The sequence below is a fragment of the Bilifractor sp. HCP3S3_D3 genome (assembly GCF_052063915.1).
GTDB lineage: Bacteria > Bacillota > Clostridia > Lachnospirales > Lachnospiraceae > Bilifractor.
In genome coordinates this window covers 1-43,225 of sequence record NZ_JBQHWP010000024.1, presented here as the reverse complement: position 1 = coordinate 43,225, position 43,225 = coordinate 1, and the positions used below count along the sequence as shown (strand labels likewise).

At 49.0% G+C, this 43,225-nt stretch carries 43 protein-coding genes; 40 read left to right on the top strand and 3 right to left on the bottom strand.

Annotation, left to right across the window (positions count from 1 at the left end):
- The first annotated feature begins 210 nt into the window (after positions 1 to 210).
- From ACTNDI_RS12425 to ACTNDI_RS12410, 4 genes are all read left to right on the top strand, one after another.
- A complete protein-coding gene (locus tag ACTNDI_RS12425) occupies positions 211 to 957 on the top strand; it encodes a carbohydrate ABC transporter permease (protein ID WP_441101298.1) in 747 nt (248 codons plus the stop codon).
- Between the two features lies 1 nt (position 958).
- Positions 959 to 1,792, top strand: coding sequence for a carbohydrate ABC transporter permease (locus tag ACTNDI_RS12420; protein ID WP_441101297.1), 834 nt, complete (start codon positions 959 to 961; stop codon positions 1,790 to 1,792).
- Positions 1,793 to 1,838: 46 nt separating this feature from the next.
- Positions 1,839 to 3,605 (top strand): glycoside hydrolase family 2 protein, encoded by a 1,767-nt coding sequence (locus ACTNDI_RS12415; protein ID WP_441101296.1) that lies wholly within the window; start codon positions 1,839 to 1,841, stop codon positions 3,603 to 3,605.
- Between the two features lie 211 nt (positions 3,606 to 3,816).
- Positions 3,817 to 4,722: an ArsR/SmtB family transcription factor gene (locus ACTNDI_RS12410; protein ID WP_441101295.1), complete on the top strand. Its 906-nt coding sequence runs from the start codon at positions 3,817 to 3,819 to the stop codon at positions 4,720 to 4,722.
- 211 nt (positions 4,723 to 4,933) lie between these two features.
- Here ACTNDI_RS12410 and ACTNDI_RS12405 read toward each other — a convergent pair whose 3' ends face one another.
- Both ACTNDI_RS12405 and ACTNDI_RS12400 read right to left on the bottom strand, forming a co-directional pair.
- Entirely contained in the window at positions 4,934 to 5,437 is a 504-nt protein-coding gene (locus ACTNDI_RS12405; protein WP_441101294.1) for a hypothetical protein, read from the bottom strand.
- On the bottom strand, positions 5,422 to 6,213 hold the full coding sequence (locus tag ACTNDI_RS12400; protein ID WP_441101293.1) for a DUF1295 domain-containing protein: 792 nt from the start codon (positions 6,211 to 6,213) through the stop codon (positions 5,422 to 5,424). Before ACTNDI_RS12400 ends, ACTNDI_RS12405 begins: the two co-directional genes overlap by 16 nt.
- 201 nt (positions 6,214 to 6,414) lie before the next feature.
- Between ACTNDI_RS12400 and ACTNDI_RS12395 the strand changes: the two genes are divergently transcribed.
- Positions 6,415 to 6,966: a TetR/AcrR family transcriptional regulator gene (locus ACTNDI_RS12395; protein ID WP_441101292.1), complete on the top strand. Its 552-nt coding sequence runs from the start codon at positions 6,415 to 6,417 to the stop codon at positions 6,964 to 6,966.
- 299 nt (positions 6,967 to 7,265) lie between these two features.
- On the opposite strand, the gene ACTNDI_RS12390 is transcribed toward ACTNDI_RS12395, so the two are convergent.
- Positions 7,266 to 8,477, bottom strand: coding sequence for a 6-phosphofructokinase (locus tag ACTNDI_RS12390; protein WP_441101291.1), 1,212 nt, complete (start codon positions 8,475 to 8,477; stop codon positions 7,266 to 7,268).
- Positions 8,478 to 9,298: 821 nt separating this feature from the next.
- On the opposite strand from ACTNDI_RS12390, the gene mtnA reads away from it, so the two are divergent.
- From mtnA to ACTNDI_RS12215, 35 genes are all read left to right on the top strand, one after another.
- Entirely contained in the window at positions 9,299 to 10,402 is a 1,104-nt protein-coding gene (gene mtnA, locus ACTNDI_RS12385) for an S-methyl-5-thioribose-1-phosphate isomerase (RefSeq protein WP_441101290.1), read from the top strand.
- 38 nt (positions 10,403 to 10,440) lie between these two features.
- Positions 10,441 to 11,436 (top strand): serine O-acetyltransferase EpsC, encoded by a 996-nt coding sequence (epsC, locus tag ACTNDI_RS12380; RefSeq protein WP_441101289.1) that lies wholly within the window; start codon positions 10,441 to 10,443, stop codon positions 11,434 to 11,436.
- 320 nt (positions 11,437 to 11,756) lie between these two features.
- The gene (locus ACTNDI_RS12375; protein WP_441101288.1) at positions 11,757 to 12,221 is read left to right on the top strand and encodes a GlcG/HbpS family heme-binding protein; all 465 of its coding nucleotides are present in this window, start codon (positions 11,757 to 11,759) and stop codon (positions 12,219 to 12,221) included.
- Between the two features lie 627 nt (positions 12,222 to 12,848).
- Positions 12,849 to 14,513 carry a propanediol/glycerol family dehydratase large subunit gene (locus ACTNDI_RS12370; RefSeq protein ID WP_441101287.1) on the top strand — a complete coding sequence of 555 codons (1,665 nt, stop codon included), beginning with the start codon at positions 12,849 to 12,851 and terminating at the stop codon, positions 14,511 to 14,513.
- Between the two features lie 9 nt (positions 14,514 to 14,522).
- Positions 14,523 to 15,239: a propanediol/glycerol family dehydratase medium subunit gene (locus ACTNDI_RS12365; RefSeq protein WP_441101286.1), complete on the top strand. Its 717-nt coding sequence runs from the start codon at positions 14,523 to 14,525 to the stop codon at positions 15,237 to 15,239.
- Positions 15,239 to 15,643, top strand: coding sequence for a diol dehydratase small subunit (locus ACTNDI_RS12360; RefSeq protein WP_441101285.1), 405 nt, complete (start codon positions 15,239 to 15,241; stop codon positions 15,641 to 15,643). Before ACTNDI_RS12365 ends, ACTNDI_RS12360 begins: the two co-directional genes overlap by 1 nt.
- Positions 15,644 to 15,844: 201 nt before the next feature.
- On the top strand, positions 15,845 to 17,662 hold the full coding sequence (locus tag ACTNDI_RS12355) for a diol dehydratase reactivase subunit alpha (RefSeq protein WP_441101284.1): 1,818 nt from the start codon (positions 15,845 to 15,847) through the stop codon (positions 17,660 to 17,662).
- Entirely contained in the window at positions 17,659 to 17,997 is a 339-nt protein-coding gene (locus ACTNDI_RS12350) for a glycerol dehydratase reactivase beta/small subunit family protein (protein WP_441101283.1), read from the top strand. Before ACTNDI_RS12355 ends, ACTNDI_RS12350 begins: the two co-directional genes overlap by 4 nt.
- Before the next feature lie 107 nt (positions 17,998 to 18,104).
- Positions 18,105 to 18,692 carry a cob(I)yrinic acid a,c-diamide adenosyltransferase gene (locus ACTNDI_RS12345; RefSeq protein ID WP_441101282.1) on the top strand — a complete coding sequence of 196 codons (588 nt, stop codon included), beginning with the start codon at positions 18,105 to 18,107 and terminating at the stop codon, positions 18,690 to 18,692.
- A gap of 31 nt (positions 18,693 to 18,723) precedes the next feature.
- A complete protein-coding gene (locus ACTNDI_RS12340; RefSeq protein WP_441101281.1) occupies positions 18,724 to 19,509 on the top strand; it encodes a phosphatase in 786 nt (261 codons plus the stop codon).
- Between the two features lie 168 nt (positions 19,510 to 19,677).
- On the top strand, positions 19,678 to 20,517 hold the full coding sequence (locus ACTNDI_RS12335) for a class II aldolase/adducin family protein (RefSeq protein WP_441101280.1): 840 nt from the start codon (positions 19,678 to 19,680) through the stop codon (positions 20,515 to 20,517).
- 60 nt (positions 20,518 to 20,577) lie between these two features.
- On the top strand, positions 20,578 to 21,969 hold the full coding sequence (locus ACTNDI_RS12330; protein ID WP_441101279.1) for an aldehyde dehydrogenase family protein: 1,392 nt from the start codon (positions 20,578 to 20,580) through the stop codon (positions 21,967 to 21,969).
- 18 nt (positions 21,970 to 21,987) lie between these two features.
- Positions 21,988 to 23,238 carry a zinc-binding dehydrogenase gene (locus ACTNDI_RS12325; RefSeq protein ID WP_441101278.1) on the top strand — a complete coding sequence of 417 codons (1,251 nt, stop codon included), beginning with the start codon at positions 21,988 to 21,990 and terminating at the stop codon, positions 23,236 to 23,238.
- A 56-nt stretch (positions 23,239 to 23,294) separates the two neighbouring features.
- On the top strand, positions 23,295 to 23,612 hold the full coding sequence (locus tag ACTNDI_RS12320) for a BMC domain-containing protein (RefSeq protein ID WP_441101277.1): 318 nt from the start codon (positions 23,295 to 23,297) through the stop codon (positions 23,610 to 23,612).
- Between the two features lie 22 nt (positions 23,613 to 23,634).
- Entirely contained in the window at positions 23,635 to 23,916 is a 282-nt protein-coding gene (locus tag ACTNDI_RS12315; protein ID WP_441101276.1) for a BMC domain-containing protein, read from the top strand.
- Positions 23,917 to 23,938: 22 nt separating this feature from the next.
- On the top strand, positions 23,939 to 24,250 hold the full coding sequence (locus ACTNDI_RS12310) for a BMC domain-containing protein (RefSeq protein ID WP_441101275.1): 312 nt from the start codon (positions 23,939 to 23,941) through the stop codon (positions 24,248 to 24,250).
- A gap of 413 nt (positions 24,251 to 24,663) precedes the next feature.
- On the top strand, positions 24,664 to 24,945 hold the full coding sequence (locus ACTNDI_RS12305; protein WP_441101300.1) for a BMC domain-containing protein: 282 nt from the start codon (positions 24,664 to 24,666) through the stop codon (positions 24,943 to 24,945).
- Positions 24,946 to 25,053: 108 nt separating this feature from the next.
- A complete protein-coding gene (pduL, locus tag ACTNDI_RS12300; protein ID WP_441101299.1) occupies positions 25,054 to 25,668 on the top strand; it encodes a phosphate propanoyltransferase in 615 nt (204 codons plus the stop codon).
- 365 nt (positions 25,669 to 26,033) lie between these two features.
- Positions 26,034 to 26,327: a EutN/CcmL family microcompartment protein gene (locus ACTNDI_RS12295; RefSeq protein WP_441101274.1), complete on the top strand. Its 294-nt coding sequence runs from the start codon at positions 26,034 to 26,036 to the stop codon at positions 26,325 to 26,327.
- On the top strand, positions 26,324 to 27,649 hold the full coding sequence (locus ACTNDI_RS12290; protein ID WP_441101273.1) for a 4Fe-4S dicluster domain-containing protein: 1,326 nt from the start codon (positions 26,324 to 26,326) through the stop codon (positions 27,647 to 27,649). The genes ACTNDI_RS12295 and ACTNDI_RS12290 overlap by 4 nt, the downstream gene beginning before the upstream one ends.
- Positions 27,650 to 27,667: 18 nt before the next feature.
- Complete coding sequence (locus tag ACTNDI_RS12285; protein ID WP_441101272.1) at positions 27,668 to 28,216, top strand: BMC domain-containing protein; 549 nt, start codon at positions 27,668 to 27,670, stop codon at positions 28,214 to 28,216.
- Between the two features lie 165 nt (positions 28,217 to 28,381).
- Positions 28,382 to 29,158: a DeoR/GlpR family DNA-binding transcription regulator gene (locus ACTNDI_RS12280; RefSeq protein ID WP_441101271.1), complete on the top strand. Its 777-nt coding sequence runs from the start codon at positions 28,382 to 28,384 to the stop codon at positions 29,156 to 29,158.
- Between the two features lie 247 nt (positions 29,159 to 29,405).
- Positions 29,406 to 29,555, top strand: a complete 150-nt coding sequence (rpmG, locus tag ACTNDI_RS12275) for a 50S ribosomal protein L33 (RefSeq protein WP_441101270.1) — start codon at positions 29,406 to 29,408, stop codon at positions 29,553 to 29,555.
- A 43-nt stretch (positions 29,556 to 29,598) separates the two neighbouring features.
- A complete protein-coding gene (gene secE, locus ACTNDI_RS12270) occupies positions 29,599 to 29,829 on the top strand; it encodes a preprotein translocase subunit SecE (RefSeq protein ID WP_441101269.1) in 231 nt (76 codons plus the stop codon).
- A gap of 15 nt (positions 29,830 to 29,844) precedes the next feature.
- Positions 29,845 to 30,372, top strand: a complete 528-nt coding sequence (gene nusG / locus ACTNDI_RS12265; protein ID WP_441101268.1) for a transcription termination/antitermination protein NusG — start codon at positions 29,845 to 29,847, stop codon at positions 30,370 to 30,372.
- A gap of 56 nt (positions 30,373 to 30,428) precedes the next feature.
- Entirely contained in the window at positions 30,429 to 30,854 is a 426-nt protein-coding gene (rplK, locus tag ACTNDI_RS12260) for a 50S ribosomal protein L11 (protein WP_441101267.1), read from the top strand.
- Between the two features lie 135 nt (positions 30,855 to 30,989).
- Positions 30,990 to 31,685, top strand: a complete 696-nt coding sequence (gene rplA / locus ACTNDI_RS12255; RefSeq protein ID WP_441101266.1) for a 50S ribosomal protein L1 — start codon at positions 30,990 to 30,992, stop codon at positions 31,683 to 31,685.
- Between the two features lie 353 nt (positions 31,686 to 32,038).
- Positions 32,039 to 33,142 carry a helix-turn-helix transcriptional regulator gene (locus tag ACTNDI_RS12250; protein ID WP_441101265.1) on the top strand — a complete coding sequence of 368 codons (1,104 nt, stop codon included), beginning with the start codon at positions 32,039 to 32,041 and terminating at the stop codon, positions 33,140 to 33,142.
- 209 nt (positions 33,143 to 33,351) lie between these two features.
- A complete protein-coding gene (locus tag ACTNDI_RS12245) occupies positions 33,352 to 34,335 on the top strand; it encodes an ROK family protein (RefSeq protein ID WP_441101264.1) in 984 nt (327 codons plus the stop codon).
- 115 nt (positions 34,336 to 34,450) lie between these two features.
- Positions 34,451 to 36,988, top strand: coding sequence for an alpha-L-rhamnosidase-related protein (locus ACTNDI_RS12240; RefSeq protein WP_441101263.1), 2,538 nt, complete (start codon positions 34,451 to 34,453; stop codon positions 36,986 to 36,988).
- 214 nt (positions 36,989 to 37,202) lie between these two features.
- A complete protein-coding gene (locus ACTNDI_RS12235) occupies positions 37,203 to 38,321 on the top strand; it encodes a hypothetical protein (protein ID WP_441101262.1) in 1,119 nt (372 codons plus the stop codon).
- 152 nt (positions 38,322 to 38,473) lie between these two features.
- Positions 38,474 to 39,877: a glycoside hydrolase family 1 protein gene (locus ACTNDI_RS12230; protein ID WP_441101261.1), complete on the top strand. Its 1,404-nt coding sequence runs from the start codon at positions 38,474 to 38,476 to the stop codon at positions 39,875 to 39,877.
- Positions 39,878 to 39,999: 122 nt separating this feature from the next.
- Entirely contained in the window at positions 40,000 to 41,346 is a 1,347-nt protein-coding gene (locus ACTNDI_RS12225) for a glycoside hydrolase family 1 protein (protein WP_441101260.1), read from the top strand.
- 26 nt (positions 41,347 to 41,372) lie between these two features.
- Positions 41,373 to 42,512 (top strand): Gfo/Idh/MocA family protein, encoded by a 1,140-nt coding sequence (locus tag ACTNDI_RS12220; protein WP_441101259.1) that lies wholly within the window; start codon positions 41,373 to 41,375, stop codon positions 42,510 to 42,512.
- A gap of 1 nt (position 42,513) precedes the next feature.
- Entirely contained in the window at positions 42,514 to 43,074 is a 561-nt protein-coding gene (locus tag ACTNDI_RS12215; protein ID WP_441101258.1) for a VOC family protein, read from the top strand.
- Positions 43,075 to 43,225: the final 151 nt, after the last annotated feature.

Genomic DNA, 43,225 nt, shown 5'->3' with positions numbered 1-43,225 from the left:
TTATATCTGAAGATCTATTGTCCGGTTAATGTGTCCTTACTTGTCCGCTAATTATGTCTCAGACTGTCCGCCGAATATGGCACAGATGTCCGTTTAGCTCGACAATCTGCATTTATGCTTCCATTTTTATTTTTTTACACTCTTTTCATTGTATACCCTTTGATCCAGGGCGTCTGGGTCAGCCTGAATAAGTGGACCTTGATGGGAAGGATGGAGTTTGTTGGAGCAGATAATTTTATTCGGATGTTTAAAGATCCGGAATTCTGGGAAGCCTTATGGCACTCGACGAAATTTACTATTATTACAGCACCAATCATTGTGGTATCGGCACTGATCCTGGCACTTCTTGCAAATCGAACAACTCATTATAAAAAGTTTCTTAGAATTTGCTATTACCTTCCATGTGTACTTTCTGTTTCGGTTGCCTCTTTTTTATCCGAGTACACGTTTACACCGATACGCGGCCTGGTGAATGGTATTCTTGAGTCGATAGGATTAGTTGATTCAGAAACGGCACCTTTATGGCTTCAAAACGTTCACCTGGTGTGGTTTGTCATTATTATTATGACTGTATGGTGGACAACAGGTTTCTCCATGCTGCTTTATTTGTCGGCGCTTCAGAATGTTCCAGAGGGAGTTAGAGAGGCTGCAAAAATTGATGGTGCGACTAAGCCACAGACCCTGTTTTATATTATCCTTCCGCTCCTGAGAGAGACAACATGGCTTGTAGCTTTACTTCAGATTATTGCCTGCTATAAAGTATTCGGTCAGATCTATATTATGACAAGTGGCGGTCCAGGCAATAGTACAAGGCCGTTAGTACAGTACATATATCAGCAGGGATTCAGCAAAAATGCAATGGGGTATTCAGCGGCAATGTCATATGTTCTTTTCGTAATCCTGGCGGTTGTATCAATGGTACAGTTGAAACTTCAGCGGCGAAAGGAGATGGTATGAAATGAAATCGAAGAGTAAATTCAAAATCGGAACACTGGTTCTTGCGTTTGTGTCAATTGCGATTGCACTTGTCATGATTCTTCCGATAGTCTGGGGCTTATTCTGCTCGCTGCAACACGAAGGAAAACAGATAAAAACGATTTGGGATTGGTTCACTCCGCCATATACTTTGGCAAATTATCCGAAGCTGATCGCCAACAGCGAAGTACTGGTGTGGTTTATCAACAGCCTGGTAGTTGCCGTGATTACAATGGTCCTCACTGTTTTAATCACGACTATGGCTGCATATGCACTTGCGAAGATTCCGTTTAAAGGAAGGCATGCATTTTACATGTATTTTCTTCTTGGCATGCTGATCCCGACAGAAGCGACGGTTGTCCCTTTGTTTATTCTGGTTAAGGGACTTGGGCTTGCAGATTCTTATGCGGGTCTGATATTCCCGACAATTGCAAATGCAATGATGCTGATAGTCACTGTAAGCTTTTTTAAGTCTGTTCCAGATTCGATAATAGAGGCTGTTCGTATTGATGGAGGGTCGGAATTTACCATTTTCTGGAGAATAATGCTTCCTCTTTCCAAGCCAATTATTGCAACTGTTTGCCTGTTTTCATTTGTGAATAGCTGGAACAATTATCTGTGGCCTCTGCTTTGTATCTTCAGCGATAAGCTTTATACCATGCCAATCGGTATACCGACACTGCTAAAGATACAATCTCCGGATTTCGTTGTGCCTATGACCGCTAATATGATTTCTTCACTTCCAATGATTATTATGTTCATTATATTTGAACGCCAAGTCGTAGAGGGAATCTCTACCCAGGGACTGAAGGAATAAGCCTGTAAAAAGTTTTACTATAATCTATGCAAGGAGAATGAGGAACATGCATATTGAAAATTACCCGCGCCCGCAGTTTGTAAGACCTGAATGGACAAATCTAAACGGAGAATGGGATTTTGCATTTGACAGAGACGATGTGGGAAAAGCAGAAAAGTGGAACGTGCATTTCCCACAGGGTCAAAAAATTGTTGTCCCGTTCACTTATGAAACGAAGTTAAGCGGTATCGGTATAGAAGAAGATGTGAATGTTATATGGTATCATAGACAGCTGCCTGCCAGCAGGAGGGATCTTTCGAACGAATGTTTGATTCTGCATATGGAGGGGTGTGATTATAAGTCCGAAATTTATGTCAATGGCGTTATGATAGGAAGCCATACGGGCGCATATTCCAGAGCAAGTTATGATATCACGGATGCCCTTAATGATCGTGATAACTTTTTAACTGTAAGAATTGAAGATAGCCGCAATAAGAGTCAGCCCAGAGGAAAACAGAGATGGCTTGATGATAACTATGGTTGCTGGTATGTACAGACAACCGGAATATGGAAGACAGTATGGTTGGAGAAAGTTCCTTCTGTATATATACAATCGCTCAGATTGACTCCATCGGTAAAGGAATGTTGTGTCGATTTTGATATAGAAGTTAGTCAGCTTCCGGCAGATAACGAAAAATATTCTGCCTGGCTCAGGGTTATGGATGGAGAAAGGGAGGTTAATAAGGTATCTCTTGCTTTGGCGGAGAAAAAGGTAAGCGGAAGGTGCTTTTTGTATGGTAGTGAACTTCATGACTGGGGAATAAAATTGTGGTCTCCTGAACACCCTGATCTTTATGATGTTGAAGTGATGTTGATTCGTGATGGGCAAGTTGCAGACAAGGTCTATTCGTATTTTGGATTAAGGGATATTTGCTGCAGCAAAGGACAAATCCTTCTTAATGGGATTCCTCTGTACGAGCGCTTGATTCTTGATCAGGGATACTGGAAGGACTCGGGACTTACTCCCCCGGACGAAGAGGCTCTTATAGAGGATATTGATAAGACTCTTGCCTTAGGATATAATGGGGTGCGTAAGCATCAGAAAGTAGAAGATGAAAGATATCTCTATTGGGCAGATGTTAAGGGCCTTCTGGTTTGGAGTGAGGTGGGAGCGTTTTATGACTTCACGGAAGAGGCTATTGCGGATTTCACTCAACAGTGGATTGAGATTGTCCGCGATAATTACAATCATCCATCTATTATTACATGGACTCCCTTTAATGAGAGCTGGGGAATTCGGCAGGTAAAAACGAATAGGCAGGAACAGGAATTCACGAAGGGAATTTATTCACTTACGAAGAGTCTTGATGCTACAAGACCAGTTATTGCAAACGATGGGTGGGAACATACTATTTCGGACATTATTACCATCCACGATTATGCAGAAAACGGAGACTCCTTTTACCGGCATTATATGAATCATATTCAGGAGATCTTGAAGAATGAGTGCTTCCCTTCACGTGAAAAAGCTGCGTTTGCGGACGGGTATGAATACAAGGGGCAGCCTATTATGATTACTGAATATGGAGGAATCGCTTTTCAAACGGACAAGGGATGGGGATATGGTAATCAGGTCTCAGACGAGAAAGAATTTTTGAAACGCTTTAAAAATATAACAGAGGCAATAAAAAGGATTCCATGGTGTAGCGGATATTGTTACACACAGCTCACAGATGTACAACAGGAGGTTAAGGGTCTCTTGAATGAAAACCGGACGTATAAAGTATGTCCTGATAAGATCAAGGCTATTAATGAAATTCCTGCAGGGGAATAATCTACTAATACAACAGGATCAGCAGGGATAACTGCTTGATCCTGTTTGTTGATTTTAATCTGAATTCCTGAAATTCGCACCATAAATATTTCCTAAAGATGTAGTTCCAATATTCATAGCTGCTATTTTGAATTAACCGGTCTATTGTATGACATAAAATAAAATGAAGCAACTTTACGGATTCGGGTTTATGGCATTATGGAGGATACGTATGCGATTGAATGTTTCGGAAAAGTCTCTTCCGGTTTATGAGGCTATGGCAAGTCCGGTAAGACTTAAGATTCTTCAGCTAATTAGTGAGCAGCCGCGGTGCATTACAGAGCTGGCGGACAGTCTTAACCTCAGCAAGGCAATTATTACAAGACATATACAGAAACTGGAAGGCGCACATCTCATCAAATATGTACAATTAACCGCTAATGATAAACGGAAAAAATATTTTCAAATGGCTGTCGATAGTATATACATTGATTTTCCACTCAAACTATTTTTGTCATATTCAGTTCATAGAGAAGAAATAGGGGTGGGCAATTATTCAAATTTTTATGTAGAGCCTACTTGTGGAATGTGTAGCAGTAAAAAGAAGATAGGGAGATTCGATGATCCGACAGCGTTTGTAAGCCCAGAACGAATTTCGGCATCGTTGCTCTGGTTTTCGAGTGGATTTGTAGAATATAAAATTCCGAACAATCTTAATCCCAAAGAGGTACCTAAAATGCTTGAGATTAGTATGGAGCTGGGATCGGAGTTCCCTTTTTCTAACAATGTCTGGAGCAGTGATATAGATTTTTTTGTCAATGGCGTTGCATTGGGAAGCTGGCTTTGCCCGGGAGATTATTCGGATACGCGTGGTTTCTATACACCATCCTGGTGGGATGATAACTGCAGCCAGTACGGCATCCTTAAGCATATACGGGTAGGAGAAGAACAGACATCTGCTGATGGACAGTATATGTCAAACGTCACAATAAATCAGCTGCATTTAACTGACAGTCCGTTTATCACATTGCGCATCGAGAGCAAAAAGGGAAAGAAAAATAGTGGTGGAGTGACAATATTTGGAAAGTATTTTGGAAATTATCCGCAAGATATAGTGTTTAGCACATATTATTGTTGAATGCTTGGATAATTCATGTCTGCAATGCAAAGGCGGTTGCGGGGTAGTGTTGTTTGTAAACGTGAATGCTGGATAGAGAAATCCTCATGGGCCGCAACAAAAAGGATAGTCAATCGCGGCGATTCATTGCAGATGTAGTGCCAAATTGAAAAAATGCTGAGATACGCATTATTATCCTGAGATCGGAACAGGATGCCATGCCTGGTCTTCATCAGAACTGAATCCCCAGCAGAATACACAGCTGTGTGATTCCATTGCCCATCTGTTCTTTCCAGTTTGATCGTGCGTCTCTTCTGTCCAGGCGTTTTGCGAAGAAGCACAGAACAAGGATGCCTGCGATTCCCGCGAGGAAGAAGATGCAGGATGGAAAGGCTGTTACATGATGCAGAACCGCTGTCAAAGACCAGCGGCTCCGGTTTACAGCGAGTGCCAGGAGCATCAGGGCAAATCCGGAAGGCATGAGAAAACGCATCTGCCGGTTCAGAAACGGCACATCGATTTTTCTGAGAGCAATTACAAATTTCCAGCCTGCCTTCAGTGATCCGGCGAGGATAACCAGCACAGCGCCGATCCGGAAGAGCAGACTTGGAAAGCGGCAGGCGAGAACGCCGGCGCTGATACTGAAAAAGAGTACGGGTATACAGTCCGTCAGCGCCATGGACAGATGGAATCCTTCCGGGATGTTTGCGTTGCCTTGCATCATGCGACCAGCCATTTGTGCTCCTTTACCGAGTAGATGGGGAGAAACGGAATCATGATCGGAGTCGTGGATTTATATTTCCGATATTCCGGGTCATTGCCGTAGTTCTTGTCCTGACGGATTTCGAGACGGCGCGCTCCGCCGAACATCACGTAGATAATTCCGGCATAGCCGAGAAGAGAGCAGATCCATTCGGCGGGATTATGATATACGTTGAGTCCGGAAATGAAGACACCGGTCCAGAAGATCATCTCGCCAAAATAATTGGGGCAGCGCACGATTCGGAACAGGCCTGTATCGACAAAACGTCCCGGGTTCTTTTTCTTTGCGCGGTTTTTCTGCAGATCCGCGGTAGTTTCCAGAAGCAGACCGGTCAGAGAGATCAGGAATCCGATCAGGCAGAGAGCATCTGTGCCCTTATTGTCCTGCAGCCGGAAAAGAACCGGGGATGTCTGCAGAACGTAAAGAACGGCTGCGGAAATCCATATGCCGACTTTGGCCGCAAAGGACACACTTTTATCGGATTTTACCTCTCCCTTCATCCGGCGGGTGTAGGCGGTTTTCAGGTCGCGATACGCGAGATATCCGGCGAGCCGGCAGCCGTAGACGATGAAAAGCACGGACTGCAGGATGGTTCCGGCACTCAGATTCCCGGAGAACAGGCACAGGAGGCCGGCACCGACCAGGGCGACAGCAGCTCCGTATCCCAGGGAAATGAACCATACATATTTGCGGAAACCGCAGGAGCTGGCCAGAAGGGCCAGAAGCAGAAGAATCAAAAACTCTTTCATAAACAAAATCCTTTCATTTGTCGCAGGCGAAAACCCACTGCCTTTAGGTTGCCGTTCGTTGGCACAGCCACCTGCTGATGATCTTGACAGGCTATTTTTGAATGGTGCATATTTAATGATAGCGACAGGTGTCGTTATTTTCAATTGATTTCTTTCGGGAACGAGGAAACTGCAACATTCAGAGAGGAGGTGTCGCTTTTCTTGAGGAGAAAAGATCTGGACCACAGTCTGATACAGAGCTATCTGACGGAGGCACTGCTGCAGCTTATGGGGACAAAAAATTTTTCGGATATTTCTGTCGGTGAAATTGCGGAGCGGGCGGGGGTTCACAGGGCGACATTTTACCGGCATTTCAGTTCAAAGGATGAAGTCCTTCGATGTGCTCTGGCACGGATGCTCCGGGAAACAGAGGGAGACAGGGAACTGCTTCAAACGGATTTCGCCTCGTTTATCCGCCCGGTGTTTCAGGCGTTTTTCGACAACAAAAACCAGATGCTCCGGCTGTACAAAGCCGGTTTATCGGGTCAGATCCTGGATGTCCTGAAGGAGTATTTTCATTTTGATGAGATTCCGGATATGGTTGTAAATGGCGGGGATGGTGATGGCGCATCCGATACAGGTGAAACCATAAATATGGAAAAATACAGGATGGCCTACCGGACAGGCGGCATATATTCCTGCCTGCTTCTGTGGTTTTCTCACGATATGAGGGAGACGCCGGAGGAAATGACGGAGATCGCTGTGTCGCTGTGACATTGTGAAACGGTTAGTGATGAACGCGAAAAAAGTAGTCGGGTGGGTGATGAGCGCGAAAGATGTAATCCGGTGAGTGATGATCGTAGAAGATGTGATCTTTGCGTGATGGCAGGAAAGAAATTTTGAAGCGCCGGGCCGGCTGTGGAAAACTATGCGAACCGGGGCTGCTGCAACAGGTGCAGACGACCAACTGCAGGGGAAATTCCGTTGTGGAAAACTGTGTGAACAGGGCTGCCGCAACAGATGTTGCGGCAGCCCCGGTTCATCAGGATTCCTGTTCAAACGAATGTGTGACGTCAGTACAGGATCATTGTTTCCGGGATGCCGTTTTTCCATACGATACGGCTCTCACCCTGGATCAGTGGTTTCAGGTAATCGATCATCTTCTGGGTCACATCGTTTCCGGATTTGGTGATCCAGTCCACAGGGACTTTTTTCTCCGCATTTGCAGCGACATCGATATCGACAAGGCCGTAGGCCACGCGGTACGGCTTATCGGATGTGCGGATGATGGAAGCCATTTTGCCGCTTTCGCCGTTCAGAGCGGCCTGAACTGCTTTCATTCCGACCATACGCGACTCGTCTTCATCGGTTGCGCTCTGAAGGTGGGAGGCGCAGCGCTGCATGAGGTTCAGCTCGATGGATCGAACCTTGCAGCCGATCTTATTGCGAACGAGTGTCTCCAGAACAGAGGAAGCCCCCGCGATATAGGAATGTCCGAAATTGTCGGTTGCCTTAGTCTGGACGATTTCGGAGACATATCTTCCGTCCGAAAGCTTTACGCCTTCACTGACGGCGACCAGTACAGCATCCTCTTCGGAAAGCTTCTGCTGTACATCCTGGATGAAGGATTCCGGGTAAAAAGGACTCTCGCAGAGGTAAATCAAATCGGGACCTTTTCCGCCGTTCAGACGGGAGAGCGCGGAGGCGGCGGTAAGCCATCCGGCGTTTCTTCCCATCACTTCAACGATGGTGACCGCCTTCTTGGCGTATACATGGCAGTCGCGCTCAAGCTCAGAGAAGGTCGTGGCGATATATTTTGCCGCAGATCCGAACCCTGGGCAGTGATCCGTGCCGCAGAGATCATTGTCAATGGTCTTCGGTGCTCCCATGATGGAGATCCCGGTGATATTGTGTACACGGCAGTACAAGGAGAGCTTGGCAATGGTATCCATGGAGTCGTTGCCGCCAATATAGATAAAATAAGAGATGGAATTCTTCTGAAGAATATCGATGATGCGCGCGAGCTGCTTCTGATCCTTCAGCTTCAGGCGGCAGGAGCCGAGAGCGGCGGCCGGTGTCTGGGACAGGAGCTGAAGTGCCTCGGAATTATCGATCTTGTCGCGGAGGTCGATGAAGTTTTCCTCCATCACACCCTCGATACCGTTCACGGCACCATAGATATTGTCGATCTGGTCTGAAATCTGTGCACAGCTAATGATCCCGGCAAGGGTTGCATTGATGGCGGAAGTTGGTCCGCCGGATTGAGCTACGAGCAAATTCTTCACTTTTAATTCATCCTCCGGTATATTTCTCATTCAGTGTCGTATACAATATAGCATCCCGGTGTAGTGTTGACAATAGCAGGTACGGAAAGGATTCCACTAGGATTCCACCCCTTCGGTTGTTCACGGACAGACACGACACATCCAAACCACAGCTCCGCCAGCAGGAAGAAGCCTCCAGAAAAAAGACAGAAAGAAAAAAGAAAGACAGAATGAAAAGGTAAAGAGGAAAATACGAAAAACAGGTTCACTTGATGTAAGAAAGATGATATAGTTGAAACTGTACTGTTTTAGTCGGATTTACTGTATAAGCTCTTCGAAAACGCAGACAGGATCGTCACGCGCGAAGCGTGTGTAAGAGACTGTATGCGATTTCGAAGGCAACAGGTATGAGCGTGTAGCCGTGTGAAACACGGCGAAAACGCGAATACCTGTAGGATTGCGGGAGTGCGAAGCACGGAGCAATCCGTAGCTTATACAGTATGCGGCACGACTTATCGTATGAGTTTGACTGTATGAGTCCAGTCGCAATGTTCTTGGTCCACGGGGAGCTTGCTCACCAGTGGGCAAGAACATTAGCGACGACAACAGGTATGAGCATGGAGCGGTGCGAAGCAACGCGGGAATGCTCATACCTGTTAGCGGCACGGAAGCTGCGAAGCAGCGAAGTGACGCGGGGACTTATACAGTATGTGGCCCAATAAATCCCGAAAACGCAGACAGGCCGCCTGCCGCGAAGTGTGTGTAAGAGACTGTATGCGATTTCGAAGGCAACAGGTATGAGCACGAATTTATACATATTATTATAGAAAGAGGATTTTGTAATGAGTAAAAAACAGAGCATCATGGATATTGATACCGTTTCCCTGGATGATGAGAACAGTCAGATTATCATCATCGACCAGACTCTCCTTCCCTATGAGACGAAGACGATTCGTCTGACCACGCAGAATCAGATCTGGGACGCTATCTATACGCTTCAGGTCAGAGGAGCGCCGGCGATCGGGGTGACGGCGGGCTTTGGACTTTATCTCGCCGCAAAGGAGATCGGCGCGCACGCGAAGAGCTTTGATGATTTTTATCCGGAGTTTGTCAAGGCAAAGGATTATCTGGATTCTTCAAGACCGACAGCGGTGAATTTGTCATGGGCCTTGAACATGCTTGACAAGACGGCACAGAAGAACCGGGACAAAACGGTTCCGGAGATTGTGGAGGCTCTGCACCGTGAGGCCGTCCGGATTCAGGAAGAGGATATCTGGGCGTGCCATAAGCTTGGCGAGTACGGCCTGACCCTTGTGAAGCCCGGGGACGGACTGCTGACGCACTGCAATGCCGGAAAGCTTGCCGCGACACGCTACGGCATGGCAACGGCGCCGATGTATCTCGGGCAGGAAAAAGGCTATCATTTCCATGTGTACTGCGACGAAACCCGTCCGGTGCTTCAGGGCGCGCGGCTGACGGCGAAGGAACTGATGGATTCCGGAATCGATACGACCGTCATCTGTGACAACATGTCCAGCTCTCTGATGAAGGAGGGTAAGGTTCAGGCTGTTTTTGTCGGCTGTGACCGTGTGGCGGCGAACGGAGATACCGCAAACAAGATTGGGACCTCGGTTGTTGCTATCGTGGCAAAGCATTATGGCGTTCCGATGTACATCATGGCTCCGACTTCTACAATTGATATGAATACGCCGGACGGCAGCAAAATCCGCATCGAGCAGAGAAAGCCGGAAGAGGTAACCGAGATGTGGTACAAGAAGAGAATGGCGCCGGAGGGAGTCAAGGTCTACAATCCCGCCTTTGACGTAACGGATCATGAGCTGATCACCGCGATTGTGACGGAATACGGAATTGCGAGACCGCCTTATACGGAATCGCTGAAGAAAATCATGGAGAAAAAAGCTGAAGCGATGAAAGAGAAGGAATAAGGATACCCGGAGCGGATGAGAGTTGAGGAGGGCGCTTTATGAATGATGAGGTAAAAGAGATGACAAATGAGCTTGATAAGTTCATGAAGAATAAGGAGGCCACAAGCGAAAAGACGGAGGCTCTGGTCGAGGAGATGCTGAAAAGCTATCGGGAATATCCGGTCAGCACCCGTCTGAATGTGACAAATATCCTGAACCGGGAGACATTGATCGATGTGCTGCAGAAGGTGCGTGAGATCCTTTTTCCGGGATATTATGACAACAGCAGGGTGCGGGCTGAATACGTGAAATATACGGTCGGCGAAAAAATTGAGTTTGTGCAGTATCATCTGACAAAGCAGGTGGCCATTGCGCTCGGCACACAGGAAATCTGTGAGGAGTGTGAGCGGTCCGTTCTGCTGCAGAGGGCGGAGAAGATTGTCGATGATTTTCTCGATCAGCTTCCGAAGCTGCGGGAAATTCTGGCTACAGACATACAGGCTTTCTATGAAGGCGATCCTGCGGCATATAGTTTTGATGAAATTATCCTCAGCTATCCCGGTCTGATGGCAATTACCGTCTATCGGATCGCCCATGAACTGTGGAATCTGAAGGTTCCGCTGATTCCGCGGATTATGACAGAATATGCGCATGGCAAGACGGGGATCGACATTCATCCCGGCGCGACCATCGGAAAATATTTTTTCATCGATCACGGTACCGGCATCGTCATCGGCGAGACAACCGAGATCGGCGACCATGTCAAGATCTATCAGGGCGTGACACTGGGCGGCCTGTCAACGAGAAAAGGGCAGGCACTGAAGGGCGTGAAGAGGCATCCTACGATCGGCAACAATGTCACGATCTATTCCGGCACATCAGTGCTCGGAGGAAATACCGTCATCGGTGACAATGTGACCATCGGCGGCAACACCTTTGTGGTCCGGTCGGTTCCCGCGGATATGAAGGTCAGCGCGAGGGCGCCGGAGCTTGAGTATTCACATGGCCCATCGCAGGGCACCGATAAGGATACTTATTGGGATTTTGTAATTTGAAGCGGACAGCGGCCGTGAAGAACAGGACGGGGATCTCAATCTGTTTTGTCGGATGACAAAGGTAAGAGAGGGATCTCTGTCTTTTTGTGACGGAAAGAAAAATACAGAAATGAACATTTTGTTGGAATTTTGTGGTTTTATTGACATTTCGACCGGATACTCGTATACTTGAAATGAAATGCAGAAGTCTGAGTGGCAGATTTTTTCATGATTTGCCTGATATCATGATTTTTATGATATCACGGTATGTATGATACGGTGATGCGGACTGCCGCGTGCTTTGTGCGCTAGCAATCCGGCGGGTATTCCGGGGTGAAAGTATGGATCAGAACAGGATGACGGAAAATATCGTGAGTCAGATCAGAGGCAGCATTCCTCTGAAGACGGCGAAGGTTCTTATGGACCGGGTGGAGGAATATGCCAGGCAGAAGGGACTCGCCTGTGTCATTGCGGTCGATGATGCCCATGGCAATCCGATTGCGGTTCATGTGATGGAGGATGCCTTCCTTGTGAGTTATGAGGTCGCGACCCAGAAGGCCTATACGGCGGTCGCGGTGAAGATGTCAACGATGCAGGTCCATGAGATGATACAGCCCGGAGGCACCTTCTACGGGCTTGAGTCCATGAACAACGGGCGGATCATCGGATTCGGCGGCGGCGTACCGTTGAAGATCGGAGACAAGATCGTCGGAGGCCTCGGCGTAAGCGGGGGAACCGGTGAGCAGGACAACGACGTGGCGGAGTTTGGCCTGAAGGTTTTCGCGGAGATTACCGGGCAGGCGTGACGTGTTCCGGAGCCGAAGGCGCCCGGACTCCTCACATCGGGAGAACTGCTGGTTCTCGGAATTGGAGTGCTGAATCGTCACATCACATCATCTTTAGAATTTATAGAGTCGATTATAGAGTTGATGGAACATCATGGCGGATGGATACTTTGTGTATCTCCGCCATTTTTTTATGCGAACAGTGAGCCGCAGCCGAATGCGAAGTATTCGTGTGTGACGAGCGTCGCGATAGCGAGATAAAACTCGCGCAGCGTGTTTTATCTCGTTGTTTAGTTGTTGCGGAGAAAAAATGCAGACGGGTTGTATTTGCAAGAACTACTGATATATGAACAGCTGATATTGTGGAATTGTGTTGAGTTATTCCCCGATAAATGTGGTTTTTTGAAAGATTCGACCCTGTTTCTATTGATAAACGATCATCCGGGATGTATAATGGATCCAAATACTATGAGTGGCACTGTCGGGTTGAGACAGGCAGATGCTCTGGGTTTTTATCCGGTCCGGGACATGGGGTTTCGGACTTTCCGGGGGCATTCATTAAGTGCCCCGCATCCGATTTCGGTGATTATTGCGCCGGGATCAAATGACATGTTCACGTGATTTCAGACATTGCGGAGAAAATGAAGCATGAGAAGATCAAAGAGATTTGAGGTTCTGGACCAGCGTCCGGTAAATAAGGATGGCTATATCAATGAATGGCCGGAGATGGGCTTTGTCGCCATGAAGAGCCCGTATGATCCGAAGCCGTCTGTCCGGGTGGAGAACGGGCAGATTGTTGAGTTGGATGGAAAGAAACGGGAGGATTTTGACTTCCTGGATACCTTCATCGCGGATTACGCCATCAATATCGCACGCGCGGAACAGTCCATGAAGATATCGGCACTGGATATCGCGAAGATGATTGTGGATATTCATGTGTCAAGGAAAGAGGTTCTGGAGGTGATCTCCGGAATCACGCCGGCGAAGATGACGGAGGTCATCAATGAGCTGAATGTGGTTGAGCTGATGATGGGCATGCAGAAGATGCGCGCGAGGAAGAAACCCGGAAATCAGGCGCATATCACCAATCTGAAGGATGATCCGGTTCAGATTGCGGCCGATGCGGCGGAGGGCGCGCTCCGGGGATTTGCGGAGGAGGAGACGACGATGGGTGTCGCGAGATACGCGCCGCTTGACGCCATGGGTCTTCTGATCGGTTCGCAGGTCGGCCGGCCGGGTGTACTGACGCAGTGCTCATCAGAGGAGGCAACCGAGCTGGAACTCGGAATCCGGGGACTTACGACTTATGCGGAGACGCTCTCGGTATACGGAACGGAGAAGGTATTTATCGACGGCGACGATACGCCTTATTCAAAGGCGTTTCTGAATTCATCCTACGCATCCAGAGGACTGAAGGTCCGCTTTACCTCCGGATCAGGCTCCGAGGTACTGATGGGAAGCAGCGAGATGAAATCCATGCTCTATCTGGAGTGCAGATGCCTCTATGTGACGAAGGGCTGCGGAAGTCAGGGGATTCAGAACGGCTCTGTCAGCTGCATCGGCATACCGGGATCGGTGCCTGCGGGTATCCGGGAGGTTCTGGGAGAAAATCTTGTGGCTGCACTTCTCGGGCTTGAGTGCGCTTCGTCGAATGATCAGAGCTTTTCCAACTCCGATATGCGCCGCACCGCGAGAACGATGCTGCAGTTCCTTCCGGGGACTGACTTCATTTTCTCGGGCTACGCAGCGGAGCCGAACTATGACAATATGTTTGCAGGTTCCAATTTTGACGCGGAAGACTTCGACGATTACAACGTTTTTCAGCGTGACATGCAGGTGGACGGCGGCCTGAGACCGGTAAAGGAAGAAGATGTCATCGCCGTCCGCAATAAGGCGGCAAAGGCTGTTCAGGCGGTGTTCCGTCAGCTCGGTCTTGCGGAGGTGTCCGACGAACAGGTGGATGCGATCACATACGCCCACGGCAGCAAGGATACACTTCCGAGAGATGTCGCGGCGGATCTGATGTCTGCGGAGGATGTCATGAAGCGTGGGATCACCGGCATCGATGTGGTGAAGGCGCTCGCCGACAGCGGCTTCACGGATGTCGCGGAGAGTGTGCTCTCCATGCTGAAACAGCGTGTGATTGGGGACTACATGCAGACTGCGGCGATCCTCGACAGCGATTTCCATGTGATGTCCGGGGTGAATACGCCGAACGATTATATGGGACCGGGAACCGGGTATCGTGTGGAAGGGAAGCGCTGGGAAGAGATCAAGCGCATCCCGCATCGTATCAATCCTATGGATATTTAGGAGGACAGCATGCAGGTTTCACAGGAATTAATTGAGAAAATTACAGAAGAGGTTGTCCGTCAGATCCGAAGCCGCGGGAATTTCGGTTCGACTTACGACGCAAACGGTTTTCGCAGGGTAGTGGCCGGGGAGCTTGGCGAGGATGATATTCCTTCCATGGCGGGCAGGACCAGAATCAATGAGAATAAGAGCGATTACTCCGCATACAGAAAGGCGGAGAAGGGCACGGATCCGAAGGAGATCGTCATCGGCGTGGGCGCCGCGTTCCAGAGGGAGATCAAGAAAACTATCGGCGGAATTCCGCTCGACGAGGTCATCCGGAATGTGAAGGCCGGAATTGAGGAAGAGGGGATGATCCCCCGTGTGGTGAAGGTCCTTGACACATCAGACGTCGGTTTTATGGCGCTTGAATCTGCAAAGCTGTCGGGTTCCGGAATCGGTATCGGGATTCAGTCCAAGGGAACGACCGTAATCAGCCAGAAAGATCTGTACCCGCTTTCCAATCTGGAACTTTTTCCTCAGGCACCGCTGATGACCCTGGAGACGTACCGGAGAATCGGACAGAATGCAGCGAAGTACGTCAAAGGGGAGAATGTTACGCCGATTCCGTCTGTCAATGATCCGATGGTCAGACCGAAGTATCAGGTAAAGGCGGCAATCATGCATATCGCGGAGACGGAGCAGCTGGATCCGAAGCTCGGAATCATTGAATGGGAGGAAAAATGATGCAGTATCCTTTGGGTGAACATGAGAGAGACCGTATTACTTCCAGAACCGGGAAGAAGCTGGATGAGCTTTCACTGGATGAGGTGAGGAAGGGACATGTGGCTCCCGATGACATCAAGATCTCCGCGGAGATGCTCCGTGCGCAGGGAGAGGTTGCGGATCAGGCAGGAAATGCCCCGATGAAGAAGAATTTCGAGCGTGCGGCGGAGCTGACCAATGTACCGGATGATGTGATCCTCAGAATGTACAACAAGCTCAGACCGAACCGGGCGACGAAGACAGAGCTTGCACGGATGGCAGAGGAACTTCTGGAAAAATATCAGGCGCCGAACTGCGCGAAGCTTGTTCTGGAGGCGGCTGAGGTGTACGAGAAGAGGGGAATCCTGCTTCCGGATAAGAAGTAAGCGCGCACGGAAAACAGTATGCCTGAACGATGCGGCAGGCCGACGAAGCCGGTCCACATGTGGCAGCTGCGAAGCAGCGGAGCAGGTGGCTTTATACATATTGTGGCGCTCCGCTTGCATGGCATGGGCGTTTACTACAGGAACTGCTTTTGAAAAATATTATCGAAATATCCATTAGAAAATATCCGCGAGGTTAGGTCTTTGAGCATTGTAGCAGGTGTAGATATCGGAAATTCCACAACAGAGGTCTGTATCGGAGAATACAGTGAAGGGGAGAATTTGCGCTTCCTGTCCGGAGCTTCGGTCATGACGACGGGAACCAAGGGAACCGCGGCGAATATTCACGGGATCCTTGCGGCTCTGAAGGAAGCTATGGGTCGGATCGGCAGGGAAGTTTCCGGGATTGATCTGATACGGCTGAACGAAGCGGCTCCGGTTATCGGCGATACGGCGATGGAGACATTGACCGAGACGATCATCACGGACTCTTCCATGATCGGGCACAATCCCTCCACCCCGGCCGGGGCCGGGCAGGCGGCGGGGGAGCTGCTCTCGTTTGAGCGGCTGGACCGGGGACTGCCGGGGACACCGTACATTGTTTTTGTCCCGGGAAATCACGGCTATGAAGAGGTGGCGAGAAGAATTAATGAAACGGCCGGACGGCTGAATGTAGTCGGGATGATTCTTCAGGCGGACGAGGCGGTTCTTGTGGAGAACCGTCTTACGCGGAAGATTCCCATCGTCGATGAGGTGAAGAGAATCGACAAGATCCCGGACGGCAAGATGGCGGCGATTGAGGTAGCTCTTCCGGGTCAGTTTATCCGGATGCTTTCCAATCCCTATGGCATTGCCACACTGCTTCATCTCAATGCGGATGAGACGCGGACGGTGACGCCGATTGCCAAGAGCCTGATTGGAAACCGGAGCGCGGTTGTGATCCGGACGCCGAACGGAGACATCCGGGAGAATGTGCTTCCGGCCGGAGAGATTTATCTGGATGCGGAACATCCGGTCAGGATTTCTTTGGACGAAGGCGCGGACAAGATCATGAAAGCGGTCGGTGATGCGGGCAGAATCCGTGATGTGACCGGACAGGCAGACACCAATGTAGGAAATATGCTCAGCCGTATCCGGAAGAGCATGAGTGAAGTAAGCGGAGAGGCAGACACGGATATTCATATCACGGATATTCTGGCAGTGGACACGCTTGCGCCCGTACTGATCTCCGGAGCGCTTGCCGGTGAGACCTGTCTGGAGAAGGCAGTGGGAATCGCCGCGATGGTGCGTACGCAGCAGCTTCCCATGCGGCAGATCGCGGAGAAGCTGTCGGAGGTGCTGCACACCCGGACGACGGTTGCGGGTGTGGAAGCGGTCATGGCGAGCCTGGGAGCGCTTACGACACCGGGCACTGCCCTTCCGCTCGCTATCCTGGATATGGGAGGCGGATCGACCGATGCCGCGATTATCCGGGAAAACGGAAGCGTATCGCTGACGCATCAGGCGGGTGCCGGGGAACTGGTATCCATGCTGATTCAGACAGAGCTGGGTCTGGACAACCGCTACATGGCGGAGCAGATCAAAAAATATCCGCTGGCGAAGGTTGAGAGTCTCTTTCATATGAGAATGGAAAACGGCGAGATGTATTTCGTGCAGGAATCCATCGACCCGAGGTTTTACGGAAGAGTGGTACTGCTCACGGAGTCGGGGCTGGTCCGTGTGGAAAAGGATGTTCCGATGGAGCGGATTCGTGAGATCCGCCGTGAAGCAAAGAAAAAGGTATTCCTCACCAATGCGCTGCGAGCTTTGCGCTATGTGGCTCCGGATCACAATCTGCGGAAAATATCAAATGTGGTTCTTGTAGGAGGTTCGGCAGCGGATTTTGAGATTCCGGAGATGCTGATGGAAGAATTTGCCGGATATGGAATTGTCTGCGGCAGAGGAAACATCAGAGGAACGGAGGGACCGAGGAACGCGGTCGCGACCGGACTGGTGCTCTCCTACGGAGGCGAGAAGAGATGATCAGCCAGAGGCCATCAATTTTTATTTATACACATCGCGCGGACAATGATTTTCTGCGGGAGATACAGGCGGGAATCGAGGAAGAGAATGTTGCGTCTGAGGTCTTTGAGATGGATGAGTCAGACGCGGACATTCTGGCGTCTGACGCGTGCAATGCCTCGATGATGGGTTCTGGCATCGGGATATCCGGTGAGAATGTTTCCTTTCAGATGCGGGGCCGGAGGCCGGGGGAGTGTGTGTACAGCGTCCATATGCCGACCTTTGCCGCATGCAGGATCATCGGCTCCAACAGCGCAAGAGTGATGAAAAAACAGTGCCTCAGAGACCTGGAGTAGAGCCTTGTTGCTCTATACTCCTCAGGAAGAAGCTCCGGACAGAGGCTCCGGACAGAGGCATTTCAGATATACCGGTATATGAAATTCATATGAAGGACAGACAATCAATGAAAATCTATACGAAAAACGGTGATAACGGAAGGACATCTCTTCTGAACGGACAGAGCGTTCTGAAGACGGATGACAGAATTGAACTCCTCGGCACCATAGACGAATTGAACAGTCAGATCGGCATGGCAAAGGTTCTTGCGGACGATGAGCTCCGGGAAAGACTGACCCATATTCAGAAGACGCTGATGTTCATGATGTCCGGGGTGGCCGCGCCTATGAAGCGGGAATACCGTTTTGAGGAATCGGAGACGCAGAAGCTGGAAGGGTGGATCGATGCTACGGAGGATTCTTTTCCGCGGGTGAAAGATTTTGTGCTCTACGGCGGATGCGAGGAATCCGCAAGGCTGGATGTGGCCCGGGCGGTTGCGCGGAGAGCAGAGCGAAGGTTTCGTGTCGTCGCGCAGAAGTTTGTAGCAGATAAGAAGGCGATGCAGTACATGAACCGTCTGTCCGATTTTCTGTATGTTGCAGCCAGATACGCGGATTATAAAGCGGAGAATATCCGGAGTGAGGGAGTCCGCCAGGAGGTGATCCGCGACATCCTGAAGGAACCGCACGGCTCCAGGAGGAGGATTGACAACTGAGCGGGAAGCAGGATAGGGAGGAAGGACAGAAATGTACGTGTGCGACATGCATACTCATTCAATCGCCAGCGGGCACGGTACCTCGAGTACCATCGCGGATATGGCGAAGGCCGCTGCAGCGAAGGGAATTCAGGTGCTGGGCATCACCGATCACGGTCCCGCAACTGTTGCGGCTGGCACAGAATCGTACTTCAGAAGCCTGGCTTACGCTCCGGAGTTTCGTGCGGGGGTTCGGATCTGTTATGGCGCGGAAGTAAATATTGTAGATTTTGCTGGAAACATTGATCTTCCGGATGACATACTGGACGGTCTGGATTATGCGATCGCCAGCATTCATCATCCTAATCTGAAGCCGGGAAGCGCTGTGGCCAACACCCTGGCTTATACGCAGGCAATGAGGCATCCAAAGGTGCGGATCATTGGTCATCCGGATGACGCAAGATATCCGGTCGACTATGAACTCCTGGCAGACGCGGCTGCGGAATATGGTGTCATTCTCGAGGTAAATAATTCCTCGCTTTCCCCTGACGGCTACCGGGGAGATACAAGACCGAATGACCTGAAAATGCTCGCGGCATGCAGAAAGCGAAATCTTCCGGTCATCATGGCGAGCGACAGCCACGGACCCGGTCATATCGGTGATTTTACCTGGGCGGAACGGATTCTGAGGGAGGTAAATTATCCGGAGGAGCTGATTCTGAACAGCAGGCCGGAGAAAATCCGCGAGGCTCTGAGAATCGGCGAAGCCAGACGGAAACCTTCACGCAGCCGGCAGAGCGGGATGGAGAAGCTTCGTGGGGCTTTGCGGAGCAGTTGATGAAACGAAGAGAAACCAACAAAATCGGTCCCAGAACGGGCTCAGAAACCACATGAAACAACACGATTCTATTGACATTGTTGAAGCGTATGATATAATGTCATCAGGATAAAAACCAACTAAACTCAAAACCAATCAAAATGATGCATTTCAAGGAGGAAGTAGCAAATGGCTGTTAATGAGTTTGAAATTAAGAAACAGATCTGCGACATCGGAAAGAGAATCTACAACCGCAACATGGTTGCAGCGAACGATGGAAACATTTCCGTAAAGCTGGATGATCATACATTCCTTTGCACACCGACAGGCGTTTCCAAGGGATTCATGACTCCGGAATATATCTGCAAGATTGATGAGAAAGGCCAGGTGCTTCATGCTAATCCGGGCTTCAAACCTTCTTCTGAGATCAAAATGCATTTAAGAGTATACGAAAAGAGACCGGATGTCGGATCTGTCGTTCATGCTCATCCCGTATATGCGACAAGTTTCGCGATTGCAGGCATTCCGCTGACACAGCCGATCATGCCGGAGGCAGTCATCGCGCTCGGCTGCGTACCGATCGCTCCTTACGGAACTCCTTCCACAATGGAGATCCCGGACGCTGTTGAAAAGTATCTTCCGTACTTCGATGCTGTCCTTCTTGAGAGCCACGGCGCTCTGACCTATTCTGTAGATCTGCTTTCCGCATATCTGAAGATGGAGTCGGTTGAGTTCTACGCACAGCTGCTGTATCAGTCAAAGATGCTGGGCGGCCCGAAGGAGTTCGACAAGGCAACGGTTGAGAGACTGTATGAAATCCGCCGGCAGATGGGTCTTCCGGGCAAGCATCCGGCAAACCTTTGCCAGAACAAGGGCACGCTGAACTGCCATAACTGCGGCGGCTCCTGCAGCAGCGACGGACTCGGCGAGCATACAGGATCCACATACGCGCATGGCGCTGAGAGCAATGCCGATACCGTTGCGGAGATCACAAAGAAGGTAATGGAGCAGCTCGGACTCAACAAGTAAACCACCGGCCCGCAAGTCCGGGCACGGCATGAATTGTATTATATATCGGAGGTAATTATCGTGCCAGTTGATGAACGCATGGTGAAAAACATTGTTCAGGAAGTCATGGCAAAGATGAATATCAACGACAGCGCTTCCGGCAAGCACGGCATTTTCAAGGACATGAACGATGCGATTGAAGCTGCGAAGAAAGCCGAGAAGGTTGTCCGGGTAATGTCTCTTGATCAGAGAGAGAAGATCATCACCATCATCCGCCGCAAGATTCGTGAGAATGCGGAGCTGATGGCCCGCATGGCGGTTGACGAAACCGGAATGGGCAATGTTGGACATAAGATTCTGAAGAATTATCTTTGTGCAGATAAGATTCCGGGAACGGAGGATATTACCACAGAAGCATACTCCGGAGACCGCGGACTTACTCTTGTCGAGGAGGGCCCGTTCGGAGTCATCGGTGCTATCACACCCTGTACAAATCCGCAGGAGACAATCTTCTGCAATACAATCGGAATGCTTGCGGCCGGAAATACTGTAGTATTCAACCCGCATCCGCAGGCAATCAAGACAACAATCTACGCGATCAACATGATGAACGAGGCTTCCCTGGAGGCCGGCGGTCCGGACAACATCGCGTGCACCGTTGAGCATCCGACGCTGGATACCAGTTCTGTCATGATGCATCACAAGGATATTCCTCTTCTGGTTGCTACCGGCGGTCCGGGCGTTGTAACCGCAATTCTTTCCTGCGGCAAGAGAGGAATCGGAGCCGGAGCAGGAAATCCGCCTGCACTGGTTGATGAGACGGCAGACATCCGCAAGGCGGCGGAGGACATCGTAAACGGATGCACCTTCGACAATAACCTTCCCTGCATCGCCGAGAAAGAGATCGTCGCTGTACAGCAGGTCGTTGACGAGCTGCTGCACTACATGGTAACCGAGCAGGGATGCTATCTCGCATCCAAGGAAGAGCAGGACGCTCTCATCCGCACCGTCATGGATGAAAAGGGCAAGCTGAACCGCAAGTGTGTGGGACGTGACGCCAGAACACTTCTGTCCATGATCGGAGTTGAAGCGGATCCGAGTATCCGCTGCATCACCTTCGTCGGAGAAAAAGAGAATCCTCTGATTTCCACGGAGCTGATGATGCCGATTCTGGGTATTGTTCCGGCAAAGGATTTTGATGACGCTGTTGAGAAATGCGTATGGCTGGAGCATGGCAACCGCCATTCCGCCCACATTCATTCTCATGATGTGGAACGTATTACGAAGTATGCAAGAGCGATGGATACCGCGATTCTTGTCAAGAACGGCCCGTCCTACGCGGCTCTGGGTTATGGCGGAGAGGGCATCTGCACCTTCACCATTGCCTCCAGAACAGGCGAGGGACTTACAAGCGCCAAGACCTTCACGAAGAAGAGACGCTGCGTAATGGTAGACAGCCTTTGCATCCGCTGATCAGGAGGAAATTACAGAATGGATATGAATCAGAATAATATAGAGGAGATTGTAAGACAGGTACTTTCAAGCATGTCCGGAACACCGGCACCTGCGAATGCCCCTGTTGCGGCACCTGCCTCAAGCGGTCCGATTCCGAAGACCGCGCATGTGGCGATGCTCACAGCACTTCAGCACTATGATGTGAAGGAGTTCCCGATCCCGGAGGTCGGCGACGATGATATCCTCGTAAGAGTCGAGGGAACCGGAATCTGCGGAACCGATCAGCATGAATTCAAGAAAGATCCCTTCGGTCTGATCCCGGTTGCTCTTGGACATGAGGGAACCGGAGAGATTGTAAAGATCGGTAAGAATGTAAAGGTTGACAGCGCCGGAAATCCGGTAAAGGTCGGCGACAAGATCGTCACCTGCATGATGTTCAAAGATGATCCGGACATCACAATGTTCGACCTGAACAAGAAAAATGTCGGAGCGGCTGATGTATACGGACTGATCCCGGATGATGACATTCATCTGAACGGATGGTTCTCCGACTACATCTTCATCAAAGGTTCCCGCGGATCTACATTTTTCAATGTATCTGACATGGATCTGAAGAGCCGTATCATCATCGAGCCCGCGGCAGTTCTGGTACACGCGGTTGAGAGAGCAAAGACGACCGGAATCCTTCGATTCAACAGCCGCGTAGTCGTACAGGGCGTCGGACCGATCGGACTTCTGTGCGTCGCGGTTCTCCGCACGATGGGTATTGACAACATCACAACGGTAGACGGCAATGATTCCAGACTGGAGTTCTCCAAGAAGATGGGAGCTACCAAGACAGTCAATTTCATGAACTACAAGGGAATCGACAACCTGGCGAACGCGGTTGCAGAGACATTTGACGGACATCTGGCAGATTTCGCTTTCCAGTGCACAGGATCACCGGTCGCGCACTCCAATATCTACCATTTTATCCGCAATGGCGGCGGGCTGTGCGAGCTTGGCTTCTTCATCAACAACGGAGATGCCACCATCAATCCGCACTTTGATCTCTGCTCCAAGGAGATCAACCTCGTGGGATCCTGGGTATATACACTGAGAGACTACGTCACAACCTTCTCCTTCCTGAAGAGAGCAAAGGCAATTGGCCTTCCGGTAACGGATCTGATCACAGATGCGTTCCCGCTCGACAAGATCAATGAGGCACATGAATTCGCTCTGGCACAGAAGGGATTCAAGATCGCGGTTACAAATGTACCGCTTGACGGAAATACAAATAATCACTGATGATGCTTGACATCAGTCGGAATGACTACGATACTGATTGAAAGGAGTGCAGGACAATGGCAAAAGCCGTGGGTATTCTGGAGGTTTATGGTCTGACGTGCGCCTTTGTGGCTGCCGACGCCGGATGTAAGGCTGCCAATGTCACACTGGAGGTTTTTGACAAGAATAAGCCTGCACATGCCGATGAGCTTCCGGTTCCTCTTCTCGTCACGGTGAAGTTCAGAGGAAATGTCTCTGAGGTAAACGCGGCGATGGAGGCCGGAATCGAAAAGGCAAAAGAGATCAGCGGAGTTGTGCAGCACTACGTAATTCCCAATCCGGATGATCCGGGTGTTGAAAAGATGCTGAAAATCAGCGCACTAGACAAGTTTTGAACTTATCAGGAGGATTTGAGAAATGTCACAGGAAGCTTTAGGTATGATTGAGACCAGAGGTCTTACAGCTGCAATCGAGGCAGCCGATGCTATGACCAAGGCAGCAGAAGTTCATCTGATCGGTACAGAAAAGATCGGATCCGGACTGGTAACTGTACTTGTCCGCGGCGATGTCGGCGCTACAAAGGCTGCCGTAGAAGCCGGAAGCGCTGCTGCATCCAGACTTGGAGAGCTGGTTGCCACACACGTAATTCCGAGACCTCATGAGGATGTTGAGTACATTCTGCCGCATAATCTCGAGTAATCACTGAAGGAGCTGACGATCCATGGGAAATGCGTATGGCTTTATAGAAATAGTAGGCGTAACCGCAGCTATGGACGCCGTCGATATCATGTGCAAGGCAGCCGATGTGAGGCTTGCTTCCTGGGAACGGAAGCTCGGAGGACGTCTGGTCACCTTGATTATTGAAGGAGATGTCTCCTCTGTACAGACAGCGGTTGACGCGGTCATGAGGGAGTGCATCAAGAAACCAACTCTGAAAGCGGTCATTGCGAACCCACATGAGGAAATTGTAAAAATGGTTCAACTGAGCGCAAGCAGATGGAGAACAGTGGGAGATTACGCATGGCGGAAATAAAGAAAACGAAGGTAAATCCTTCCGGTAATGAATCCGCAGAAAAAGCCGCGGCTGCGGAGCAGAAGAAGCCCGCAGAGAAGAAGATTATTTCGGAAACGGTGAAAAATATGGACGCCGGCACAGCAGAACCTGCAAAAGCAGGGAAGCCTGCAGAAGCAGAGAGGCAAGAAGAAGCAGAGAAGCCTGCAGAAGGGCAAAAAACTGCAGAAGCAGAAAAGCCTTTAGAGGCGGAGCAAACTGCAGGAGAGGTAAAGTCCGCTGCACCGGAGAAGGCTGCGGAGACGGCTGAAGCTGACAGCATGGATTCAAAAGCCGAATCAGAAAAGACAGAAACCGTTCATATCGAAGAATCAGATAAAACACCAGTAAAAGCGGATGAGCCCGCACACACGAATTTCAAGGAGGAAAGAAAAATGACACAGGAAGCTTTAGGAATGGTTGAGACAAGAGGACTTGTAGCTGCAATCGAGGCAGCCGATGCGATGTGCAAGGCAGCAAACGTAAGCCTGATCGGAACAGAGAGAATCGGTTCCGGACTCGTAACTGTTATGGTTCGCGGTGATGTAGGCGCTGTAAAATCCGCAGTTGAAGCCGGCGGAAACAATGCTTCCCGTCTTGGTGAGCTGGTTGCGACTCACGTAATTCCGAGACCGCATCAGGATGTTGAGATGATCCTTCCGCATCTGAATAAGTAAGCATTTGTACCTTCAGGGGTTGCGAGGCTTATCAACGAAAGTATTAAAGTTCAATTCAGATAACGAGGTGTCATTTTGGATACAAATCAGATTGAAACCATCACCCGCATGGTGATTGAATCCTTAAACAAAGCGGAGGAAAAGCCCTCTAAGGGATTTCTCGTTCCGGTTGGTGTATCCGCGAGACACGTACATCTGACACAGGAGCATGTAGAGGCTCTGTTCGGTCCGGGCTATCAGCTCACCAAGAAGAAGGATCTGATGGGTGGGCAGTTTGCGTCGAACGAGCAGGTTACCATCGTGGGTCTCAAGCTCCGTGCCATTGAAAATGTTCGTATTCTGGGACCTGTGAGAAAACAGACACAGGTTGAGATTTCCGCAACGGACGCAAGGACGCTCGGCATCAAAGCACCGATACGTCAGTCAGGCGATATCGCAGGAAGCGCGCCGATCGCGATTGTAGGGCCAAAGGGAGCCATTTATCTCAACGAGGGAGCGATCATTGCGATGCGCCACATCCATATGTCTCCGAGAGATGCTGAGGCAGCCGGCCTCAAGAATGGCGACATTGTTTCCGTAAAGGCTGAGAATGATCGCGGTACAATCTTCAATCACGTGGTTATACGTGTAGATAAGAGCTTTACTCTTGAGATGCATATTGATACCGACGAGGCAAATGCGGCGGGAATCAAACAGGGCGATACGGTAACCATTATTCAGTAGTCGGATCCTGATTTTCGGTGCTGCCATGTTCTGCAAGACAAATTCTTTGCAGTCCGGCAGCACTGCTTGTACATATAATAGTAATTTAATCGTAGTTTTCTGCACACGGAGCCCGGGGCGTGGTGTGCGCCTGAAAGTTCTGTCTGCATTTTACGGATGAAAGAATCATACAAGGAATCATCTAATCCGTGTTTTACGGATGAAAGAATCATACAAGGAATCATCCAATCCGTGTTTTACGGATGAAAGAATCATACAAGGAATCATCCAATCCGTGTTTTTCGAATGACGGAATCATACGGAGGATTATCCGTTTCGTATTTTTAAGCTGAAAGAATTATATAAAGGATAATGATGGAGGAAATATGATAGCAGGAAAGGTTGTAGGAAGTCTGATTTCCACCCGTAAAAGTGAAAAGCTGGTCGGAAATAAATTTATGATCGTAGAACCACTGCATCATATGGCGGCGGACACACGCCAGATCATAGCCATCGATGTAATCGGTGCCGGAATTGGTGAATATGTTTTGATTGCGCAGGGAAGTGCTGCCAGAATCGGCTGTGATATGCAGGACGCTCCGGTAGACGCGGCAATCGTCGGCATCATCGATGACAACGGTTATTTTGAAGAAGAAAATTCTGGAATGGAGAAAGCATGAAATTTGAGGAGTTGCAGCAAAAACTGAAGGACGGCGGCGTGGTCGGTGCCGGTGGCGCCGGATTTCCGTCCTATGCAAAGTTAAATAAAAATGCGGATACCATTCTGTTAAACTGTGCAGAATGCGAACCGCTTCTGCAGCCACATAGACAGCTGCTCCGCAGTCATGCGGATGAGATTCTCGCGGGACTTCACATGGTAGCCGAGACCGTCGGGGCAAAGCAGGCGATCATCGGAATCAAGAAGTCCTATGAACATGCAATTGCAGCCGTCGAAAAAGAAATCGGCAAATATCCGGAGATGAAGATTCATTACCTTCAGGAAGTATATCCGATGGGGGATGAGGTCATCCTGATCTACGAGTGTACCGGACGGGTCGTTCGTCCGGGCGGTCTTCCGATCGAGCAGGGCTGCATTGTATATAATGTAGAAACTATGTACAACATCTATCGGGCTGCGGTAGAGGATAAGCCGGTCACCTTCAAATATCTGACGATTATCGGTGAGGTATCAAAGCCGATCACAGTTCCTGTATCTGTCGGATGTTCCTTCAAATCTGTGGTGGATCTCGCGGGAGAGCTTACCTGTGAGGATCCGGTGTATTTTGTCGGCGGTCCGATGATGGGTCGTATTCAGCCGCATGATGGAAGGGTTACGAAGACAACAAACGCAATTCTGGTTCTTCCGCAGGATCATCCACTTGTCATGAAGAAGCGCAGAAAGTCTAAGATTGATCTGGCGAGAGCCGCGTCAATCTGCTGTCAGTGTGAGACATGTACCGATTTGTGTTCGCGTCATGCGCTCGGACACCCGATTGATCCCGCAAGATTTATGAGATCCGCCTCCAATGCGGATTTTCAGGATCTGAACCCGTTCCTGAATACAAACTTCTGCTCACAGTGTGGTATCTGCGAGCTGTATGCGTGCCCGCAGGACCTTGCGCCGAGGACCTTGATCGGTGAGTACAAGGCGGGGCTGAGGGCAAAGGGAATCAAGCCGCCGGTTGTTGAGGCGGTTCCCGTGAAGCCATCCAGAGAATTCCGGAAGGTTCCGGAGGACAGACTGAAGGCGCGTCTGGGACTGAGCAAATATGATCTGCCGGCGCCCCTGGATGATGAACTGCAGCCCGAGGAAACCGTACGCATCCTTCTCAGACAGCATATCGGTGCGCCGGCTGTTCCGATCGTCAAGGTCGGTGATCACGTGGAATACAGGCAGATGGTTGCGAAAGCGCCGGACGGCCTTGGGGTTGCGATGCACGCATCTCTGCCGGGCGTTGTAACGGACGTGAACGATACGTTCATCAGGATCAGAAAAGAGTAAGAAAGGACGTAGGCGGCTATGAGTAAAGCAATCGGAATGATTGAGTTTAAGAGTATTCCAACGGGTATCACCGCGGCGGATTTGATGGTAAAGACCGCAGACGTTGACATTGTCGAGGCGCAGACTGTCTGCCCCGGAAAGTATATAGCCATTATCACCGGAGATCTCAGTGCGGTGAAAGCATCTGTGGAAGCGGCCAGCACGGCATATGAGTCCGAGCTTATCGATAATTTCGTACTCGGAAATCCTCATGAATCTCTCTTCCCGGCAATGTATGGGGCCAGTGAGGTCGGAGAGGTGAATTCGCTCGGTATTCTGGAGACTTTTGATGTTGCTTCTCTGATTGAGGCGGCAGATGCGGCTGCGAAGACAGCCATTGTGCAGGTGATTGAACTGCGTCTTGCAAAGGGCATGTGCGGTAAGTCCTTCATGCTGCTCACCGGTGAAGTTTCTGCTGTGACAGCTTCCATCGAAAAGGCAAGGGAGATCGCAGGAGAGAAGGGAATGTATTTGGATTCACAGGTGATTGCGCATCCGGATCAGAAGATTATTCAGACCATTCTGTAAGATGAATATTCAGCTCCGGGAATCCTTTCTCGGGGCTGCTTTTTATCTGCGCGGTCAGTGAACTGCATCAGAATATGAAGTGATTGTGAGCAGAGGCAGCCGCGAGTATGAGAGAAAACCCGCGAAGCGCGTATGATCATTATCTTGATGTAGGAGGAAATAAGAGTGCTTGCAATTGAACGACGTAATTTGATACTTGAGAAGCTGCAGGACAATAAAAAAGTTGTCGTCAGCGAACTGAGCAAGCTTTACCACGTCTCGGAAGAAACCATCCGCCGGGACCTGGAGAAACTCGAGCAGGAAGGATACGCCACGAAAAGCTATGGCGGCGCGGTGCTGAATGAGAACGTGGGTTTTGATATGCCGCTCACGGTGAGAAGCCGCAAGAATGTCGTCGCGAAGCAGAAAATAGCGGAGATTGCGGCGGGGATCATACACGATGGAGATCACATCATGCTGGACGCAAGCTCCACAGATCTTTTTATCGCGAAGGCAATCAAGAACAAGCAGAGACTGACCGTGGTCACAAATTCCATCGAGATCATTCTGGAGCTGTCCGAGGTTCCCGGGTGGACGATTATTTCAACGGGCGGAACACTCAAGGAAGGTTATCTTGCTCTGATCGGGCCGGAAGCCGAGAAGTCCGCGAATGCTTATTATGCGGATAAAGCCTTTGTGTCCTGCAAGGCTCTGAACCGTGATCACGGGATCATGGATTCTCTCCAGCAGTTCACATCTCTGAAAAAGGTGACCATCGAATCGGCCGCGAAGAGCTATCTGGTACTGGACAGCACCAAGTTCGACAAGACAGCGTTCTCCAGAATCGATACATTGGAGCGCATCTATGGGGTGATTACCGACCAAAAACCGGATGACTACTGGGTGGAGTATTTTGAACGCGAAGGAATCCAACTCTGTTATCCTGAGACGGCCGGACATTGACGCGGATCGGTGAAATTTTTGCTGAAGTACTGCTGAAATTTGCTGAAATCTTGCTGAAATTTTGCAATTTACACATATTGACACAGGATTTACTTCGTGCTATGCTAGTACAGCGACAACGAAGTAGGTCCTTTTTTTTTACGCTTTTTTGGTAGAAAGAGGCGGTGAACGTGATCGTTTCCCATTTGCCAGAAATGCAGAAAAATCGGGCCCGATTTTAGTGTTTATTACAGTGGAGGTGGAAGTCGTGCGTACCAGAATTACATTAGCATGTACAGAATGCAAACAGCGCAACTACAATACGACGAAGGATAAGAAGACACATCCGGAGCGTATGGAAATCAAGAAGTACTGCAGATTCTGCAGAAAGCATACGCTGCACAGAGAGACCAAGTAATTGAGAACCTTCGTTCTTTCGTTTTCTCTGGTGAGGTGAGTTTATGGCAGACGATGCAAAGAAGAACAAGGCCGGGAAACCAGCAAATACCGACAAGAAAAAGGGCAGCTGGGCGAAGGGCCTGAAGACTGAATGGGACAAGATCGTATGGACAGAACCGAAGACTCTTGGCAGACAGACCGCAGCAGTCGTTGCCATCTCGGTGGTTGTGTGCGTACTGATCACGCTGGTAGATAATCTGGGACTGCAGGTTATGCAGTTGATCATTGGGTAAGGAAAAGGTGGATCAATGTCAGATTCTGAAGCAAAATGGTATGTAGTTCATACTTATTCCGGTTATGAGAATAAGGTGAAGGCTAACATTGAGAAGACAATCGCAAACAGACACCTTGAAGACCAGATCCTGGAAGTCCGCGTACCGATGGAGGAGGTCGTTGAGGTAAAGAACGGCACGAAGAAACAGGTACAGCGAAAGATGTTTCCGGGATATGTGCTCCTTAACATGGTTATGAATGACGACACATGGTACGTCGTTCGCAATACCAGAGGCGTTACCGGATTTGTAGGTCCGGGTTCCAAACCGGTTCCGCTGTCACCGGCTGAGATGCAGCCGCTGGGAGTTGACGCCGGTGAGAAGGTTGTCATCGACCTCGAGGTCGGTGATCAGGTTGTCGTTATCGGAGGCGTGTGGAAGGATTCCACAGGTACCGTGTCGGCAATCAATCAGAGTAAACAGACCGTTACTATTAACGTTGAGCTGTTCGGACGTGCGACGCCGGTTGAAATCAGCTTCGCAGAAGTCCGCAAGGCCGGCTGACGGCCAGTGGGAGGGACATTCCCGCAAATACCACATTATTTTAGGAGGTGCCGAAAATGGCAAAGAAAGTTACAGGTTACATTAAATTACAGATTCCTGCAGGCAAAGCTACTCCAGCTCCGCCGGTTGGTCCTGCTCTTGGTCAGCACGGTGTAAACATCGTACAGTTTACCAAGGAGTTCAATGCAAGAACTGCTGATAAGGGAGATCTTATCATTCCTGTAGTGATTACAGTTTATGCAGACAGAAGCTTCAGCTTCATCACAAAGACTCCGCCGGCAGCAGTACTTATCAAGAAGGCATGCAACCTCAAGAAGGCTTCTGGAGAACCGAACAAGACAAAGGTCGCTACCATCACAAAGGATCAGATCAAAGAGATCGCCGAGATGAAGATGCCAGACCTTAATGCAGCATCCGTAGAGAGCGCCATGAGCATGATCGCGGGAACCTGCCGCAGCATGGGCGTTGTCGTTGAGGACTGATTCGGTCGACAGTAACTTTCGTAAGTGTCTGACGTTTCCTTCGGAGAAAGCGCTAATTCTTGCATGTGCGCCGGAAGGACGGACACAAATCGTGGGAGGGAAAATCCCGCAACTACCACAGGAGGTATTTTTAAAATGAAACACGGAAAGAAATACGCAGAAGCTGCAAAAGCTATTGACCGCGCAAATCTGTATGATCCGGCAGAGGCAATTGCCCTTGCAAAAAAATCTGCAGTAGCTAAGTTTGATGAGACAATTGAAGTACATATCCGTACAGGTTGTGACGGACGTCACGCGGATCAGCAGGTACGTGGAGCTGTTGTACTTCCTCACGGAACCGGCAAGAGCGTTCGTGTACTTGTATTCGCAAAGGGAGCAAAGGCTGATGAGGCTAAGGCTGCCGGCGCTGATTTTGTAGGCGATATGGATCTGGTTCCGAAGATCCAGAACGAAGGATGGCTTGATTTTGACGTTGTTGTTGCGACACCGGATATGATGGGTGTTGTAGGACGTCTGGGCCGTATCCTCGGACCGAAGGGCTTAATGCCGAACCCGAAGGCCGGAACAGTTACCATGGATGTAACAAAGGCAATCAACGATATCAAAGCAGGTAAAGTTGAGTACCGTCTTGACAAGGCAAATATCATTCACGTTGTAATTGGTAAAGCTTCCTTTACGGAAGAACAGCTGAATGACAACTTCCAGACACTGATGGCAGCTATTAACAAAGCCAGACCTGCCGCACTGAAGGGCCAGTATCTGAAATCCGTTTCCGTTGCTCCTACAATGGGACCGGGCGTGAAGATCAACCCGATCAAGGTAAGCGCATAATTTCGTCGCAAAATTATGTGAGGGCTTTTTTGAAAGCTGTATATAAGGAACGTCTGTCTGCGAATGCGGTCTGCACAAATTGCTTTCGCGGCACGTTCCTGCTAGAATCCGGCCATAGTGGCCGGATTTTTTTTACGCGAACTGTGAGCCGCAGCCGAATGCGAAGTATTCGTCTGCGGCGAGCGTCGCGATAGCGAGATAAAACTCGCACAGCGTGTTTTATCTCGTTGCAAAAAGAAAATCGGAAATACATTCGAGGTTTCAGGGGAAGAGTCATGGACAAGCTTGTGTTTATATTATCAAAATGTTTTCAGCTTACCGGTGTGAGTATCTCTTTGTATAAGAAGGGAGAAATGATCTTCAGTGCCGGTACAGAAGATTTTTACCCGATTCGGGATACGAAGGAATTCAGGCAGAGGCTGATTCAGACGGCGCAAAGTCAACAGGTACCCCTGATCGGGCGGGATGTGCATAAGGTAATGTTCGCATGTGCTGGCGGCGGGGATTCCTTCTGCTTTTTGGGGCCTGTTTCGACAGAGCATTTAAACCGTATAGAGGTGCATCGTTTCTATTTTGATATGGGAATGCGCAAGGGCATGGAGAAGCAGATTCCGTATCTTCCTCTTCCACGATTGCTGGCGTGTGTTGAGATCATAGCGGCTGAACTAACCGGTCATACATATACGGACGAGGAGATTCTTGACGCGAATGCAATCCGGGATGATTCGGAGTTGACCGCAGAAAAAAAGAAGAGGCTGGAGCGGCAGGATGTGATGGAGGAAGCTGCGCATCATACTTACATGGAGGAGCGAAAACTTTTGGATTGTGTGCGGGAGGGGCGCGTCGAGGAAGCCCTCGGCATGAACGCCCGGATGGATGCAGAGATCGGGATGATGTCAAAAAATGAAACGGAGCAGTGCCGGAAGCTGGCTACGGTGGCGATTGCTCTATCAGTCCGAGCAGCGATTGATGGAGGACTCTCGCCGGCAGAAGCCTATCAAATGAGTGATGATTTTCTTCAGAAGCTGGATGCATGCAACGATGTTTCCACACTGATCGCTATGCGCAATCGGGCCGTTCGTGAGATTACGACAAAGGTACATGATCGTCTTATGAAAAGAAAAAGGTCCAGTTATGTTGAACGATGTTGTGACTATGTGAATAAAAATTATAGAAATAAGATTTATCTGACAAAGATTGCGTCGGAGCTTGGAATCAGTCCGTCATACCTTTCCCGCCTGTTCGCAAGGGAAATGGGAGTGACACTTCAGGATTATATCGTTCGAATACGCATAGAACATGCGGCAAATCTTCTGAGATTTTCCAATGAAAGTATTTCTACGATCAGTGACTATGTAAATTTTCCTTCACAGAGTTATTTTGGAAAAATGTTTCTGAGATACAAGAATATGACACCGCGGGAGTATCGTGAAGTTTATAAGCCAAAGGAGTTCTGAAATAGATTACGCCTTTGTAGAATTGGAAAGTTTCTGCGTGAATTTTCAGGAATCTTTTATCGTTCAAGTTAAGTATAGAAAAGACAAAATAATATAAACGCCTGCTGTGGGTATCGGATACACTATAGATGTTAAAATTCTGAGCCTGCGGCAGGTTTTTTTTATTTCGGGAGTACCGCGGGCAGCTCCGTTAGAAGAAGGTGGGAGAGATGAAAAAATATCTGGTCATTGATATCGGCGGTACTTATACAAAATATGCGGTCATGGATGAGTCGTGCAGATTTTATTCAAAGGACAAGATCGAAACGGTAAAATCAGATCTGGAGAGCTTTATTGAAATGCTGGTCTGGATTTATGAATCAACGGAAGAAGTAAGTGGGATTGCAATAAGTTCCGCTGGAATGATCGACAGCGAGACAGGTTTTATGTATAACGGTGGGTCTCTCTTTATTATCAAGAATATCAACCTGGTAGAGATTCTGGAGCATCGATGTCACGTGCCGGTAACGGTGGAGAATGATGCGAGATGTGCAGGGCTTGCAGAAGTATGGAAGGGTGCACTTTCGGAATGCAGTAATTCTATTGCATTGATTATCGGGACAGCAATTGGCGGTGCGGTCGTCGTAGACCGTAAGGTTCTGAAGGGCAAGAACTGCATGGCGGGAGAATTCAGCTATATTTTGACAAACGGGAAGGAAGCGGACGATAGGGATCAAATATTCGCGGTGAACGGTGGTATGCCGGCGCTGATTCATCTGGCATCTGACCGACTTGGAATTTCTGAAACAGAGCTCACCGGAGAGATGATTTTTTCCAGAGCTAACTGCGGGGAACAGGAGGCGCTTGCGTGCATCCGTCAGTACGCGCGGACGCTGGCTGTCCAGATCAATAATCTTCAGTTTATCTTTGACCCGGAAAAAATAGCGATCGGAGGTGGCGTAAGTGAACAGCCACTGTTGCTGCAGCTGATCCGGGAAGAGCTACGGTCGTTATCGAAGGTGTATCCGTATCCGGTTCCAGTTGCTGAGATTACGAACTGCCAGTTTTTCAATGATTCGAACCTGATCGGCGCGCTCTATGTACACTTGAGAGCACAGGAGGAGGAAATCCGTCCGGAACGGGTGCGGGAACTGCTTGATCTGGTAAAAAATCGACGGGAGGGAGAATATCTCCGGGCACTTCTGCTCGGCTGAGGCCGGATAGCAGTCAGTGATTGCGTGGAATGATGTGAAAAAAGTTTGTTTTCTAATGGAAGATCAGTCTGCAGAAAAAGGAAAGAAGAATAATTTTTAACTCAGGAGGAAATGAATGGGAAATAATGGGACAAACTGGGTCTGGACTCCGGACTGGCAGGCAGAGGACGACAGGAGAGCGGAGATCGTTTATTTTCGCAGGAAAATGGATCTGGAGGCCAGAAAGGTTCCGGCTTCTTTGCGGATACGGATTTCTGCTGATTCACACTATAAATTGTATGTGAATGGTATCTTTGTGCAGGATGGACCGCAGAAAGCGATGGATCTGAAGGAGTGGTTTGTGGACGAGGCGGAGCTGGCGCCTTATCTGAAGGTGGGTCAAAACATATTGGCAGTTGAGGTGCTCCGTTATCCGGAGCCGAATCTCTCCTTTGGCGTTCCTGTGAGCAATGACAGTCTGCTGCGTTCTCCGATTCCTCACTTATATTTGGAGCAGATCGGAGCATGTGAAGGAAAAGGATGTGCGGAAGAGAATAACGTGGGAGCGGGTGCCGGAGGGTGGAGATGTCTGATAAACCGGGGAATCAGAGTTGTGGATGAAGAATCTATGCCTGCGCCGATTCATGCGCAGGAGATAGTAGCGGCGACAGCAGATGTCGCAGGCTGGAAGCAGGCCGGATACGATGACAGTGCGTGGCCGGGAGTGCTTGTAAGGGGCGGCATGGAAATCCCCAAGAGCGACGCGCCCGGAAATCTGGTAAAAAGGACGGTTCCGTATTTAAAATACAAGGAGACACGCTTTGCCGGGATCAAGGAGGTGCGTGAGATTTCCGGAGACGCTTCGAAGGAGACAAAAGCTGCTGTTCGGGATGCCTGGGAAGAGATGCTGGCGGGAAGGGGCGCCGTGCATATACCAGCGCACAGCAGGGCAGTCGTCGAGGTCAGCGCCGAGACGGAACAGTGTGGATTTTTGAATTACTGTTTTTCCGGAGGAAAGGGAGCGGTAATAAAGACGCTGTGTTCGGAGTGTTACGCGTATCCGCCGGAGGATGCGGTATCGGCGGACGGGATTCCTGCGAATCCCAGAAAAGGAGACCGGACGGATTCCGTGAATGGGAGACTTTACGGACATACTTCGGTCTATGGTATAGCCGGGTATGGGACACTTGAAAAACCGGAGACCTACGAACCGTTCTGGTACCGTACCTTCCGGTTTATACAGCTGAAGATCGAGACCGGAGAAGAGGGGCTGGATTTTCTGGATTTCTCGTATCGGGAGACCGGATATCCCCTGGAGGTTCAGACCGCAGTTGCCTCATCGGATCCCTCACTTGTGCCAATCTGGGAGATCAGTCTGCGGACGTTGGAACGTTGTATGCGTGACACCTATATGGATTGCCCTTTTTACGAGCAGCTGCAGTACGCGATGGACAGCCGCGAGGAAATTTTATACACCTATGCGGTTTCCGCGGATGACCGGCTTGCCCGTCAGGCAATTGAGGCGTTTAGGCGTTCCCAGAGGCCGGACGGCATGATCAACGCTTCCGCACCGGCTCAGAAGAGCAATGTGATCCCGGGATTTTCCATCTATTATCTGTTGATGGTATATGATCACATGATGTATTTCGGAGACCGCACGCTGGTCCAGGAGAACTGGAATGCGATTGATCAGCTTCTTGGCTGCTTTGAGCGGAATCTTGCGTCGAATGGTATGGTGGGAAAGATGGGCGGCTCACTGATGGATTCGAGATACTGGTCCTTTGTAGACTGGACAAAGGAATGGAATGCGACGATGGGAGTGCCTTCTGCGACGTATAAGGGAAGCGGGCAGCTTACCATAGAGAGTCTCCTTTACGCATACGGATTGCAGAAAGCGGCGGAGATGTCAGATTTTGTGGGAAGGAGGGAAATAGGAACGGAATACCGCGGCCGTGCGGAAGCAGTGCTTCAGTCGATACGGAAGCATGCGATGGGGTCTTATTCGGAGGCGGTCTGTGCTGACGGAAAGGGTGCACAGGAAGCAGCTGCCGGCTTTGATGGAAAGCCCGAACAGGAGAGGACTTCTTCGGATGGCGGGTGGGGGAAGAATGCAGAGATCTGTCTGGTTCAGGACGGGCCTGGTATTGAGGATTATTCGGTTCATACACAGGTATTTGCGGTGCTTACCGGACTTGTCACCCCTGAGGAGGGGCGGAAAATGCTGGAACTGACGGTCGGAAATCCGAAATTGCCGCAGGCATCTGTATCTTATATGTTCTATTTGTTCCGAGCGCTGGAAATCACCGGCTGGTATGAGAAGACAGAGGATCTATGGGACCTCTGGAGAAAGATGGTGTGGGAGCATATGAGCACCTGTGTGGAGAACGGAACAGACGGAAGATCCGACTGCCACGGATGGGCTTCGCTGATTCTCTATGAGCTGCCTGCAGTGGTGCTCGGTGTCCGTCCTGCCACACCCGGCTTCGAAAGTATCCGTATCGCGCCGATGGCGGGATATCTGAAATCGGCGTCCGGAGACGTGGTTACGCCGCGAGGGACGGTTCATGTTGCATGGAAGAAGAACACTGACGGTACATTGGACATCAAGGCTGAAGTGCCGGAAGGGATCAAAGACATGGAAGCTCAGGTATATTCAAATCACCGGGCAATATAGGAACAGGAAAGGCAAAATAACGTCATAAGACGCACTAAAAGAGTGATAAGATGCAAATGTAAAAGGCTGCGGGAATGCGAATATATGCGGCAGCTGCGAAAGGTGCGAATCAAGGTGGCAATTGGTTTGTTATATTTACGGTCCAGCTTGCGGGGTATGGGCATTTAACGGGAACGATGCAGGCAGATAGCATACGAAAAAGGAGAAATACACCATGTCAGATAGAGATGATCATCTGGGGCTTAGAAAAGAGGATGTTGAAAATAGTAAGAGTGAAGAAGGACTCGGGACTGCGGGGCTGCTTCGTTTAATGAGTGATGATCCGGCGGTTGGAGATGTGCTGGCTCTTTCCAAAGACGGTGAGGTTATCGATCAGCGGCTGTCTATCATGTCAATGCCAGAGGATTCGGAAGAAGAGATCCGGTATTGGGAGCATTATGAAAAAGGACTTCATAAAGAGGTACATGAGGAAGGGTTCGAAAAGTGGTCCTCGTTTGTTCCGCTGTCTGCAGTTTCTGACAAGGATCGGAGATATCCGTTGATTTTTTGTCTGCACGGCGCCCACAATCCGATACAGATGACCGAGAGCTATGGCATCATTCAGGTAGCGGCAAGAGAAGAATGCATCGTGATTGCACCGGAGAACGAAAACTGGGAATCTATTCGCAGACTTCTGGAGATCGCAAAAAACGTCTTTCCGGTTGACTGGAGCCGTGTCTACCTGATGGGATATAGCTTTGGCGGTTTTTCTGCTTCCAGACTCGGGCTTGCACATCCCGAGATTTTTGCGGGAATCGGTATGGGAGGCATGCTTTTTGCTAACGATGTTGCCGCACATGACCTTGACGGTCAGTGGTATGAGGCCTATCATCTGACAGATGACATGGTAGAGAAAGCCAGGAATCTTGGCATCGCGATTTCACTTGTCATGGGTGAGCATGAAATGCTCGGACTTCTTCCGATCCGTCGTGAACCGGGCGGGGAAGCAAAGGACGGTGTGATTCCGTTAAAGCCGGAAGATAAAATGATTTCCTATAACAATCTGCGTCGTGCAGCCGGATGTGACGCAGCAGCTTTCCCGCTGCCGGGGGAACAGAAAAACGACATTGAGCGGATGACGGGGATCCGGTTTGAGGCAGAAGAGGAGAAAGTCTACAACGATCGGCGCTATCTGTTCGGGTACAATCAGAGGCCGGACGGGCAGTGTATGTTCGAGACGGTCGCCATCGAAGGAATGGTGCATTGGCCGTCTTCTATGTTTGGAGAGATTCTCTGGGAACATCTGTCGAAATTTTCCAGAGATGCGAGAACCGGGAGACTGGTACAGCGGTAAGGGTAGAGGAGATGAAAATGGATCAGCTGCATATTAATGTTTTACATGATGCTTGAGCGTCAGAACTCTGAGAAATCCTGGCCTTGTCCGTTGTGTGTAAGCGGCTATGGGGTTAAGAGCAGATAATATAAAAAATCGGGAGGATAACAGCCATGAATTTTCCGGAAAATTTCCTGTGGGGAGGAGCTGTCGCTGCAAATCAGCTGGAGGGCGCATATAATGAGGATGGGAAGGGACTTTCTATCCAGGATGTGCTGCCGCACGGGCTGAAGGGACCGAGAACAGCCATACCGACAGAGAACAACCTGAAGCTGGAAGGCATTGATTTTTATCATCGCTATAAGGATGATATCCGGATGTTTGCAGAGATGGGCTTCAAGATTTTTCGAACCTCCATCGCCTGGAGTCGGATCTTTCCGCACGGAGATGAGGAGGAGCCGAATGAAAAGGGCCTGCAGTTCTACGATGATCTCTTTGACACCTGCAGGCGGTATGGGATTGAACCGATGGTGACGATTTCTCATTATGAAACCCCGCTGTATCTGGCAGAAAAGTATCACGGGTGGACGAACCGGAAGCTGATCGATTTCTATCTCCGCTACGCGGAAACAATCTTCACCAGGTATAAGGATAAGGTAAAGTACTGGTTGACCTTTAACGAAATCAATTCGATTTTGGAGTCGCCGTTTATGAGCGGCGGCATTCCAGCTTCCAGGGAAGATCTTTCAGAGTCTGACCTCTATCAGGCGATCCACCATGAGCTCGTTGCGAGCGCGCTTGCGACAAAGCTGGGGCATGAAATTAATCCGGAGTTTCAGATCGGATGTATGGTTCTGGCTATGCCGATCTATCCGCTGACGCCGGATCCCTCGGATGTCATTTGCTCGATGGAGCAGAATCATCTGAATGAGATGTTCCTGGCGGTTCACGCAAGAGGTGAATATCCGGGTTATGCGAAGCGTTATTTTCACGATCATAAAATTTATATCCATATGGATGAAGACGATGAGCAGGCGCTGCGGAATACCGTGGACTTCATCTCCTTCAGCTACTATGTCAGTGTTTGTGCCACAGCGGATCCGAAGAAGAATAAACGGGGAGAGGGAAATCTGCTAGGAGGTGTTCCAAACCCGTATCTGAAGTCCAGCGAGTGGGGATGGCAGATTGATCCGCAGGGACTGCGATATGTGTTGAATGATTTCTGGGATAAGTATCAGAAGCCGCTCTTCATCGTAGAAAATGGACTTGGGGCAGCGGATGAGCTGGTGGAACTTCCGGACGGTACAAGGACTGTATATGATGACTATCGGATTGATTATATGAGAGAGCATCTCAAACAGGTCGGCGAGGCCATTGCGGACGGGGTTCCTGTCATGGGATATACCGCTTGGGGATGCATCGATCTGGTAAGCGCTTCTACTGCCGAGATGAGAAAACGCTACGGCTTCATCTATGTAGACAGGAACAATGACGGAAGCGGAACTCTGGAGCGGTATCGAAAGAAGAGCTTTTACTGGTATCAGCATGTGATTGAAACGAATGGACAGGAACTATAAGAAGTCCTCTTTGTTATTCAATGTACTAGCTAGGTACAACAGGTACTGGAGGTTTACCGCTTACTTACGGACAGTGACCGTTTATTGCATAATATGTTTATAAAGATAGTGGGAGGTAAAAAATGTATTATCAGTTCCCAGAGAATTTTACGTGGGGTGTTGCGACAGCAGCGGCGCAGATTGAAGGTGGCGCGAATGAAGATGGTCGTGGTTTGTCTATATGGGATGTTTTCTCAAGAATACCGGGTTCTATAAAACATGGTGGAGTTCCTGAGGTGGCCTGTGATTCCTATCATAGATATGAGCGTGATGTTGAAATGCTTAAGGAGCTTGGGGTTAACTCTTATCGTTTTTCTTTTTCATGGTCTCGTATCATGCCAGATGGTACAGGAAAAGTTAATGAGGCTGGAATTGCCTATTATAAAAATCTGATTGCATTACTTCGTGAAAATGGAATAAAACCTAATGCTACAATGTATCATTGGGATCTGCCATATCAGCTGCAATTAAAAGGCGGCTTTGGTAATCGAGAAATCGTAAAGTGGTTCACAGAATATGCCAGGGTTTTACTTGATAACTTTGGAGAGGATGTTGATTTCTGGGTTACTTTTAATGAGCCAATTGCTACCTATGTAGGTTACTCACAGGGATTTTTTGCGCCTGGACTTCATGATGAGAAGTATGCACGTCAGGCACTGCATAATCTGCTTATTTGCCATGGAGAAGTTGTAAAACTTTTCAGAACATATGGATTTATGAATTCGAAAATCGGAATCGTTGTGGATGTGTGGAAACATTATCCGGCTAATCCTGGAAAAGAAGAGGACGAGAAGCTTGTAATCGAAAATAATGAGATCAAAGGCTTTGGTATGTTTCTTAATCCACTGTTTTTAGGTGGATATTCAGAGGTCCTTATGGAATATTTTGAAAAGAATGGACTGACACCGGATATCCAGGATGGAGATTTTGAAACGATCAATCAGCCATTAGATTTCTATGGATTAAATTTCTATAACGGATTGTATGATGATGCTGTGAAATTAAAGGAGCAGGAAGAAGCGAAAAAGCAGGGTGGCGGTAATTATCAGGACAGACCGGAAAGCCATCCAGAAGCGGTTTGTGATGTACTTCACATGTTGGTTGATAAATACAAGATCAATATTCCAATTTATATCACAGAAAATGGTTTTCCTTATGATAATGCAGATGGAAAAGAAGCGAACATGAACGATGATCTTAGAATTGATTATGTGAAACAGGTACTTAAATGGGCTCACAAAGCAATTGAGGAAGGAATTGATTTAAGAGGATACTATCTCTGGTCTCTGATGGACAACTTCGAGTGGTCAGCAGGCTACTGTGCACGTTATGGAGTCTATTATACAGATTACGAGACTCTTGAATGCAGCCCCAAGAAGAGTGCGAAGTGGTATTCTGCAGTAACAAGAGATAACGGATTCGAAGAATAATTTTACGACAAAGGTGGATGACTACTATGGAAAAATCAAGAGTAGGTGTCATTGGAACAGGAATGATATGTCGAGTTTATATTGATAATATTTCCTCGCGTTTTTCTGTTCTGGAACTTGCTGCAATTGCTGATAGAAAAATTGAGAAGGCAAAAGCAGTAGCAGAAGAGTATGGGGTAAAGGGATGTACCATAGACGAACTGATGGAAGACGATTCTATTGATATTATCCTGAACCTGACACCACCAGTCGCTCACTACGAGCTCATGAAAAGAGCACTTTTGGCGGGAAAGCATTTTTATACGGAAAAAACATTTACGATGAATGTAATTGAGGCTCAGGAGCTCATTATGCTGGCTCAGGAAAAGAACCTGATGATTGGCTCTGCCCCAGATACATTCTTTGCCAGCTGGGTACAAAATGCACGTCATATCATTGATAGTGGAAGATTAGGACGTATAACTTCTTTTGCAATGATAGGAAATCGGGATAATGACAAGATGCTTCCAGCGATGCGCTATTTGAATGGTCCAGGTGGCGGAGTACTCTATGATTATGTGTGTTATTACCTGACAGTACTGATTAACCTGTTAGGACCGGTGGCCACAGTTTCGGCGAATGTCAAGGCACCATACAAACGTCACATTGATAATTTTCCTCCTTCTGAGACAAAAGGGACAATAGTGGAAACTCCTAATGAGAGTCAGGTATACTCAATTCTTGAAATGGAAAATGGAATCACTGGTACGCTCTCAGTTAATTGCGACAGCTGTTATTATGATCGAACATATTTTGCAATTTATGGCAATAAGGGAATTCTGTATCTTGCCTGCCCAGACTGGTTTAATGGTGAAATAAGCATCTATGAAAATACGACTGCGCCAGAGGATGCTGAAAATCAAAAGGTTACAGTAATCGAAGATCCATATGCATTTAAGACAAATAGTCGAGGCGTTGGACTTGCGGATATGGTATGGGCTCGGATTGAGGGCAGAGAACCTCGTGTAAATGCTGAGAGATGTCTGCATGTGCTTGAAATCGAGGAAAGAATGAAGGAATCAAGCGATAAAGATGGACTTAGAGTTCATGTGGCATCTACATGCACTAGATGTCTCCCGCTTTCCATTCCAACAGATACAGAAGAAAGTGCTTTGAGGGTAAAATAATATGATCATAAATCCCAATATGCATCTCGGTTTTAATTGCAAGAATCTTGAAAAATCAAAAAAATGGTATGAAACATTCCTTAATTGTAAAGAGAAGTTTACTATATTTTACGGCGATATGATCCCGGATAATCAGGAAATGCTTGAGGCAATGGACAAGGATCGACTTTCCTTTCTTGAGGAAAATAAGGATGTGCCTTGGATTGTCTACATGGAGTTTCAGGATGCGCCAGGTAATTTTATAGAATTATTCAACACGATAGGAGCCAATATACCGCATGTGCCCTGTGAACAAACAGATTTGAATTTTACTCATTTTGCACATACTGTGGATGATGTTCAAAAGTTCTATGAGGAAGTGTTGGCAAAAGGTGGAGAGGATTCGGTATATTTAGCACCGGCTGCAAATATTGACAGAACTAAAGCAATGTGGCTGCAGGATCCTGATGGAAATCGAATGGAATTAATTGAATATACGGATCTGAGTATGCAGCGTATTGGCAGGGAGATGCCAAATGATATGACATTATCAGAATTTTTTAAAAGTATAGGAATGGCATAAAGAAAAGCAGGGGCAGTTTTTACTGCTCCTGCTTTATTTACGGTGTGCCCGGCGGGCGCACGTTCTAATGGGTGAGAGTCCCTGATCCGCCCGGCAGTGGGAAGGATGCAGCTGAAAGCAAGGGCGTCATCGTGAGGTGAGGTCTGAAGGA

Excerpts from the sequence above, each read along its gene's own strand:
- ACTNDI_RS12425 (WP_441101298.1), top strand. The coding sequence starts at position 211 with ATGGAGTTTGTTGGAGCAGATAATTTTATTCGGATGTTTAAAGATCCG.
- ACTNDI_RS12420 (WP_441101297.1), top strand. The coding sequence starts at position 959 with ATGAAATCGAAGAGTAAATTCAAAATCGGAACACTGGTTCTTGCGTTT.
- ACTNDI_RS12415 (WP_441101296.1), top strand. The coding sequence starts at position 1,839 with ATGCATATTGAAAATTACCCGCGCCCGCAGTTTGTAAGACCTGAATGG.
- ACTNDI_RS12410 (WP_441101295.1), top strand. The coding sequence starts at position 3,817 with ATGCGATTGAATGTTTCGGAAAAGTCTCTTCCGGTTTATGAGGCTATG.
- ACTNDI_RS12405 (WP_441101294.1), bottom strand. The coding sequence starts at position 5,437 with ATGGCTGGTCGCATGATGCAAGGCAACGCAAACATCCCGGAAGGATTC.
- ACTNDI_RS12400 (WP_441101293.1), bottom strand. The coding sequence starts at position 6,213 with ATGAAAGAGTTTTTGATTCTTCTGCTTCTGGCCCTTCTGGCCAGCTCC.
- mtnA (WP_441101290.1), top strand. The coding sequence starts at position 9,299 with ATGAGTAAAAAACAGAGCATCATGGATATTGATACCGTTTCCCTGGAT.
- epsC (WP_441101289.1), top strand. The coding sequence starts at position 10,441 with ATGAATGATGAGGTAAAAGAGATGACAAATGAGCTTGATAAGTTCATG.
- ACTNDI_RS12375 (WP_441101288.1), top strand. The coding sequence starts at position 11,757 with ATGGATCAGAACAGGATGACGGAAAATATCGTGAGTCAGATCAGAGGC.
- ACTNDI_RS12370 (WP_441101287.1), top strand. The coding sequence starts at position 12,849 with ATGAGAAGATCAAAGAGATTTGAGGTTCTGGACCAGCGTCCGGTAAAT.
- ACTNDI_RS12365 (WP_441101286.1), top strand. The coding sequence starts at position 14,523 with ATGCAGGTTTCACAGGAATTAATTGAGAAAATTACAGAAGAGGTTGTC.
- ACTNDI_RS12360 (WP_441101285.1), top strand. The coding sequence starts at position 15,239 with ATGCAGTATCCTTTGGGTGAACATGAGAGAGACCGTATTACTTCCAGA.
- ACTNDI_RS12350 (WP_441101283.1), top strand. The coding sequence starts at position 17,659 with ATGATCAGCCAGAGGCCATCAATTTTTATTTATACACATCGCGCGGAC.
- ACTNDI_RS12345 (WP_441101282.1), top strand. The coding sequence starts at position 18,105 with ATGAAAATCTATACGAAAAACGGTGATAACGGAAGGACATCTCTTCTG.
- ACTNDI_RS12340 (WP_441101281.1), top strand. The coding sequence starts at position 18,724 with ATGTACGTGTGCGACATGCATACTCATTCAATCGCCAGCGGGCACGGT.
- ACTNDI_RS12335 (WP_441101280.1), top strand. The coding sequence starts at position 19,678 with ATGGCTGTTAATGAGTTTGAAATTAAGAAACAGATCTGCGACATCGGA.
- ACTNDI_RS12325 (WP_441101278.1), top strand. The coding sequence starts at position 21,988 with ATGGATATGAATCAGAATAATATAGAGGAGATTGTAAGACAGGTACTT.
- ACTNDI_RS12320 (WP_441101277.1), top strand. The coding sequence starts at position 23,295 with ATGGCAAAAGCCGTGGGTATTCTGGAGGTTTATGGTCTGACGTGCGCC.
- ACTNDI_RS12315 (WP_441101276.1), top strand. The coding sequence starts at position 23,635 with ATGTCACAGGAAGCTTTAGGTATGATTGAGACCAGAGGTCTTACAGCT.
- ACTNDI_RS12310 (WP_441101275.1), top strand. The coding sequence starts at position 23,939 with ATGGGAAATGCGTATGGCTTTATAGAAATAGTAGGCGTAACCGCAGCT.
- ACTNDI_RS12305 (WP_441101300.1), top strand. The coding sequence starts at position 24,664 with ATGACACAGGAAGCTTTAGGAATGGTTGAGACAAGAGGACTTGTAGCT.
- pduL (WP_441101299.1), top strand. The coding sequence starts at position 25,054 with ATGGTGATTGAATCCTTAAACAAAGCGGAGGAAAAGCCCTCTAAGGGA.
- ACTNDI_RS12295 (WP_441101274.1), top strand. The coding sequence starts at position 26,034 with ATGATAGCAGGAAAGGTTGTAGGAAGTCTGATTTCCACCCGTAAAAGT.
- ACTNDI_RS12290 (WP_441101273.1), top strand. The coding sequence starts at position 26,324 with ATGAAATTTGAGGAGTTGCAGCAAAAACTGAAGGACGGCGGCGTGGTC.
- ACTNDI_RS12285 (WP_441101272.1), top strand. The coding sequence starts at position 27,668 with ATGAGTAAAGCAATCGGAATGATTGAGTTTAAGAGTATTCCAACGGGT.
- secE (WP_441101269.1), top strand. The coding sequence starts at position 29,599 with ATGGCAGACGATGCAAAGAAGAACAAGGCCGGGAAACCAGCAAATACC.
- nusG (WP_441101268.1), top strand. The coding sequence starts at position 29,845 with ATGTCAGATTCTGAAGCAAAATGGTATGTAGTTCATACTTATTCCGGT.
- rplK (WP_441101267.1), top strand. The coding sequence starts at position 30,429 with ATGGCAAAGAAAGTTACAGGTTACATTAAATTACAGATTCCTGCAGGC.
- rplA (WP_441101266.1), top strand. The coding sequence starts at position 30,990 with ATGAAACACGGAAAGAAATACGCAGAAGCTGCAAAAGCTATTGACCGC.
- ACTNDI_RS12250 (WP_441101265.1), top strand. The coding sequence starts at position 32,039 with ATGATCTTCAGTGCCGGTACAGAAGATTTTTACCCGATTCGGGATACG.
- ACTNDI_RS12245 (WP_441101264.1), top strand. The coding sequence starts at position 33,352 with ATGAAAAAATATCTGGTCATTGATATCGGCGGTACTTATACAAAATAT.
- ACTNDI_RS12240 (WP_441101263.1), top strand. The coding sequence starts at position 34,451 with ATGGGAAATAATGGGACAAACTGGGTCTGGACTCCGGACTGGCAGGCA.
- ACTNDI_RS12235 (WP_441101262.1), top strand. The coding sequence starts at position 37,203 with ATGTCAGATAGAGATGATCATCTGGGGCTTAGAAAAGAGGATGTTGAA.
- ACTNDI_RS12230 (WP_441101261.1), top strand. The coding sequence starts at position 38,474 with ATGAATTTTCCGGAAAATTTCCTGTGGGGAGGAGCTGTCGCTGCAAAT.
- ACTNDI_RS12225 (WP_441101260.1), top strand. The coding sequence starts at position 40,000 with ATGTATTATCAGTTCCCAGAGAATTTTACGTGGGGTGTTGCGACAGCA.
- ACTNDI_RS12220 (WP_441101259.1), top strand. The coding sequence starts at position 41,373 with ATGGAAAAATCAAGAGTAGGTGTCATTGGAACAGGAATGATATGTCGA.
- ACTNDI_RS12215 (WP_441101258.1), top strand. The coding sequence starts at position 42,514 with ATGATCATAAATCCCAATATGCATCTCGGTTTTAATTGCAAGAATCTT.